This window comes from Polynucleobacter sp. MWH-Adler-W8 (assembly GCF_001889925.1).
Lineage (GTDB): Bacteria > Pseudomonadota > Gammaproteobacteria > Burkholderiales > Burkholderiaceae > Polynucleobacter.
The window spans coordinates 228,277-273,239 of the sequence record NZ_LZFI01000004.1 but is presented as its reverse complement, the minus strand read 5'-3'; the positions used below and the strand labels follow the sequence as shown (position 1 = coordinate 273,239).

General features: G+C 46.7%; 50 protein-coding genes (1 of these 50 running past the window's edge). 33 read left to right on the top strand and 17 right to left on the bottom strand.

The genetic code is table 11. The annotated features are described in order from the left end of the window. Positions 1-37 precede the first annotated feature (37 nt). Positions 38-385 carry an FKBP-type peptidyl-prolyl cis-trans isomerase gene (locus AOC28_RS06675; protein ID WP_072583173.1) on the bottom strand — a complete coding sequence of 116 codons (348 nt, stop codon included), beginning with the start codon at positions 383-385 and terminating at the stop codon, positions 38-40. Positions 386-472: 87 nt separating this feature from the next. Here AOC28_RS06675 and AOC28_RS06670 point away from each other — a divergent pair, with 87 nt between their 5' ends. Continuing rightward, positions 473-1,489 carry a DUF6352 family protein gene (locus AOC28_RS06670; RefSeq protein ID WP_072583172.1) on the top strand — a complete coding sequence of 339 codons (1,017 nt, stop codon included), beginning with the start codon at positions 473-475 and terminating at the stop codon, positions 1,487-1,489. On the opposite strand, the gene AOC28_RS06665 is transcribed toward AOC28_RS06670, so the two are convergent. Beyond that, entirely contained in the window at positions 1,486-2,682 is a 1,197-nt protein-coding gene (locus AOC28_RS06665) for an MFS transporter (RefSeq protein ID WP_072583171.1), read from the bottom strand. The two genes, AOC28_RS06670 and AOC28_RS06665, sit on opposite strands and share 4 nt — an antisense overlap. Positions 2,683-2,918: 236 nt before the next feature. Between AOC28_RS06665 and AOC28_RS06655 the strand changes: the two genes are divergently transcribed. From AOC28_RS06655 to AOC28_RS06635, 5 genes are all read left to right on the top strand, one after another. Then, positions 2,919-5,153, top strand: coding sequence for an NADP-dependent isocitrate dehydrogenase (locus tag AOC28_RS06655; RefSeq protein ID WP_072583169.1), 2,235 nt, complete (start codon positions 2,919-2,921; stop codon positions 5,151-5,153). Positions 5,154-5,253: 100 nt separating this feature from the next. Further along, positions 5,254-5,661 (top strand): BLUF domain-containing protein, encoded by a 408-nt coding sequence (locus AOC28_RS06650; RefSeq protein ID WP_072583168.1) that lies wholly within the window; start codon positions 5,254-5,256, stop codon positions 5,659-5,661. Between the two features lie 55 nt (positions 5,662-5,716). After that, on the top strand, positions 5,717-6,679 hold the full coding sequence (msrP, locus tag AOC28_RS06645) for a protein-methionine-sulfoxide reductase catalytic subunit MsrP (RefSeq protein WP_072583167.1): 963 nt from the start codon (positions 5,717-5,719) through the stop codon (positions 6,677-6,679). Between the two features lie 2 nt (positions 6,680-6,681). Further along, a complete protein-coding gene (locus tag AOC28_RS06640) occupies positions 6,682-7,242 on the top strand; it encodes a lipocalin family protein (protein ID WP_072583166.1) in 561 nt (186 codons plus the stop codon). Positions 7,243-7,260: 18 nt separating this feature from the next. Beyond that, positions 7,261-8,184, top strand: a complete 924-nt coding sequence (locus AOC28_RS06635; RefSeq protein WP_072583165.1) for an MBL fold metallo-hydrolase — start codon at positions 7,261-7,263, stop codon at positions 8,182-8,184. Positions 8,185-8,213: 29 nt separating this feature from the next. Here the strand turns inward: AOC28_RS06635 and AOC28_RS06630 are convergent, their stop codons facing one another. Further along, positions 8,214-9,011 carry a hypothetical protein gene (locus tag AOC28_RS06630; RefSeq protein WP_237767759.1) on the bottom strand — a complete coding sequence of 266 codons (798 nt, stop codon included), beginning with the start codon at positions 9,009-9,011 and terminating at the stop codon, positions 8,214-8,216. Between the two features lie 56 nt (positions 9,012-9,067). Here AOC28_RS06630 and AOC28_RS06625 point away from each other — a divergent pair, with 56 nt between their 5' ends. Further along, positions 9,068-9,838 carry an SDR family oxidoreductase gene (locus AOC28_RS06625; protein WP_072583164.1) on the top strand — a complete coding sequence of 257 codons (771 nt, stop codon included), beginning with the start codon at positions 9,068-9,070 and terminating at the stop codon, positions 9,836-9,838. 3 nt (positions 9,839-9,841) lie between these two features. Here the strand turns inward: AOC28_RS06625 and AOC28_RS06620 are convergent, their stop codons facing one another. Then, positions 9,842-10,375: a DUF2889 domain-containing protein gene (locus AOC28_RS06620; RefSeq protein WP_083564247.1), complete on the bottom strand. Its 534-nt coding sequence runs from the start codon at positions 10,373-10,375 to the stop codon at positions 9,842-9,844. Between the two features lie 100 nt (positions 10,376-10,475). Between AOC28_RS06620 and AOC28_RS06615 the strand changes: the two genes are divergently transcribed. Beyond that, positions 10,476-11,201, top strand: coding sequence for a 16S rRNA pseudouridine(516) synthase (locus AOC28_RS06615; RefSeq protein ID WP_072583162.1), 726 nt, complete (start codon positions 10,476-10,478; stop codon positions 11,199-11,201). Between the two features lie 12 nt (positions 11,202-11,213). After that, complete coding sequence (locus AOC28_RS06610; protein WP_083564246.1) at positions 11,214-11,504, top strand: 4a-hydroxytetrahydrobiopterin dehydratase; 291 nt, start codon at positions 11,214-11,216, stop codon at positions 11,502-11,504. Here the strand turns inward: AOC28_RS06610 and AOC28_RS06605 are convergent, their stop codons facing one another. After that, entirely contained in the window at positions 11,505-11,720 is a 216-nt protein-coding gene (locus AOC28_RS06605; RefSeq protein WP_072583161.1) for a hypothetical protein, read from the bottom strand. A gap of 142 nt (positions 11,721-11,862) precedes the next feature. On the opposite strand from AOC28_RS06605, the gene AOC28_RS06600 reads away from it, so the two are divergent. The 4 genes from AOC28_RS06600 (at position 11,863) to AOC28_RS06585 (ending at position 15,647) form a co-directional block, all read left to right on the top strand. After that, the gene (locus tag AOC28_RS06600) at positions 11,863-12,360 is read left to right on the top strand and encodes a (2Fe-2S)-binding protein (protein ID WP_072583160.1); all 498 of its coding nucleotides are present in this window, start codon (positions 11,863-11,865) and stop codon (positions 12,358-12,360) included. Between the two features lie 10 nt (positions 12,361-12,370). Continuing rightward, a complete protein-coding gene (locus tag AOC28_RS06595; protein ID WP_072583159.1) occupies positions 12,371-14,602 on the top strand; it encodes a molybdopterin cofactor-binding domain-containing protein in 2,232 nt (743 codons plus the stop codon). An 82-nt stretch (positions 14,603-14,684) separates the two neighbouring features. Further along, positions 14,685-15,290 (top strand): protein-methionine-sulfoxide reductase heme-binding subunit MsrQ, encoded by a 606-nt coding sequence (locus AOC28_RS06590; protein WP_072583158.1) that lies wholly within the window; start codon positions 14,685-14,687, stop codon positions 15,288-15,290. 30 nt (positions 15,291-15,320) lie between these two features. After that, a complete protein-coding gene (locus AOC28_RS06585) occupies positions 15,321-15,647 on the top strand; it encodes a hypothetical protein (protein WP_237767758.1) in 327 nt (108 codons plus the stop codon). Here the strand turns inward: AOC28_RS06585 and AOC28_RS06580 are convergent. Continuing rightward, positions 15,644-16,264 carry an SOS response-associated peptidase family protein gene (locus tag AOC28_RS06580; protein ID WP_072583157.1) on the bottom strand — a complete coding sequence of 207 codons (621 nt, stop codon included), beginning with the start codon at positions 16,262-16,264 and terminating at the stop codon, positions 15,644-15,646. The two genes, AOC28_RS06585 and AOC28_RS06580, sit on opposite strands and share 4 nt — an antisense overlap. Positions 16,265-16,348: 84 nt before the next feature. On the opposite strand from AOC28_RS06580, the gene AOC28_RS06575 reads away from it, so the two are divergent. Next, on the top strand, positions 16,349-17,191 hold the full coding sequence (locus AOC28_RS06575) for a peptidylprolyl isomerase (protein WP_237767757.1): 843 nt from the start codon (positions 16,349-16,351) through the stop codon (positions 17,189-17,191). 46 nt (positions 17,192-17,237) lie between these two features. Here the strand turns inward: AOC28_RS06575 and AOC28_RS06570 are convergent, their stop codons facing one another. From AOC28_RS06570 to fdxA, 4 genes are read right to left on the bottom strand one after another with little or no spacing between them, the layout of a single operon-like run. Then, complete coding sequence (locus AOC28_RS06570; RefSeq protein ID WP_072583156.1) at positions 17,238-17,726, bottom strand: dihydrofolate reductase; 489 nt, start codon at positions 17,724-17,726, stop codon at positions 17,238-17,240. Between the two features lie 11 nt (positions 17,727-17,737). Then, the gene (locus AOC28_RS06565) at positions 17,738-18,532 is read right to left on the bottom strand and encodes a thymidylate synthase (protein WP_072583155.1); all 795 of its coding nucleotides are present in this window, start codon (positions 18,530-18,532) and stop codon (positions 17,738-17,740) included. 45 nt (positions 18,533-18,577) lie between these two features. After that, entirely contained in the window at positions 18,578-19,624 is a 1,047-nt protein-coding gene (locus AOC28_RS06560; protein ID WP_072583154.1) for an NAD(P)/FAD-dependent oxidoreductase, read from the bottom strand. A gap of 20 nt (positions 19,625-19,644) precedes the next feature. After that, entirely contained in the window at positions 19,645-19,968 is a 324-nt protein-coding gene (gene fdxA, locus AOC28_RS06555; RefSeq protein WP_072583153.1) for a ferredoxin FdxA, read from the bottom strand. A gap of 119 nt (positions 19,969-20,087) precedes the next feature. On the opposite strand from fdxA, the gene AOC28_RS06550 reads away from it, so the two are divergent. Continuing rightward, positions 20,088-21,101, top strand: coding sequence for a D-glycerate dehydrogenase (locus tag AOC28_RS06550; protein ID WP_072583152.1), 1,014 nt, complete (start codon positions 20,088-20,090; stop codon positions 21,099-21,101). Positions 21,102-21,166: 65 nt separating this feature from the next. Here the strand turns inward: AOC28_RS06550 and AOC28_RS06545 are convergent, their stop codons facing one another. From AOC28_RS06545 to AOC28_RS06525, 5 genes are all read right to left on the bottom strand, one after another. Then, positions 21,167-21,460, bottom strand: coding sequence for a hypothetical protein (locus AOC28_RS06545; RefSeq protein ID WP_072583151.1), 294 nt, complete (start codon positions 21,458-21,460; stop codon positions 21,167-21,169). Between the two features lie 12 nt (positions 21,461-21,472). Next, positions 21,473-22,789, bottom strand: coding sequence for a gephyrin-like molybdotransferase Glp (glp, locus tag AOC28_RS06540; protein ID WP_072583150.1), 1,317 nt, complete (start codon positions 22,787-22,789; stop codon positions 21,473-21,475). Continuing rightward, positions 22,786-23,391: a molybdenum cofactor guanylyltransferase MobA gene (mobA, locus tag AOC28_RS06535; RefSeq protein ID WP_072583149.1), complete on the bottom strand. Its 606-nt coding sequence runs from the start codon at positions 23,389-23,391 to the stop codon at positions 22,786-22,788. Before mobA ends, glp begins: the two co-directional genes overlap by 4 nt. After that, positions 23,391-24,506: a GTP 3',8-cyclase MoaA gene (gene moaA, locus AOC28_RS06530; RefSeq protein WP_072583148.1), complete on the bottom strand. Its 1,116-nt coding sequence runs from the start codon at positions 24,504-24,506 to the stop codon at positions 23,391-23,393. Before moaA ends, mobA begins: the two co-directional genes overlap by 1 nt. 94 nt (positions 24,507-24,600) lie before the next feature. After that, positions 24,601-27,225, bottom strand: a complete 2,625-nt coding sequence (locus tag AOC28_RS06525) for an Rne/Rng family ribonuclease (protein WP_072583147.1) — start codon at positions 27,223-27,225, stop codon at positions 24,601-24,603. A gap of 463 nt (positions 27,226-27,688) precedes the next feature. Here AOC28_RS06525 and AOC28_RS06520 point away from each other — a divergent pair, with 463 nt between their 5' ends. From AOC28_RS06520 to sppA, 3 genes are read left to right on the top strand one after another with little or no spacing between them, the layout of a single operon-like run. Further along, entirely contained in the window at positions 27,689-28,705 is a 1,017-nt protein-coding gene (locus AOC28_RS06520) for an RluA family pseudouridine synthase (protein WP_072583146.1), read from the top strand. Between the two features lie 8 nt (positions 28,706-28,713). After that, the gene (locus tag AOC28_RS06515) at positions 28,714-29,394 is read left to right on the top strand and encodes an HAD-IA family hydrolase (RefSeq protein ID WP_072583145.1); all 681 of its coding nucleotides are present in this window, start codon (positions 28,714-28,716) and stop codon (positions 29,392-29,394) included. A 12-nt stretch (positions 29,395-29,406) separates the two neighbouring features. Then, positions 29,407-30,354 carry a signal peptide peptidase SppA gene (gene sppA / locus AOC28_RS06510; RefSeq protein ID WP_072583144.1) on the top strand — a complete coding sequence of 316 codons (948 nt, stop codon included), beginning with the start codon at positions 29,407-29,409 and terminating at the stop codon, positions 30,352-30,354. 35 nt (positions 30,355-30,389) lie between these two features. Here the strand turns inward: sppA and AOC28_RS06505 are convergent, their stop codons facing one another. Beyond that, positions 30,390-31,160: an SAM-dependent methyltransferase gene (locus AOC28_RS06505; RefSeq protein WP_072583143.1), complete on the bottom strand. Its 771-nt coding sequence runs from the start codon at positions 31,158-31,160 to the stop codon at positions 30,390-30,392. A gap of 41 nt (positions 31,161-31,201) precedes the next feature. Further along, on the bottom strand, positions 31,202-31,810 hold the full coding sequence (locus AOC28_RS06500; protein WP_072583199.1) for a Maf family nucleotide pyrophosphatase: 609 nt from the start codon (positions 31,808-31,810) through the stop codon (positions 31,202-31,204). Positions 31,811-31,852: 42 nt separating this feature from the next. Here AOC28_RS06500 and AOC28_RS06495 point away from each other — a divergent pair, with 42 nt between their 5' ends. The 15 genes from AOC28_RS06495 to pdxJ form a co-directional block, all read left to right on the top strand. Then, positions 31,853-32,428, top strand: coding sequence for a YceD family protein (locus AOC28_RS06495; protein WP_072583142.1), 576 nt, complete (start codon positions 31,853-31,855; stop codon positions 32,426-32,428). Positions 32,429-32,533: 105 nt separating this feature from the next. Next, entirely contained in the window at positions 32,534-32,713 is a 180-nt protein-coding gene (rpmF, locus tag AOC28_RS06490; RefSeq protein ID WP_011902241.1) for a 50S ribosomal protein L32, read from the top strand. Between the two features lie 83 nt (positions 32,714-32,796). Beyond that, positions 32,797-33,810, top strand: a complete 1,014-nt coding sequence (gene plsX / locus AOC28_RS06485; protein ID WP_072583198.1) for a phosphate acyltransferase PlsX — start codon at positions 32,797-32,799, stop codon at positions 33,808-33,810. Next, positions 33,807-34,793 carry a beta-ketoacyl-ACP synthase III gene (locus AOC28_RS06480; RefSeq protein WP_072583141.1) on the top strand — a complete coding sequence of 329 codons (987 nt, stop codon included), beginning with the start codon at positions 33,807-33,809 and terminating at the stop codon, positions 34,791-34,793. Before plsX ends, AOC28_RS06480 begins: the two co-directional genes overlap by 4 nt. A 59-nt stretch (positions 34,794-34,852) precedes the next feature. Beyond that, the gene (gene fabD / locus AOC28_RS06475) at positions 34,853-35,788 is read left to right on the top strand and encodes an ACP S-malonyltransferase (RefSeq protein WP_072583140.1); all 936 of its coding nucleotides are present in this window, start codon (positions 34,853-34,855) and stop codon (positions 35,786-35,788) included. A gap of 26 nt (positions 35,789-35,814) precedes the next feature. Further along, positions 35,815-36,558, top strand: coding sequence for a 3-oxoacyl-ACP reductase FabG (fabG, locus tag AOC28_RS06470; protein ID WP_072583139.1), 744 nt, complete (start codon positions 35,815-35,817; stop codon positions 36,556-36,558). A gap of 101 nt (positions 36,559-36,659) precedes the next feature. After that, positions 36,660-36,899, top strand: coding sequence for an acyl carrier protein (gene acpP, locus AOC28_RS06465; protein ID WP_011902246.1), 240 nt, complete (start codon positions 36,660-36,662; stop codon positions 36,897-36,899). Between the two features lie 21 nt (positions 36,900-36,920). Further along, entirely contained in the window at positions 36,921-38,168 is a 1,248-nt protein-coding gene (gene fabF / locus AOC28_RS06460) for a beta-ketoacyl-ACP synthase II (RefSeq protein ID WP_072583138.1), read from the top strand. A 50-nt stretch (positions 38,169-38,218) separates the two neighbouring features. Then, positions 38,219-39,667 carry a DegQ family serine endoprotease gene (locus AOC28_RS06455; protein ID WP_072583137.1) on the top strand — a complete coding sequence of 483 codons (1,449 nt, stop codon included), beginning with the start codon at positions 38,219-38,221 and terminating at the stop codon, positions 39,665-39,667. A gap of 136 nt (positions 39,668-39,803) precedes the next feature. Further along, a complete protein-coding gene (gene lepA / locus AOC28_RS06450) occupies positions 39,804-41,609 on the top strand; it encodes a translation elongation factor 4 (RefSeq protein ID WP_072583136.1) in 1,806 nt (601 codons plus the stop codon). Further along, a complete protein-coding gene (gene lepB / locus AOC28_RS06445) occupies positions 41,609-42,415 on the top strand; it encodes a signal peptidase I (RefSeq protein WP_072583135.1) in 807 nt (268 codons plus the stop codon). The genes lepA and lepB overlap by 1 nt, the downstream gene beginning before the upstream one ends. 5 nt (positions 42,416-42,420) lie before the next feature. Then, positions 42,421-43,212: a ribonuclease III gene (gene rnc, locus AOC28_RS06440; protein ID WP_072583134.1), complete on the top strand. Its 792-nt coding sequence runs from the start codon at positions 42,421-42,423 to the stop codon at positions 43,210-43,212. Between the two features lie 2 nt (positions 43,213-43,214). Next, a complete protein-coding gene (era, locus tag AOC28_RS06435; RefSeq protein WP_072583133.1) occupies positions 43,215-44,150 on the top strand; it encodes a GTPase Era in 936 nt (311 codons plus the stop codon). Positions 44,151-44,155: 5 nt separating this feature from the next. Then, complete coding sequence (recO, locus tag AOC28_RS06430; protein WP_072583132.1) at positions 44,156-44,890, top strand: DNA repair protein RecO; 735 nt, start codon at positions 44,156-44,158, stop codon at positions 44,888-44,890. Between the two features lie 12 nt (positions 44,891-44,902). Further along, positions 44,903-44,963, top strand: partial view of a pyridoxine 5'-phosphate synthase gene (gene pdxJ, locus AOC28_RS06425; protein WP_072583131.1) — the beginning only. The gene runs 683 nt beyond the window's last position; 61 of the gene's 744 nt are visible here — the first part of the coding sequence; it begins with the start codon at positions 44,903-44,905; its stop codon lies off the right edge, out of view.

Here is a 44,963-nt window from a genome sequence, read left to right as displayed (position 1 = left end):
AAGGGTGGCTTTTGTTTTGCTGCCGAATACGCGCGTCTTAGTTAACGCCGTGGAGCTCCACATCAAATACCAGGGTGGCATTTGGAGGAATAACGCCACCCGCACCGCGAGGACCGTAGCCCATCTCAGAAGGAATGATGAGTGTGCGTTTGCCACCAATTTTCATGCCAGCTACGCCTTCATCCCAGCCTTTGATCACATGACCAGCACCCAAGGGGAAGCTAAAGAGTTGGCCACGATCTAAGGAGCTGTCAAACTTTTGACCTTTATGGTCAGCAGCCTTCTCGTCATAAAGCCAGCCGGTGTAATGCACATCCACATGATTGCCTGCGGCAGCTTCTTTGCCTTCGCCCACAACAGTATCGATTTTTTTGAGTTCACTCATGATGTTTTCCTATTTCACACAAATTGATTGGCTAGTATATTCTGAGCTCTGTAAATCTCTTTGGTAATGATGCTTTAGCTAAAACGTATGACAAATTATTGGCCAAATTCTGCATATAGCACCCTGACCATCAGTTCTGATGATCAGTTGTTGGTGACGGATGACTTTTTGCGTACTTATATGGAGAGGCCGGAGCTCAAGCTGGTTCCCGAATCTTGCGCTATCGAACGTTCACTCCATCAGCGTTTAACTGACAACCCTCGTACAGATGTTGCTGATGATGAAATCTCGGCGATGGCTGATGAGGATATTCAGGAGAACTATCGCGTTTGGCTGCGCTACCGAAAGCGTTTATTAGCGGCAAGCTCCCTAGAGAACTTTTATATGAGTTTATTTAAAGGTGAGGGAGTGGACGTACCGCCTTTATTTATTGCTCAACTCGCCCAAATTTTCATTAGACATATCCTGGGTAACGATGCGCATCCACTAGAAGCCCGTATGGGCGAGCTCTTTTTCAGAACTCAGAAGATTACTGTTATCGAGGATGGCATCGTGATGGGCGCGGACGATGAAGTAGTTGCGCGCAATGCTCAGGCTAGCGATACGGGCAACATTATGGATTTGCTTAAAGGCAAGTCAATGACGATGCGTTCAGCTGATCTAGATGTGCTGCATGAAGACAATGCTGATACCTATTGGACTCGAAACGAAGATTTTGATTTAGCGGTTCAGCTCAATTTTGGGCATGAGCCTATTAATCATTTTTGTCGCGTTTTAGAGAAATGGATCAAACATTTCCTCGGAGTGAGTGTGCGCATTACCCCCATGCAGCAAATTACGGATCCTAAGTGGTCATGGCATGTTGGCTTAGATGCAGCCGCTACTGAAATACTGAATAAGCTTTACAACAAAGAGTTGGTAGAGGCAGATGAGTTGCAAAAGGTGATTTGTTTATTTCGCTTAGACTTTATCGATGAGGCTGCTGTAGCTCAAGCGCAGGCTGGTAAGCCGGTATATATGGCTATTGCCATGAACGACCAGCAGCAGCTGAAGTTAAAGCCACAAAACCTTTTGTTTAACTTGCCGCTAGCTAAAACTTCTTAGGCCGTCACTCGAGATTTTCTCCGTTGCTGAGCAAGCCAGAAAATTGCCAGACCGCTCACTACAACAGGGATGAGTGATCCCCAATTGAGGATGCTCCAACCATGTGAGGTGACTAGGGCACCTGACCCAAAAGAAGTGAAGGCCATAGTTCCGAAGACGAAGAAATTAATGGTAGCCTGTGCTTTGTCTCGCTCATTGGGTTGATAGGCAGTCATCGCTAGAGAGGTGGCGCCAGTAAATAAAAAGTTCCAACCAACACCGAGTAAAAATAAAGCGATAAAGAATTGATGGAGATCGGTTCCGGTAAGCGCGATTGCAATGCAGATGAAGTTCAGAAGCACCCCAGTCCCCATCACTTTTAATACCCCAAATCGTTGGATGAGTGATCCTGTAAAAAATCCGGGAGCAAACATGCCAATCACATGCCACTCTAGAACTAAAGCGGTGTCCGAAAATGGTAGCCCACAGATTTGCATTGCCAAAGGTGTGGCGGCCATGAGTAGATTCATGACCCCATATCCCAATGCTGCACCAATGATGGCAACCATAAAGACTGGCTGCTGGAGAATGATTTTCAGTGGGCGTCCATCAGTAAGGGCATGCTGAGTCTTTAGCTCTTGTGGAAACTGAATGAATTGCATCACGAAGATGCCGATGAATCCGGCAATGGATAGAGTGAGATAGGCCCCTAGAAAGGCGGTATCAAACAGATCTCGAGTCCAGGAGGCTAGATTAGGTCCAATGACTGCACCGAGGATGCCGCCAGCAAGCACCCAAGAGATCGCCTTATCGCGTTGACTCTGTTCTGTCAGTTCTGCTGCGGCAAAGCGATAGAGCTGCCCATTAGCGCTGTAATAGCCTGCAATAAAGGTCCCCAGCACCAACAGCCAAAAGTTTCTCGTGATGGCGGCGTAGGCGCATAGCAGTGCTGAGAGCATTGCTAATAGCAAGCCCAATTGGAATGAAACTCTGCGCCCAAAGTAGTTTTGAGATTTAGCCACAATGGAGGTAGAAAAGGCGCCCCCGACAACATAGCCCATAACGGGTAGGGTGGCCATCCAGCTGGCTGGCGCAAGACTTAACCCCACAAGCCCATTGATAGCTATAAAAGTGACATTATTGGTGAGGAATAGCCCCTGACAAATGATCAGCAGCACCAGATTTTTGTTTAGTAAAGGATGTTTGCTGGTCATGGCATGCAGTGTACGGTGAATTTGAAGCTTCGGTTGTCTTGGTGGATTCCCTTAAAATGCCCTTTATTAGGCGCTTTAGGGTGCAAAACCACCATTTTTGCCAAGTCCGATGATTTAAAATGGAAAACTCGCCTCATTGGCAAAAGATGCGCTAAAAGCGACTTGCAAAATGTGGATTTGAGAGCGACAGGGTAAAAACCTGACTCTGTAATTTTTTCAATATTGAGGAAACATTCATGGCTTCAGAGCAATCAAAGATTATTTATACGCTGACAGATGAGGCGCCACTTTTGGCTACTCGCGCATTTCTGCCAATTATTCGTACTTTTGCAGCTCCTGCTGGCGTGGAGATTGTGACGAGTGATATTTCAGTTGCCGCTCGTATCTTGGCTGAGTTTCCTGAATGCTTGACCCCTGAACAGCAAGTTCCTAATAACTTGGCTGAGCTAGGTAAAATGACTTTATTGCCTGATACCAACATTATTAAGCTCCCAAATATTAGTGCTTCCGTACCTCAGTTACTTGCAGCCATTAAAGAGTTGCAATCTAAAGGCTACAAGATTCCTGATTTCCCTGAAGATCCAAAAACGGATGAAGAAAAATCCATTCGCACTCGCTATTCCAAATGCTTGGGAAGCTCAGTAAATCCTGTATTGCGCGAAGGTAACTCTGACCGCCGTGCTCCCCCTGCTGTGAAACGTTACGCTCGTAAAAATCCACACTCGATGGGGGAGTGGAGTCAGGCGTCACGTACTCACGTTTCTCATATGCATGGCGGCGATTTTTATGCTGGCGAGAAGTCCATGACCTTGACTAAGGCTTGTGATGTGAAGATGGACTTGGTGACAAAGAGCGGCAAGACTATTGTCCTTAAACCAAAGGTCTCTTTATTAGCTGGCGAAATTATCGACAGCATGTACATGAGCAAAAAAGCGTTATGCGAGTTCTATGAGAAAGAAATCGAAGACGCTTATAAGACCGGCATGATGCTGTCCTTGCACGTCAAGGCAACCATGATGAAGGTTTCTCACCCAATCGTGTTTGGTCATGCGGTAAAGATTTTCTATAAAGATGCTTTTGAAAAGCATGCCAAGCTGTTTGAAGAGTTGGGTGTGAATGCTAATAACGGTATGAGCAGTCTCTACGAAAAGATTAAAACTTTGCCAGAATCTAAGCGCGAAGAAATCATTCAAGACTTGCATGCCTGCCACGAGCATCGTCCAGCATTGGCGATGGTGGACTCTGCTAAAGGTATTACCAACCTTCATTCTCCAAGCGATGTGATCGTAGATGCTTCTATGCCTGCAATGATTCGTGCTGGCGGAAAAATGTGGGGTGCTGATGGTCGTTTGCATGACACGAAAGCAGTGATTCCAGAAAGTACCTTTGCCCGCATCTATCAAGAAATGATTAATTTCTGTAAGACACATGGCAACTTTGATCCAACGACGATGGGTACAGTGCCTAACGTCGGCTTGATGGCCCAACAGGCTGAAGAGTACGGTTCACATGACAAGACTTTTGAAATCCCAGAAGCTGGTGTAGCGCGCATCGTTGCCGATGATGGCACTGTATTGCTTGAGCAAAATGTGGAAGAGGGCGATATCTGGCGTATGTGCCAGGTTAAAGATGCGCCAATTCGTGACTGGGTCAAATTGGCTGTAAATCGCGCGCGTCTTTCTAATACTCCAGCAGTATTCTGGCTCGATGAGTACCGTCCACACGAAGCTGAATTAATTAAGAAGGTAAATACCTATCTCAAAGACTACGATCTGAAGGGCGTAGATATTCAGATCATGTCCCAGACACGTGCAATGCGTTACACCTTAGAGCGTGTGATTCGTGGCAAGGACACGATTTCTGTGACGGGCAATATTTTGCGTGACTATCTCACTGACTTATTCCCAATTATGGAATTAGGTACTAGTGCAAAGATGTTGTCCATCGTGCCTTTAATGGCTGGCGGCGGCTTGTTTGAAACTGGTGCTGGCGGATCAGCTCCTAAGCACGTTCAACAATTGGTGGAAGAAAACCACTTGCGTTGGGATTCACTTGGTGAGTTCATGGCTTTAGCTGTATCTCTTGAGGATATCGGCGATAAAACTGGCAACAACAAGGTAAAGATCTTAGCCCGCACTTTGGATGAGGCGACTGGTAAGTTGTTGGATAACAATAAGTCACCTTCGCCACGTACTGGTGAGTTGGATAACCGCGGTAGCCAGTTCTACTTAGCAATGTACTGGGCTGAAGCATTGGCCGCTCAAACAGAAGATAAAGAATTGCAAGCGCACTTTGCCCCTTTGGCAAAATCTTTACTTGAGAATGAGCAAAAAATTGCGGATGAACTCAAGGCGGTTCAAGGTAAACCAGCAGATATTGGTGGTTACTTTATGCCTGATTCTGAGAAGTTTGAAGCAGTAATGCGTCCAAGTGCCACTTTGAATGCAGCTTTGAAGGCAGCAAACGCATAATAGGTATAAGCGATAAGTATTTAAATTTTAAAATAGCTTTAGTATTTAAAGGCAAACCTTCGGGTTTGCCTTTTTTATTTATTAATTCCATTTCTAAGTAATGCCTAAACCAAAAGACCTGGTTGAATTGAGTTATCTGAGTGAAGCTATCTCGGATATGTCTTTTCTTGGCTTAATGCGCTTGCTCGAGTCGGCGCGCGCGTTTAATCAAAAAAATGGAGTTACCGGCATTCTCTTTTACGATAACCAGCAGTTTGCTCAGGTGATTGAAGGTGAGCGTGCCAACATTATGAAGGTATGGAAGAGAATCCAGGATGATAAACGGCATCATCGTATTGAATTATTGGAGATAAAAGAAATTTCCGAAAGAAGCTATCCAGATTGGCTACTCCGCTTTTATGGCGGCGAGTCTTTAGTGAGAGACTACCCCGACTTGGCTGAAATGGTTGGCGGTATGGATAAAAATAGCCTCGCTTTGATGAACCAAATGCGGGCAAGTCAGTTTTAAGCAAGAAATTTCCATCGGTAGCACAATAGGTTTATTACATTCATGGGAGCGCAACATGCGTTTTACTGATAAAACCATTCTTGCAGGCGACATCACTCCAAAAGCCGTATTTGAAAACCGCCGCAATATTATCAAGACTGCTGCTGCAGGGGGCTTTGGAATGGCGCTGGCGCCCTGGTTCTCTAGAGAAGCGCTTGCTGCCAGTCCAGAAAAGTTGACTGCTACGCTTAATCCCGCCTATGCGAATAAGGATGATTTAACTGCCCTGAAGTACGTCACCAGCTACAACAACTTTTATGAGTTTGGTACTGATAAAGCTGATCCGGCAGCGTATGCCGACACCTTGCAGACAAGACCCTGGACCATCTCAATTGAGGGCTTGGTCAAAAAGCCAATGACACTTGATATTGATGCGCTTCTCAAGTTAGCCCCAATGGAAGAGCGAATTTATCGGATGCGCTGTGTTGAGGGTTGGTCTATGGTCATCCCTTGGGATGGTTACTCGCTCTCTAAGCTCATTAATAAAGTAGAGCCGCTGGGGTCTGCAAAGTATGTGGAATTTATTTCCTTAGCTGATCGCAAGCAAATGCCGGGGGTGAAGAGCAATATTATTGATTGGCCCTATCGTGAAGGCTTGCGCATGGACGAGGCCATGAATCCATTGGCGCTGCTGACTTTTGGTTTATATGGTGAAGTCTTACCAAAACAAAATGGTGCGCCAGTTCGCATAGTGGTGCCCTGGAAATACGGCTTTAAGAGCGCCAAGTCGATTGTCAAAATTCGCTTTACAGAAGAGATGCCTAAGACCAGCTGGAATCAGTTCGATGCGCGTGAATATGGCTTCTATTCCAATGTCAATCCTCAGGTAGATCACCCGCGTTGGAGTCAAGCGGTTGAGCGTCGCATTGGTGACCCCAAGGGAATGTTTGCACCAAAGATTAAAACCCAAATGTTTAATGGCTATGGTGAACAAGTAGCTAGTATGTATACGGGCATGGATCTGAAGAAGTACTATTAGTAATGAGCAAAATTTACTCATTACTTTTTAGTGCCTGCATTTTGTTGTTTCACTTTTCTGCTTATGGGCAGGGAAGTGATGCGCCTGTAAAGACGATCCCCTCTCTAGATGTACCGCGTTATTTGGGTACTTGGTATGAGATTGCTAAATATCCTAATTGGTTCCAGAAGAAGTGCGCTAGCAATACTAAGGCAGTCTATTCGGCTAGGGCTGATGGCACGCTAAAAGTGTTGAATAGCTGCAAGACGGCTGAGGGCGATATATCAGAGGCCGAGGGCACTGCAAGGCAGATTGGGGCAAAAGACTCTCCCAAGCTTGAAGTGCGATTCGCACCCGCGTGGTTGGCTTTTATCCCTTTGGTATGGGGCGATTATTGGGTGATTGATCTAGATGCTCAGTATCAAGTGGCTGTCGTGAGTGACCCTCGCCGTGAATATCTTTGGATTCTGTCCAGAACGCCAGAGTTAGACAAAAAAGTCTATGAAGATACCTTGGCGCGCATACAGACGCAGCAGTTTGATGTGCGTAAGTTAGAGCTAACTACTCAAGCAACTTCAAAGTAAGTACAAAGCAACTCAGTTATGACTACGCATTTGCTGCCTCCTGGGATTGAAGTTTTTGAAAGAGGCTGGCTCTCCGCCAATAATATTTTTCACTTTGGTGAAAGTGATGTTTCCTTGGTGGACTCGGGATATTGTGCTCATCAAAATTTGACTATTGGTTTAGTTCAGAATGCTTTGCAAAAGCATCGACTATTGAAATTAAATAAGATGGTCAATACCCACCTGCATTCAGATCACTGTGGCGGCAATGCTGCTTTGATAAAAGCTTTTGATTGCGAGGTATACATCCCGGCTGCTGAAGCAATAGCAGTTAAAAACTGGGATAGCGATCTATTAAGTTATGACAACTTGGGACAGGAATGCCCTCAGTTTCTACATCACGGTGTATTAGTTCCGGGCGAGGAAATATTGCTAGGAAGATATCTTTGGAAGATATTGGCGGCACCAGGGCACGATCCACACTCTGTCATGCTGTATCAGGCGGATCATCGCATCTTGATTTCAGCAGACGCCCTATGGGAAGAGGGTTTTGGGGTGATTTTCCCGGAGCTCTGGGGAGAGGCGGGTTTTGAGGAGGTAGCGCATACCTTGGATCTAATAGAGACCTTGCCAGTCAATCTGGTGATTCCAGGGCACGGCGCACCTTTTGTAGATGTTTCTAAATCTCTTGCCACAGCAAGATCAAGATTGGATTACTTGGCATCTGATCCAGATCGTAATGCTCGCCACGGCGCTAAAGTATTACTGAAATATCGCCTCTTAGAATGGCGTAGTCGTGATATTGCGCAAGTGAATACTTGGATTGCGAATACACCAGCGTTAATGAGCGCAGCAAAAATGCTCAATATGAATATAGATGAATTTACGCAGTGGCTACCTAAGGCCTTGGTCAAATCTGGCGCAGCAAAAATAGAGAATGAGATCTTAATTGACCTTGGCTGATCTTGGCTAATCTTTTTTCATCACCCGCTTCAAAAGCTCAGTGAAATTTTTCCGTACACGGTCCAGTTGTAGACTTGATAAGTCTGCACAACTTGCTTGGCCCCACCAATGGCGACTAGAAGATTTTTGTTAATGCGTTGAGTCACCATAGCGTCGATTGGTACAAACCAGCCGCCACCTGCCGAGTTATAAACGGCACCATTTTCATCCCAGAAGCGCAGCTGAGTGCTTGAGGTCAGATTGAGGCCGACTGTCGGATAAAGCTCGAGGTGATTATCTACTGGAGGTAAACCGGAGGCTGTGGGTGCCTTGCGATTAAAGCCCATCATGTATCTGGCGAGAGGTGAAATATCCGCAAGGATATTTTGGCTGCTACCTGCAGGCCTAAAGGAGGTGCTCACCTGAGGTCCTGCTAGCCACTGGCCTGTGCTACCGAGTGGGGCTAATATTCTGGCCCCAATATTTGCAAACCAATCGGCTTGACCACCCCAAATTGTGAGCATTGCATTGTTGGGTGAGTAGGTGCCGGTGGATTGTGCGGCAAGTGTTGGTCCATAGGCGGCCGTATAAGCAGTGTCCAATCTCATGGTTCCATGCCAGCTACCAAGATTTAAGGGGTTGTAATAGCGTAATTTAAGCGTGTCAGCATAGTTATCGGCACCCTGGGCGGCATGATAGCCCCAAAACTCTAGAATGTGATCTTGAGATCTTTCTTGAGATGCATTAACGAGCCCTAAAATAGGTGTGGGAGAGGGTTGCTCCGTTGCGCACGCTAGAGCGGCAGGAATGCATAGCAATGAAAAAGTGAGCGCACGCAGGAATACCATATAGGCATTAATATTAAATTACAAAACACTATTTACTAAAGATTTAAAGAGGAAGCATGGAACACACTGTATTGGTTACTGGCGCTACCGCAGGATTTGGAGAGGCAACTGCCCGACGCTTTTTAGCTCATGGTCACAAAGTGGTTGCGGTTGGCAGGAGGTTGGATCGTTTAGAGGCTCTAAAGAGCTCCTTACCTGCTGAGCAGCAGAAAAAACTTCACACCTTGGTACTGGATGTTTGTGACAGCACTCATGTAGACACTCTGGCCAGTACTTTGCCGGCAGAGTTTTCTAAGGTGACTGTTTTAGTTAATAACGCCGGTCTTGCTTTGGGGCTTGAGCCAGCCTACCAAGCAAAGATTTCCGATTGGGATCAAATGATTGATACCAATATTAAAGGTTTAGTTCACATGACTAGAGCCTTTTTACCTGGAATGGTTGAGCGTAAATGCGGTCACGTTATCAATATAGGATCGGTAGCAGGCCTGTATCCCTACCCCGGCAGTAATGTGTATGGCTCTACTAAAGCATTTGTTAAACAATTTAGTTTAAATTTGCGCGCTGACCTATTGGGAACACCCTTACGCGTTACCTGTGTTGAACCAGGCTTAAGTTCGGGTACCGAGTATTCGAATGTTCGCTTTAAGGGTGATGATGAAAAAGCAGATAAAGTCTATGAAGGTGTTCACGCCTTAAGTGCAGATGATATTGCGGAAGCAATTTATTGGACTGCTACTTTACCTGCGCATATGAATATCAATGCCCTTGAAGTGATGCCGGTTCAGCAATCATTTGCTGGCACAACTTTGCACCGAGGCGCTTTGTAATATTTAAGGCTTCCAGCGATAAAACTTGGGGTACACACGCATGACTACGGGACCATCAAAGTCCCACGATTTACAGGTGCCCAAGTACAGTGGCGGCTTATCGCCATTCGGATCAAAGAATGCCCCCGGAATGGATTGATAAGCTGCAGTAGCAAGGTTAAAGAGAAGCTCTCGCAAATGCGTGCAGCCTTTGATTCCACCGAGATGGGTATCAATCGTTTTGCGCCAACCCTTACCTAGTCGCTCTCCAATCAGTGAGTCCATCGGTGGAATAGCTGCTGTGCATTCTGCATGGGGCTGTCCATCCATTACCGCTTCAATTGCCTTAATGACAAACTCTTTATCAAGCGTGACTCGAACCCACATGTCATGAAAGGCTTCGCCTGGTTGCCAGGTCTTTGCACTTGTTTGGAATGGGTTTGTTTTGAAATCTTTGAGATGACCCTCGATATCCCATAAACCATCTTCTCGTGTGTAACCCTGAAAAGTAATTTCTCGAGTATGTAATAAGGAGCGTGATTTTGGGGTGGATAGCATGGGGATAGGACTATTAATTAAGGTTATCTAATGATAATGAATTGCAGTACAAACAGGCCCAACTTCATGCGGACCCTCTCTGTAGTATCCTCTGCAGCATATGGCAAAACCTATTTCCCTAGAAAAAATTCTTTTTAGCCAAGGCTTTGGTACTCGTCGCTATTGCAGTGATTTGGTATACGCCGAGCTGGTTAAAGTAAATGGCATGTTAGCTGAAGATCCAGAAGAAAGAATTTCCACAGAAAATCTGATGCTGAACGTAGAGGGTAAAGACTGGGAGTATCACGAGAAAGCTTACCTTGCTTTTAATAAGCCAGCCAATTACGAGTGTTCACATAAAACGACACACCATCCCAGTGTCTATAGCCTACTACCTAGTCCCTTTGTTGAGCGAGGGCTGCAATGCGTAGGGCGCCTAGACTATGACACCACTGGGTTGCTCTTGATCTCAGATGACGGTCAGTTTATTCACAAGATGACAACCCCGAAGAAAAATATTGGTAAGGTCTATGAAATCACCACACCAGAGCCTATTACACAAAAACAAATCGATCATTTAATGAGTGGCGTTGTGCTCGATGATGATCCAAAGCCTTGCTATGCCACAGCATGCAAGCAAATTTCTGATCATGTGTTAGCGATGACAATTGTTGAGGGACGTTACCATCAGGTAAAGCGCATGATGGCGGCAGTTGGAAATCATGTTGCCAAATTACACCGCACTGAAATTGGCGCATACCAAATGCCTACGGACTTGGCCGAGGGAGAATGGCGCTGGCTCTATCCAGAAGATTTCAAGCAACTCTCCCAAAGCGTCTCCACTTAAAGGCAGTCCATCTTGATAGTTAATGGTTTTGATTTAGAAAAAGAAATTCCCTTATGGTCTTTAGAGCTTGAGAGTAAGGCAATAGCACGCAAGTTTGTTTTTGCGGACTTTCAGCAAGCTTTTGAATTTATGACGCTATGCGCACAGTACGCTGAAAAAATAGATCACCATCCTGATTGGTCCAACTCTTGGAATACGGTTTCAGTCAAGCTCACTACCCATTCAGCTGCTACCTTAACTACATTAGATATTCAGTTGGCAAAGGCAATGGATTCCTTTGCTTCCCAAGTGAAGCGCGACTAATTAGTGCTCTTCACCTTCGTGTTCTTCCTCATTCATGCTCATGAGGATGGTGGCTAGCAAGCCATAGACTACTTCGGTGGAGATCATCCCGTCTTCATCTAGATCATCAATTAAGTCATTTAGACGATCCTCGGTTGGCTCGTTAAGCAAGGTCATTGCGCACTCGCACCCATAGTCAAAATCTTCATCATTCTGGGTTTGGTTTTCTTCGGTCATATTTATCCTTAATTGAGCTTTCAGGATAGCAAATTACAGCCCAATTCGATAGGGTTTTGCCCTAGACCGAGACATTTATGTGCGAGCGCAAAAAGTCCAGAATGATTTATAGTCTTTTTAAAAGAAAACCATAGGAGACAACATGCAATTAGACATTAATGGTCAGGTTCAGAATATTGATGTGGAGCCAAATATGCCTTTGTTGTGGGCTATTCGGGAGGTGGTAGGACTCACTGGCACGAAGTATGGCTGCGGTATTGCGCAGTGCGGAGCTTGCACTGTCTACCTTAATGGCGAGCCAGTTCGCTCTTGTTCAATTCCAGTATCTGCGGTTGGTAAAGCCAAAATTACCACTATTGAAGCGCTCTCTAAAAACAATACACATCCAGTACAGCAAGCTTGGGTTGCACTCGATGTTCCTCAGTGCGGTTATTGCCAATCAGGTCAAATCATGGCAGCTGCCGCTCTCTTAAAGAGAAATCCAAAACCCACTGATGCCGATATCGATAATGCCATGGGTAATCTATGCCGTTGTGGAACGTACCAAAAAATTCGGGATGGAATTCATGTTGCTTCTGGACAAAAGAAATTGGCAGATGTCTTGGCGCAGTACAACGCTACTCCTGCGACACGTGGTTAAGGAGAAGAACATGACAACTATAAATTTAACTCCCAATTTAGAAAACACCTCCCGTCGTGATTTCATCATCAAAGGCACTATGCTGGGTGGCGGACTCATGCTGGGCATAGGCGCCTTGCCTGATTTAGCATTTGCTCAAGCAGGCTCTAAATACGATCCAAATACACCGCTGCAAGCAGGTGAAGCTGAAGTCAATGCTTGGGTCAGCATTAAACCGGACGATACCGTCTATATCAGAATTGCTCGCTCGGAGATGGGTCAAGGAACCCGTACGGGCCTTGCTCAACTGGTTACTGAAGAGCTCGAGTGCAATTGGAAAAAGGTAAAAACTCAGTCAGCTACTCCAGGACAAAGTTTGGCGCGTAAACGCGTGTGGGGTGAGCATGGTACTGGCGGTAGCCGCGGTATTCGAATCTCTGAGGACTATGTGCGCCGTGGCGCAGCAGCGGCTCGCATTATGTTGATGCAGGCAGCGGCCAATCAGTGGAATGTTCCTGTTGCAGAGTTGACAGTAGACAAGGGTGTGATCACTCATAAAGCAACGGGTCGCAAAACGACCTACGGCAAAGTAGCTGAGCTAGCATCTGCCTTAACTCCGCCTGATCCAAAGTCGATTACCCTGCGAGATCCTAGAGAATGGAAAGTTGCTGGACAGCCTTATGCGCGTATCGATACTGCCAATAAGGTTAATGGATCAAAAATATATGGCATTGATTTACAGTTTCCAGGAATGCTTTGTGCTTCTGTGAAGGCCTGCCCTGTATTTGGTGGCAAATTGGTTAGTTATGACGAAGCCAAAATTAAAGAGATGCGTGGTGTAAAGGGTGTGGTTAAGATCGATGACAGCACTATAGCGGTAGTCGCTGATACCTGGTGGCATGCAAATACAGCGCTTAATGCGTTGCCTATTGTTTGGGATGAGGGTAAAGCGGCCAGCGTCTCCCAAGATGGCATTAATAAAATGTTGCGTGATGGCTTGGATGAGCAGGGTGACTTTTGGCAGCGTAAGGAGGGCGATGCGCCTGCTGCCATCAATAGTGCTGCCAAGAAAGTAGAAGCCATTTATTACACACCTTATCGTGCTCACGTCACGATGGAGCCTATGAATGCCACCGTCAAAATCACTGGCGATCGTGCAGAGGCTTGGGTGCCAACCCAAAATGGTGAGGGTTCTCACGCAGCTTTATCTGAAGCTACTGGCTTACCACTCGCAAATTGTGAAGTGTATAAATTAGATTCTGGTTGTGGCCTGGGTCGTCGCGGCTCCACGCAAGACTTCACAACCTTTGCTGCTAAAGTAGCGCAAAAGTTTCCAGGGGTCCCGGTCAAAGTCATTTGGAGTCGTGAAGAAGACATGACACATGATTACTACCATCCGATAGCGATGGCAAAGATGACTGCTGGTATTGACGGCTCTGGCAATGTCACTGGTATGCACATCAAGGTTGCAGGTCAGTCGATTAATGCCACATTAGCACCTCAGGCCATTAAAAATAGTAAAGATGAACGTCAGCTCCAAGGCTTCTATGAAAAGGGTCCTGATGCGCAACTTGGCTATACCTTCCCGACGCTCTTAACCGAATATGTGATGAAGAATACCCATGTGCCAGTTGGCCCATGGCGCGGCGTGAACACGAACCAAAATGGCATCTTCATGGAATGCTTTATGGATGAGTGTGCCAAGGTGGCAGGTAAGGATCCTGTGAAATTTAGGCAGGCCCTCATGCAAAGTCATCCAAAGCATTTGGGTGTACTGAATGCTGCTGCCAAAAAAGCGGATTGGGATAAACCATTGCCAGTAGGGACCTACCGAGGCGTTGCTCAGTTCATGGGCTATGCCAGCTACTCTGCTTGCGTTGCCGAAGTGACCGTGCAGAATAATGTGGTGAAGGTTACACGCTTGGTATTTGCCTTAAATTCGGGGCATGTTGTTAATCCCTACTTAACCCGAGAGCAAATTGAAGGTTCTGTAGCGATGGCCTTAGGCGCAATCTTCTTGCCGGAAATCTCTGTAGAAAAAGGTCGCATCAAACAGCAGAATCTGGATGCCTACCCGCTGTTGAAGTTATCAGCTACACCAAGGATCGAAACAGTCTTGGTCCCTAGTTTTGATTTTTGGGGTGGAGTGGGTGAGCCAACAATCTGTGTAGTTGGCCCCGCTGTTGCGAATGCCATTTCTGCTGCGATAGGTAGACCGGTTCGAAATTTCCCGCTGAGCAAGGAGGGGCTGAGTTTGGCTTAGTCTTAGCTTAAGCACGAACCACACGGCAATTGATTAAACGACCCCATTGATTCTGAATCGATGGGGTCGTTTAATATGGCTTATGAATTTGATTAAGACATCGGTCTTCTTGTTTTCTTTACTGCCGCTAGCCCGCTTATTTTGGCTTGGCGACCATGAAGGTCTGGGTGCTAACCCAATTGAATTTATCACCCGATCGACTGGTACTTGGGCATTGGTTTTTCTGTGCATTACTCTGGCGATGACCCCTTTACGCTTGATGACGGGATTGACTGTTTGGATAAAGTTGCGTCGCATGTTAGGACTCTTTTGTTTCTTCTACGCTTGCATCCACTTTTCGATTTGGTTTTGGTTAGATCAGAATTTAAATCTTCAATCGATGTGGAATGATGTTGTAAAGCGCCCCTTCATTACGATGGGCTTTCTGACTTTGGTATTACTTGTCCCATTGGCAGTGACATCAAATCATTGGGCAGTTCGTCAGCTTGGCAGGCGTTGGGCTGTATTACACAAGCTTGTATACGTAATTGCATGCACTGCAATCGTTCATTATTGGTGGCACAAGGCGGGTAAAAATGATTTGGGAACAGTCTCGATTTATGGGGCAGTTATTTTTCTATTGCTGATCTGCCGTATCCCAGTCATCAGAAATATGCTTCAGGGTATTCGAAGTAATTTGCTTGGATGAGGGATAGGCTGCTGCCATACAATGAGTCTCATGAATACATTCTTTTCGAGGCTGAGCCTATTCCTGTTATTGATGGGCCTTGCAGCTTGCTCCCAAACCCCTCCTTTGCCCCCTGGGTCAACGACTTATTCCCCTTATACTCATGGGCAGGTTCAGGAATTCAATAGGCAGTCCCTGTCTCCGGTTGAGGGGCCGTTTGGTCCGGTAGATCCAAGAGCAGAAGATGCTCGTATAGCTAAAGAGCGCGCATCGGATGCAAAATATTACAAGCAACCCCAGGGTGAAGAAGAGGCAGAGGCAATAGAAACGCAATCAGCCGACTCCTATCAAGCCACAAAGCCCGTTATTACTTTTTAGGCTAGCGTTAGTTTGGGAATAGAGTCTATTGTTAATAGCGCTTGCGCTTCCTCTGGTGTGGCGTTGAGCCACGCATCAAAGAGTTCAGGTCGCAACGGCACTACGGTACGTTTCTCATCTTCGGGTTTATGCATGCGCTGCATCACCGGGTGATTGCTGGCATTAATTGTGAGCATGGAAAATGAAACGATGAGCTCACCAGTTTCTGATTCAGTCCAGGTGTCCCAGATAGAGGCAATGGCCATCGGTTCTTGATTGGCTTGCTTGATAGTAGTCCGGACTGCTTTACCAGATTCATAACAAGGCTCATAAAAAGCATCCGCCAAGGCTAATGCGTAATGCCGCTTGGTCCAGGCGAACTTGTAAGAGGGCTTTTCGGCTACCGTTTCAGCTCTTGCGTTATAGGTTTTTCTGCCGAAGGTTTCTTCTTTAGCCCAGGATGGTAAAAGGCCAAAGCGTGCTAAACCGATTGCGGTACGGTCAGTATTATGACTTTTGAGGATGATGGGTCCCGGATAGCTTGGGAATACATCATGAGCCATTGATATGGGTAATTCGAGGTCAAAGTGGGTTTTTACCCAATCAACATTTACGGTAGTGAGATATTGAACACACATAAAGCTATTTTACTGCGCCTTATTGCTGTTGACCCCATGCCTGCTGGTAGTATTGAGGCTAAATTTTAGAAAGATATCTTCCTTATGAAACCTTTTGTCTCTGTTTTGAATCCAATGATCGTTCGTTTAATCGCTGCAGGCTTGTTGACCGGTGCACTTGTTGGCGGTGCTTATGCCCAGCAGAGTGGTTTACCCATTAATGCTGCAGCCTCTGTTAATGGAATCATTATTACTAATGATATGGTAGAGCAGGGAATTAAAGTGGCGCTTTCACAAGGGCAAAAAGATTCTCCAGAGTTACGCAAAGTGGTGATCGAGAAATACATTGAAGTACTACTGCTTTCACAACAAGCAGAAAAAGATGGTTTAGCAAACTCAGAAAAAGCCAATACACAACTGATGATGATTCGTCAAAATTATTTGGCAGATTTAGAGCTGTCAACTTATATGGCTAAAAATCCAATCACCGAAGCAGATGTTCAGGCTGAATACAACAAGGAGATTGCCTCCTTGGGCCCTCAGGGCATGATTGCCGAATATAAAGTGAGTGATCTTGCAGTAGCTAGCGAAGCCGATGCTCAAGCTGCCTTGGCACGTATTAAGAAAGGCGAGCCATTTGATAAGGTTGCCAAGAGTGTTTCATTGGCCCCAAACAAAGTACAGGGCGGTGCAGTGGGCTGGGTTCAGCCTGGTCAAGTGGCTCCACAATTAGCTTCTGTATTGGCAACCCTTTCTAAGGGCCAGGTTTCACCAGCGCCAATTCAGATGCAACAAGGTTGGTATTTAATCAAGCTGGAAGATAAGAAATCAAGCAAGCCACCAACATTCGAGCAAGCTAAGGCGGGTATTCTTGCCGGCATGACACAAAGAAAGCAGTACGAATTCTTGGGCCAGATTGCAAAAGATGCAAAGATTGTGGTTCAGTAAAAGCGGCAATGCTTTAATGTGAAGAAGGACTCCAAGGAGTCCTTTTTTATTTCCGTTCTAGTGTAATGAAGCTAAAGTTAACATCACCTTCGGATCCAGGGGTGCGCTCTACTTCTTTCCAATCCGATTCATTGGGAACTTCAAAAAAGGTATCGCCACCCTCAATATCTATATCGATCTCAGTAATATAGAGTCGATCTGCTTTCGGAAAGGCCTGCGTGAAGAGTTGCTCACCGCCAATGACAAAAACACGTGGGAACTCACTTAAACTCTTTAAAGCTTCATCGAGTGATCCGACTAATTCGCCACCAGTAGCTTGATAACTTGCATTGCGGCTCACTACGATGTTGCGACGTCCAGGAAGTGGGCGTCCAATGGATTCCCAGGTCTTACGACCCATGATCACAGGGTGCCCCATGGTCACGCGCTTAAAGAACTGCAAATCAGCCGAGATCTTCCAAGGCATTTGATTGTCGCGGCCAATGACGTGATTGCGTGAGCGCGCAACAATCATAGAAATAGCAGGTTGAGTCATAAGTAGGATTCTTAAATGGCTACAGGAGCTTTAATGTGAGGATGAGATTCATAGCCGACGATTTCGAAGTCTTCAAACTCATAATCAAAGATTGAATCAGGCTTGCGCAAAATATTAAGCTTAGGTAAGGGGAAGAAGTTCCTCGATAACTGAAGTTCCACTTGTTCTAGATGGTTACTATATAAATGACAGTCACCACCCGTCCAAACAAAGTCACCCACTTCCAGGTTGCATTGTTGCGCCATCATATGCGTTAGCAATGCATAGCTGGCAATATTAAAGGGCACGCCCAAGAAGATATCCGCACTACGTTGGTAGAGCTGGCATGACAACTTGCCATCGGCCACATAAAACTGAAAGAAGGCGTGACAAGGTGCTAAAGCCATGCGAGGAATATCAGCCACGTTCCAAGCAGAAACAATAATGCGACGCGAGTCTGGATTCTTTTTAATGGTCTCTACTACTTCTGAGATTTGATCGATATGCTGACCATTCGGCGCAGGCCATGAGCGCCACTGATAACCATAGATAGGACCCAAATCACCATCGGGTGCTGCCCATTCATTCCAGATGGATACGCCGCGTTCTTTCAGCCAGTTATTGTTCGTGCTACCTTTGAGGAACCAGAGTAATTCATAGATGATGGACTTCAGGTGAAGCTTCTTGGTAGTTACCATGGGAAAACCATCAGCCAAGTTAAAGCGCATCTGGTGTCCAAATACGGAGACCGTGCCAGTTCCAGTTCTGTCAGACTTTTGAACCCCCTTGGCGAGGACTTCTTTCATGAGATCGTGATATTGACGCATATAGATTGGCTAAAAGTGGTTATGTATTAATGAATTAAGGATAGCTTACTCGAATGTGGGCGACTTCACTCCCAAGGCTTTGTGAAGCTTGGGGGAGGTGGTTGTGTACTGGAGTTGAATCTGTTTTTCGGGGTTTAGGTATGCTGCCGCAGCAAAGGCGGCAAGAGCTGCCTCATGAAATCCAGACAGGATCAATTTTTTCTTACCGGGGTAGACATTGATATCGCCAACAGCGTAAATCCCAGGAGTACTGGTTTGAAATTTCTCGGTATCAACGCAGATTTGTTTGCGATCGATATTCAGGCCCCACTCTGCAATCGGACCCAGCTTAGGGGAGAGTCCGTAAAACACCAAAAGATCATCAAGTGGGATCTGTTTTGCTTCGCCATCAATATTGGTGAAAGCAATTTCAGCAAGTCGATCATCTCTAACTTCGTAGCCGGTCACTTGTCCGATGAGCAGATTCATCTGCTTATTGGCGCAAAGTTCACGCATTCTCGCAATCGATTTTGGCGCAGCTTTAAAGTCGTCGCGACGATGTATCAAGGTAACGCTAGAGGCAATCTCAGAAAAATGAATCGCCCAATCTAGTGCTGCATCGCCACCACCACAAATCACAATTCTTTTATCTGTAAATTGCTCAGAATTTTTAGCGTGGTAGAAAACCTGCTTTCCCACAAAGGCATCAAGGCCTTCAAGGTTGATGGTGCGAGGCTGGAAGGCCCCTACGCCACCAGCAATAAAGACGGTTTTACTGAGAAAGTGATTGTCCAGCGAGGTGCAAACAAGAAAGCGCCCATCGGCCTGACGTTCAAGCTTGCTAACTTCTTGACCCAGATGAAATTGAGCTTTGAAGGGTTCAATCTGTTTGAGTAAATTATTGGTGAGTTCGCGTCCAGTGCACACTGGAATCGCGGGAATATCGTAGATGGGTTTATCTGGATAAAGTTCAATGCATTGACCGCCAACCTCCGGGAGTGAATCAATGACATGCGCTTTAATTTCCAGGAGACCTAATTCAAAAACCTGAAAGAGACCCACGGGACCGGCGCCAATGATGACGGCATCAGTTTCTATGGGTGTATTCGACACAAATTTCTTTGGTTAGAAAATTACTTTACTAGCTGATCAAGTTTGTTTTTAACATCTTTCCATTCTTCGGCATCCGGAAGAGCTGCTTTGGACTTGGTAATCGAAGTCCAAGAAGGAGAAAGTTCAGTATTGAGTTTGATGAATGCCTGTTGGTCACCAGGGACATCATCTTCAGCGTAAATAGCGTTAACAGGACACTCTGGAACACAAACTGCGCAATCGATGCATTCATCTGGATCAATCACTAAAAAATTAGGACCTTCGCGAAAGCAGTCAACTGGGCAAACATCAACGCAGTCGGTGTATTTGCAACGGATACAGGCTTCGGTAACAACGTAAGTCATGGTGGTTTTGTTTCAAGAGCCCCAAAAAGCTGGGTGCTAAGTTATAAAAGCTCAATTTTAGCTGAAATAGCCTATTTTTCAGGCGAAAGGGTCTATTTAGTTGAGGTAAAGTTCCCACTATGAATACCCAGTCAAATAAGCACGCTAGCAAGCAAAAACCCAGAATCCTGGTTGCAAGAGCCATTTTCCCAGAGGCTTTGGCTAAATTAGAGGAATCTTATGAGGTTCGGTCCAATCAAGAGGATAGGATTTTTAGTCCCGAAGAGTTGCAAAAAGAACTCTCTGGGGTTGTAGGGGCTTTAGTTGCTGGTAGCGAAAGAATTGATGCAAACGCCCTAATGCATGCCAAAGATCTGAAAATTGTGGCCAATATTTCTGTGGGGTATAACAATTTTGATGTGCCAGCAATGACTGCTGCTGGTGTGATGGCAACGAATACGCCAGATGTTTTAACTGACACAACGGCTGACTTCGGATTTGCTTTATTGATGGCAACCGCAAGGCGCATAACTGAATCTGAGCACTGGGTGCGGGCAGGGCAGTGGGACAAATGGTCGATTGTGAATAACCCCCTTGGCATGGATTTGCATCACAGTACAGTAGGCATTATTGGTATGGGTCGAATTGGTCAAGGCATTGCAAAGCGCGCATTGGGTTTTGGTATGAATGTGATTTATCACAATCGCAGTCATTTATCAGAGGCCGATGAAAAAGCCTGTGGCGCTACATATGTTTCTAAAGAAGAATTGCTTCGTACCGCTGATCACGTAGTTCTAGTGTTGCCTTATAGCGCCGAGAGTCATCATACGATTGGCGCCAAAGAAATTGCTCTCATGAAACCAACGGCAACCCTGATAAACATTGCCCGTGGTGGCATTGTGGATGATGCGGCTCTGGCTCAAGCTCTCAAGGAAAAAAGAATCTTTGCAGCCGGCTTAGACGTATTCGAAGGCGAGCCCAAAGTGCATCCCGAGCTATTGAAATTGAATAACGTAGTACTTGCTCCACACATTGCTAGCGCTACAGAAAAAACACGTAGAGCGATGGTGGATTTAGCGGTAGATAATTTACGTGCAGTGCTTGAAGGAAAAAAACCACCCAGTCTTATTAATGCAGAAGTCTACAAAGCTTAGTAAAAAAAATAAAGCCGAGCATTACTCGGCTTTATTGCTTGGAAATAGCTCCGAATATTGAATTTTTACTCGGCGTCAATTTCTTCTGGCAATTCGCGTAACGCTAATTCAATGCCGCCGAATTTTCCAGCAACCCAGTTATAGACTTTGCAGGCAATCCACAACAATCCAAACCCGAGCAGGGCATTGAGAATAAGTGCGGACAACACAGTAAATCCTGGGATAGCACCGTCACGAATGAAGGCTACAAATAGAGCCAACAATACAATCGGTACAGAGAAGCAGAGGTAAACCAAAACTAAGGTTTTGGCGGTATGCATTGGGTCTAGAAAGACGAGTTCTTTTTTGCTAAGTTTCATGATGACGCAATCTTAAAGCAGTCCATCAAAAAGTGCTATATCTACCCAGTCTCCAGCGGCAACATTTCCCTGTTCGTGAGCTAGGATCACAAAGCAATTAGCTTCACTCATCGAGCGCAAAATCCCAGCGCCCTGGCTGCCAGTCAGAAGTACCGTTGGCTTGCCAGCGGCTCCACGCCCCAGAATAGCGCGCTGAAATTCTGTTCGGCCTGGCTTTTTCCGAATGGGTGCTTCGGCAATAGCCTGGGTAAGAGGTGGTTCAGTTTGATTGGCACCATTGAGCTGTAAAAGTGCTGCTCGAACAAATTGATAGAAGGTCACCATGACAGCCACTGGATTTCCGGGTAAACCAAAGAAGAGTGTTTTGCGAGCAGGGAATTTTCCAGAGACTGGTTTGAGAACTCCAAACGCCATAGGGCGTCCTGGGCGCATAGCGATTTTCCAGAAACCGACATCACCCAACTCTTGCATGATCTGTTTCGTGAAATCTGCTTCACCAACCGAAACGCCCCCAGAAGAAATCAATACATCTGCTTTGCTAGCTGCCTCAATAAAGGCTTGCTTCAAAGAGACGGGATCATCGTGCACAATTCCGCAGTCAATGATCTCTAAATTCAGGCGATTGAGTAAACCAGTAAGACTGTAGCGGTTGCTGTCATATATGCTGCCTGCATCTAATGCTTGGCCTGGCGCACACAATTCATCACCGGAAGACAAAATGGCTACTTTGAGTTTGCGCTTTACTGGTAAGGAGGCAATACCAAGTGATGCAGCTAGACCTAGATCAGAAGGGCGCAGTAAGCGACCCGCAGCAATTGCAGGTTTACCCTTTTTAAGATCCTCGCCACGCAGGCGTCTGTTCTCACCTGGTCTTAATTGATCTTGTTTGAATTCAATTACATTCTCATCTTTGGCGCTTGTGAATTCTTGTGGAATGACGGTATCACAGCCAGCAGGCATCACGGCACCCGTCATGATCTTTAGGCATTCCCCAGGACCAATGCTGCCTTCAAAGGGTTTGCCAGCAAGCGCCGTACCAACTACTCTTAGGGTGATGGCCGTGCTGTTGGTGTCGAGACATTTGCCATCAAATGCAAAACCATCCATAGCTGAATTGTCTGCAGCCGGAACATCAATAGGTGAGAGTAAATCGGCTGCCAATATCCGATTAATCGCTTGATCCAATGCAGCAGTTTCAACATCTGCAGGATCATTAATCGTCTTAGATTCTTCAATGAGATCTTCTACCAACGCAGCAATTGCCTTGCGTGCATCATCAACATGTAGTGACGAGGTCAAGAGAATTGCTTGGTTTGGAGAGTGACTCATGCCGATACTTCTTCTAGTGAGTTTAGCTCTTCAGGAGTATTTACATTGGCAAATAGTTGAGGGTCATCAAAAATGACTGTGCTGCTATGCAACTCTTTAAACCAGCGATCAATTTTGAGATCCCCTTTTTGGAGAAATTGATTCAATGAATCTTGCAAGTTACTGCGCATAAGGCAAAAAACAGGCTGTGCCCATACTTTGCCATCTGCCTCTTTGGTGGAGGCGTACACCAATTGAAAGTCACCTCGCCCCATCTCGGCAATTAATAACTCTGCGAGATTATTGGGTAGCAAGGGGGAGTCGCAAGGTGAGGTAAGGAGATAAGCCGTCTTGCAAGACTTCAGTCCTACAGAGAAGCCCGCTAATGGCCCTGAAAAATCTGGCGTTTCATCCATAATCACTGGATACCCATAGCTCGCATACTTTGTGATGTTGCGGTTGGCATTAATCATAATAGTTTGCACCTGGGGCTTGAGCTTTGTGATGGCTGACTCAATGAGCGGTTTGCCATGGAAAGGAATAAGACCTTTATCAATGCCACCCATGCGTTGCGCACGTCCACCAGCAAGTATGAGTCCAGTAATGTCTTTAGTAGAGATCATTAACCACCAATGTAAGACATTTCAACCTTGCGGTTACCAGATAACAGATTCGCGGTATGCGAACCCCGAATTTCTGAATAGTGATCGTCGCGAGTTGACCAGGTATTCATTACCGCATTAGCGATTTCTAAATCACTCTTGCCAGAGCGCAATAGGGTTTTGAAATCAAAACCTTCATTGGCAAAAAGACAAAGATACATTTGCCCATCTGTCGAGATGCGCGCTCTAGAGCATTCGTGACAGAAAGTTTGAGTAACACTGGAGATCACGCCAATCTCGCCAGAGCCATCGACATAGCGCCAGCGCTGTGCAACTTCGCCGGTATAGTTGGCTTCAACAGGCTCCAGAGGAAAAGCTTCATGAATTCTGGCAATGACTTCTTTGGATGGAAGAACCTGCTCCATATTCCAGCCATTAGAGCTGCCCACATCCATAAATTCAATAAAACGCAGAATGACGCCGCTACCTTTAAAGTGCTTAGCCATTGCAATAATCTCATGATCGTTGGTACCTTTTTTCACCACCATATTTACTTTGATGTTCTGGAAGCCTGCTTCTTGTGCTGCGGCAATTCCGTCAAGTACATCGGCAACTGGGAAATCGACATCATTCATTTTCTTAAAGATCGCGTCATCCAAACCATCAAGACTCACTGTCAATCTTTGCAGGCCGGCTGTTTTTAAAGCAACGGCTTTCTTGCGCAAGATGCTACCGTTAGTAGTCAGAGTAAGGTCCAGCGCTTTATCTTCTGGTGTGCGCACTTTGGCCAACATCTCAATCAGCACTTCTAAGTTCTTGCGCAGCAAAGGCTCGCCACCGGTTAATCTAATTTTTTCAACGCCTAATGTGGCAAAGATAGAAGTGAGGCGAGTGATTTCTTCAAAGCTCAGTAATTCTTTATGAGCTAAGTAAGGATAGTTTTGGTCAAACACTTCCTTGGGCATGCAATAGGTACAGCGGAAGTTACAGCGATCAGTCACTGAGATACGGAGATCTCTTAGGGTACGTCCCCGAGTGTCTTTCGTATGACCGTGAGGAGTGACGAGTTCGACACCAATGGGTGGCGTTAGGCCTTTGCCTTCGTCTATTCGGATGGGGATTACTTTTTCAACCATATACGTAATTATGGCTGTGAAACGGGGTTTCTGCCAAACCGCCAAATATCCTTTTGGGATAAATGGCAGTCTGGAGAAAAAGCTTCAATAAGCGTTAAACCGTTTTTTCTTGGCCGCCGGTTTCTACTAAAACCATTGGACCATCGTGAAGACTAACGGCCGGTTTAGGTGCCCTACCCAAGTTATGAGCAACAGGCTCTGCCTGAATCTGACTTTGAGCATCAGCATGCTTTGAAGAGTCGGTAGCGACCCAAATCATGCCGGCTGATTGCACAACGCTGTGCAATGGAGTTTCTTCAAGCGCCTGGAAGGCAACCTTAGGAAGCTCTGGTGCAGGTTTGGCAATTACTTCTAACGGGGCAGCCGCAACAGCAACTGGTGCTGGAGTAGATGCGGGAGCAGAGTTTTGTGCAGGACGATTTGATTGACGTGGAGCACGTGGTGCGCGCTCTTGTCTTTCTTGTTTCTCTGCTACAGGTTTTGCGTTACCAAAGCTGTTCGCAATGTTCTGAATAGGCATGCTTGCAGATGCACCAGCCATACCTACTGGAGGGCCTGCAAATGGGCTTGCTGCCACAGCTGTTGCTGGTGTATTAGCAACATCATTGCCACCTTCAGTACGCTCGCCACGTTGACCACGACCACGACCACGACGGTTGCGACCACGACCGCGACGCTCTTCACCCTCAGCGCCTGGAGTAGTTTCGCTACCAGGAGCGGCTTCAGTTGCAGGCGTTACTGCTGCTGGATTAGCTTGATTGCGGTTCGCATCTTGACGTTCTGGCTTCGGACCATTTTGATTGCCCTGGTTACGATTGCCGTTACGGTTGTTGCGGTTGCGATTGTTGTTAGCACCTTCTGTTGGAGTACCTTCAGCTGCAGCCGCTGCTGGGCGCTCAGTACGCTCGCCACGACGGTTGCGACCACGATTGCGATCGTTACCATTGCGGCCTTGATTACGGCCACGCGGGTTGCTTGGTGCAGGCTTCTCTTCAACTGCTGGGGATGAGGAGAACAGCTTCTTGATAAATCCAAAGAGACCGCCAGAACTTTCAGTCACCACTTTTTCAGTACGTGCAGGACGTGGCTGACTGACTGGTGCGGGTTGTGTCGGAGTGATGCCTTTAACCGCTGCTTCTGGACGTACTTTTACATCCGCATCTTTTTTGCTAACTGTTGTGTCTGTCTCGAGTTCGCGAGCAGCTTCTTCCGCCATTACATAGCTAGCCTTTTGGTCATCAAGACGTGGGTCGTCATGGCGCAAACGCTCTAGTTTGTAATGTGGAGTTTCTAAATGCTTGTTAGGAACCATCAAGACGTTCACTTTGAAGCGAGTCTCGATCTTGATGACTTCAGCACGTTTTTCATTCAGGAGGAAGGCAGCCACTTCGACTGGTACCTGTGTATGAATCGCTGCTGTGTTTTCCTTCATCGCTTCTTCTTGGATGATGCGCAGAACTTGCAAGGCAGAAGATTCAGTATCGCGAATGTGGCCAGTGCCGTTACAACGTGGGCAGGTGACATGGCTACCTTCAGATAGCGCAGGGCGCAAGCGCTGACGAGACATTTCCATCAAGCCAAACTTGGAGATTTTACCCATCTGAACACGAGCACGGTCATGACGCAGAGCATCGCGTAAGCGATTCTCAACATCTTTCTGGGCCTTGCTCGATTCCATATCAATGAAGTCGATCACGATCAAGCCACCCAAGTCACGTAAACGTGCTTGACGGGCAATTTCATCAGCAGCTTCTAAGTTGGTACGAGTTGCAGTCTCTTCGATATCAGAGCCACGGGTTGCACGTGCTGAGTTGACGTCGACTGAAACCAAGGCTTCGGTATGGTCGATCACGATTGCGCCGCCAGATGGTAATGGCACAGTGCGTGAGTAAGCAGTTTCAATTTGATGCTCAATTTGGAAGCGAGAGAACAAAGGCACATCGTCTTGATAGCGCTTTACTCGTGGCAAATTGTCAGGCATCACTACAGACATAAATGCTGCAGCTTGTTCGTAGATGTCATCGGTATCGATGAGGATCTCACCAATATCAGGCTGGAAGTAATCCCGAATCGCACGAATCACTAAGCTAGATTCGAGGTAGATCAGTAATGGAGCAGAGTTGCCTTTAGCAGCTTCATCAATCGCTTTCCACAATTGCATGAGGTAACTTAAGTCCCACTGCAATTCAGTAGCATCACGACCAATACCAGCGGTACGAGCAATGATGCTCATGCCATCTGCTACTTCTAATTGAGCCATCGCTTCGCGGAGTTCTTGACGGTCTTCACCTTCAATACGGCGGGAAACGCCACCTCCACGTGGGTTATTCGGCATGAGAACCAAATAACGACCTGCCAAGGAGATAAAGGATGTGAGGGCTGCGCCTTTTTGGCCGCGCTCTTCTTTTTCTACTTGAACAATGATTTCTTGACCTTCGCGCAAAGCATCCTTAATGGAAGCATTGCGGACGTCGATACCTTCTTTAAAGTAACTGCGAGCTACTTCCTTAAACGGCAAGAAGCCATGACGCTCTTCGCCGTAATTAACAAAGCAGGCCTCAAGTGAAGGTTCAATACGGGTAATGACACCTTTGTAGATATTGCCTTTGCGTTGTTCACGGCCGGCAGCTTCGATATCGATATCAATGAGTTTTTGACCATCAACGATGGCAACTCGCAACTCTTCTTGTTGAGTTGCATTAAACAACATGCGTTTCATAACACTCTCCTATGGGGGAGGGCGTCGTTGCGCGCTGCGTTAGGGGACAAGTTAGATACCACTTGGGACTAAGCCCAAGGCGGTTTATGAGTGTGGATCATGCAAATCTAGACATTTTTTGCCTAGTTCACCAGCTTAACTGTTGGTTAATTTGGTGCCACACCTGACGATCGCCGCAGAGACCTCCTTTAGGTCATCAATGCAGGCGCGCGCCTGAAAACTGTCTTCTAATCGCGGGTCGCGGCATACGGCACACCAACCCTGCGCCTCATTAAACGGGGGAGGGGCAACCCCGGGAGTCTTTTAAAGGGCGACTCCAAGCTCCACGATTCAAACCTGACTTCAGGCTGGTCTCGGGCCAATAAATTGGCTAGAGCGTTGATTATACGGCACAAGTTGCGTGACAATGGGGTATTGTTGAGTCCCTTGTCATCCCCTGGTGGGGTCACAAGAGAGATAAATCATGAAATCCGAACCCATTTCCAAGCCCTTAAAGGTGAAAACGCCCACTACTTCAGCGCCTGCTGCAGTGCATCTTCAGACCATTGGTCCCGAAGAGGCCGGTCAACGCCTGGACAACTATCTATTGCGTTGGGCTAAAGGGGTTCCCAAAAGCCACGTTTACAGAATTATTCGATCTGGCGAGGTCCGAGTCAATAAAAAGCGAGCTGAGCCAACAGCCCGTCTGATTGAGGGGGATGTGGTCCGCCTCCCCCCAGTTCGAATTGCTGAACCCGCGCAAATGGCTGCGGTCAATAGCGCTCAAACCAAATCTCGGGCACATGGCTACTCAGACAAAATGCCGATTCTTTTTGAGGATGAAGCACTCTTAGTAGTCAATAAGCCAACGGGTTTAGCGGTGCATGGTGGCTCAGGCATCGCACTTGGTGTCATTGAGACCCTGCGTATTACCCGTCCAGAGCTCAAGTTTTTGGAATTAGTTCATCGCTTAGACCGTGACACATCAGGCGTTTTACTCTTGGCTAAAAAGCGGAGCGCTTTGGTGGAGCTGCATCGTCAAATTCGTGAGGGTCAAACGGATAAGCGCTATTACTTGCTTGCACATGGTGAAATTGTCCAGGGCGCTCAAACTATGCAACTCAAATATCCGCTGCATAAATATCTTCTGCCTAATGGCGAGCGTCGCGTTCGCGTTGATCCAGATGGATTACCAAGCCATACTTCTTTAAGAGTGACTAAAGTGCTCAAGCACGAGGGCGCATCAATTACCCTCGCTGAGGCGCAACTCAAGACGGGGCGCACTCATCAGATTCGGGTGCACTTGCAAAAATTGGGTCACGCAATTTTGGGTGATGATAAGTATGGCTTTGAAGATTTGGATAAAGTAGTTAAATCCAAACGCTTATATCTACACGCTCATCTGGCTGGTTTTACTCATCCGCGTACTGGCGAAAAGATGCGGATTGAGTCCCCATTGCCAGCAGAATTTACCGCCATGATGAAAACTTTTGAGCGGTAAATATCAGAATGTCTCAAGCAAATAAATCGAATCGACCCTATGACCTGATTGTGTGGGATTGGGATGGAACCATCATGGATTCCACACCAACCATCGTGCATTGTATTCAGCAAGCCTGTCGCGATTTGGGCTTTAAAGCGCCTGACGACACATTAGCGAGTTCAGTCATTGGTTTGGGAATTCAGGATTCATTGCGAAGAGCTGTGCCTTGGATAGAACCAGCCCATTTCCCAAGGCTGACTGAGCGTTTTCGTTATCACTACTTAGCCAAAGATCATGAGCTCGATTTGTTTGTGGGCATTCGAGAGCTCTTAGAGGAGCTGCATGCTAAACAGTATTTACTAGCTGTTGCCACTGGAAAGTCGCGTGTCGGATTAGATCGCTCGCTTGGCCATCATCAGATCGGCCATCTCTTTCATGAGACTCGTACAGCGGACGAATCTTTTTCTAAGCCTCATCCAGGAATGTTGCTTGAGCTATCTGATGTGACTCAAGTGCCGACTCGTCGCATGCTGATGATTGGCGACACAACCCACGACCTCGATATGGCAGCAAATGCTGGGGTCGATGCGGTAGCTGTGACTTATGGCGCTCACCCACCTGATACTTTAAAAGCTTCACCATCATTAACGCATGTGGATGATGTCGCGCAACTCTCGCAATGGCTTAAAAATAACCTGCAACACTAAGGAAGCAAAAAGATGGAAAACAACCCAAACCCGAATTGGGAACGTCAAGCTCTCGAACATCTCTTGTTGGAGAATTTAAAAGAAACTCGTAAAGCACGTCGTTGGAAAGCGGTACTGCGAGTACTCACCTTGCTAGTCATTGTTGGCGCTCTGCTTTCGATATTTGACTTTCACCTTCCAGGCAAGGGCATGGGGGTAGAAAAGCACACTGCATTGGTAACGCTTGAAGGAGAAATTTCTTCCAGCTCGATGGCTAATGCGATGGATATCAACTCCTCTTTATTGTCTGCATTTGAAAATGAGCACAGCGCTGGTGTTGTGTTGCGCATTAATAGTCCTGGAGGCTCTCCAGTTCAAGCTGGCATGATCAATGATGAGATCCACCGCTTGCGCAAGCTCTATCCCAAAAAACCGTTTTATGTCGTTGTCGAAGACATCTGCGCATCTGGTGGTTACTACGTGGCAGTCGCTGCGGATCAAATCTTGGTTGATAAAGCCAGCTTAGTGGGATCCATTGGCGTGATCATGGAAGGTTTTGGTTTTACAGGCCTCATGGATAAGTTGGGGGTTACTCGTCGCATGATTACCTCGGGCTCCAATAAGGGCATGATGGATCCGTTCAGTAAAGAGAATCCAAAGCAAGTCGAAATGGTTAAGACCATGATTGATGAGATTCACCAGCAATTTATTGCAGTGGTAAAAGAGGGTCGTGGCGATCGCTTAAAAGACGTGCCAGATTTATTTTCTGGCCGCATCTGGAATGGCGAGCAAGCAGTCAAGATTGGTTTGGCTGATGGGTATGGCACGGTAGATACCGTTGCCCGCGACATCTTTAAGGCACCGGATATTCTCGACTACACCATGAAAGAGAATTTCGCTGAGCGTGTTGCTAAACGCTTTGGTGCTGAAGCTGGAACTGCTGCTGGCAAGGCGTTGGTAAAGACATCTGACCTTAAATAGAAATAAGAAAAAAGCAAAACTAAAGCATTGAAGACTTAGGCCAGCAGTAGAAATACCGTTGGCCTATTTTGTAATGATGCACAAGCAGATTCATTCGGATAGCGTTTACGCCAATCTGCAATTGAAAGGGTGGTAATCATTTCTGATGGCAGGCTAAGGTCCACACCGAGGCATAGCAGACTTTGCGGCGCCAACGAATGGATACAGGCCATGAGCATGGCACTATTGCGATAGGGTGTCTCAATCCAAATTTGAGTTTGTTGTAATTTACGAGACTCAACTTCGAGTTGCTTAAGTTTGGCAGTGCGCTCATGGGTTTCATGAGGCAAGTACCCCTGAAAAGCAAAGCGTTGGCCATTGAGTCCGCTTGCCATCAGGCCTAACAAGATAGAGCTCGGTCCAACCAGTGGCTTCACTTGGGCGCCTAGCTTATGTGCCGCTAGCACTAACTCTGCACCGGGGTCTGCAACGCCAGGAACCCCTGCTTCAGACATCAAGCCCATATCGTTTCCGGCAAGCAAAGGCTTGAGTAAATCGGCTGGCTTGACCGCATCGCCATACTTTGCATTACGCGCAGCACCACGCCATTCACTCATTTGCATTTCTTGAATAGTGCATGCCAATGGAGAGACAGAATCGATTGCCTTTAACAACGCCCGCGCCGTCTTGGCATCTTCAACAATCCAGTGCCTTAGCCTGGCTGTTTGTGTAATCGTTTCAGATGGAAGAACCCAAGGCAATTGCTCAACACGACCATCATCACCCAAGGTATTGGGAACTAAATACAAGGTGCCGAGTTTGCTCATGAATTATTTTTTTCTAATGAATCTAGTTATTAATTTTTGCTTTATTTTTTTGATGGAATTGCATAGCCAGCATCGCGTAGCATGCTGGTTAATGCAATCAGCGGCAAGCCAATTAAAGCGGTTGGATCATCGCTCTTGATCGACTCTAGCAGGCTGATGCCTAGGCCTTCTGACTTGGCGCTGCCAGCGCAATCATAAGGCTCTTCAGCCAGTAGGTAAGCCTCTAGGGTGCTGTCTGGAAGTTTGCGAAAAGTCACTTCAGTAGGAACACATAAAGTGGTTTGGGTATCACCCTTCATCAAACATAGCGCCGTTTGAAAGGTCACCACTTGACCACGCATGAGTTGTAGCTGCGCTAAGGCTCTTTCAAAATTACCAGGCTTACCAATCGCTGCACCACAAAGATCGGCGACTTGATCGGAGCCAATGACCCAAGCATCGGGATGCTCTTTAGCAACTGCAGCTGCTTTTGCTTGAGCAAGTCGTAGTGCCAAATCAAGAGTGCTCTCTCCAGTAAGTGGGGTTTCATCTACCTTTGGTGAGATGATTTCAAAGGGGATGCGTAGGCGTTCTAAAAGTTCACGTCGGTACACCGAAGTGGATGCCAAGATGAGTCTTGGATTTTTAGGTGTATTTGTGGATGTACTCATTTTTGCTGTGCTTTCTAAGGCGCCTTCATTTAGACTGATGCCATGAATCGTAATCAAGTTTTACCTCAAGTCGAACTATCTCCCGAGCCTAGCGCCTTAAAGAGGGTAGATTTTTGTGCCCCCCAATCTTATGCAGGCACCGGTTTTTTAAGCTTGTCAGATATGCCAAGGGTGGCCGAGGAGGCGTCAACCGTTAACCCAGCCGATGGCTTTAATTGGTCTGTGAGGACCCATTTTGAGGATTCCCCGGGGAGTGAACCCCATCAAATCCTCGAATTAGGGCTAAAAGGACGTCTGTACCTGGTTTGTCAGCGCTGTTTGCAAGATTGCGCGGTGGATTTGGACGAAAAACGTCGATTTATTCTGGTTTTGACAGATTCTGAAGCAGATGAATACCCTTTGGAGGATGAGGAGCAAGATCCTCTGGTCGTAAATCAGCACTTCAACCTCCTGGAAACGATGGAGGATGAGGTTTTGCTGTCTTTTCCCCTGATTCCAAAGCATCCAGATGGGTTTTGTGAACCTCATGCATCTACCTTTGGGGATGAGGCTGATGAGGAGCCGTCAAATGAGCGGGAAAACCCCTTTAACATATTGAAAAATATGAAGAAAAACTGAAATTAGGGGCCTGATTTCAGTTGTTGTTTTAAGTATCTTTTGTCAATAAATCAAGCATTTAGGCGCATTTCCATGCTAGAATATCGCCTTGCTTAGGAGTTCAATATGGCCGTTCAACAAAACAAAAAATCACCTTCCAAACGTGGCATGCACCGTGCGCACGACTTCTTGACCGCACCTGCTACGGCTGTTGAAGCCACAACTGGTGAGGCTCATTTGCGCCACCACATTTCACCTAACGGCTACTATCGTGGTCGTAAAGTTGTTAAAACTAAAAACGACTAATTTTTTAGTCTAAACAGATAGAAGCGGCTCCAGTAAAAGCCGCTTTTTTCTTGGATAAATCACTTGCAGCAATCAATGAGCTTATGAGCGTTACTCTTGCTATTGATGCCATGGGCGGAGATCATGGAGTCGTCGTGACGGTTCCGGCTGCCTGCGATTTTTTAGAAAAACACGCTGACGTGAAGATTACCCTCGTTGGTGATCCCGATTTAATCAAGCAAGTCTTGAGTAAATCTCCTAAAGCTCCTATGGAGCGAATTCAAATTATTTCCGCTAGCGAAGTTGTCTTAATGGATGATCCCATTGAGATTGCTCTGCGTCGCAAAAAAGATTCGTCTATGCGTGTTGCCATTGAGCAAGTTAAAGAGGGTGCTGCTGATGCTGTAGTTTCATCAGGCAATACTGGCGCACTCATGGCGATCTCTCGCTACATTCTCAAAACGCTTGATGGCGTTGATCGCCCTGCGATTGCTACCGCGATCCCCAATGAATTAGGGCGCGGGACAACTATGCTGGACCTCGGCGCAAATGCCGACTGTGAACCAATGCACTTGGTGCAGTTTGCTCAGATGGCAAACGTGATGGTGCAAGTGGTGGATGGCAAACAAAACCCTTCAATTGGCCTTCTCAATATTGGTGAGGAAGTGATTAAAGGGAATGAAGTTGTTAAGCAAACCAGTGAGTTACTTCGTCAAACCTCTTTAAACTTTTACGGCAACGTAGAAGGCAACGATATTTTCAAGGGTACTACGGATATCGTGGTGTGCGATGGTTTTGTTGGCAACGTCGTTCTGAAAGCCAGTGAAGGCTTGGCAAAAATGATGAGTGGTTTGATTCGCCAAGAATTTAATCGCTCATGGCTTACCAAGTTAATGGCGATCTGTGCAATGGTGCCATTGCTAAGAGTACGTAAGCGTGTTGATCATCGTCGTTATAACGGCGCAGTATTGTTGGGTTTACGTGGTTGTGTAATTAAGAGCCATGGTTCTGCTGATCGGTTTGCTTTTGGCTTTGCCTTGGATCGCGCCTATGAGGCGGCTAAGAACCGCATGGTGGAGCGCATTGCTGCAGCCTTTGTAGTGGAGACAAAAGTATGAGTATTTTTGCAAGAGTAGCGGGTACCGGAAGTTATCTTCCTGAGTTGCGCTTAACTAACCAAGACTTAGTGGAGCGTCTTGCTAAAACTGGCCTAGAGACCAGTGATGAGTGGATTAAAACGCGTAGCGGTATTTCCGCACGTCACTTTGCCGCTGAAAATGAGTTAACTAGTGATCTGGCTGCCAAGGCGGCACAAGCTGCATTAACTAGTGCCGGCATTACCTCTGAAGATTTGGACCTCATCATTTTGGCCACTTCTACTCCAGATCATTTGGGTGGTTTTCCAAGTACTGCTTGCGTTGTACAAGACAAATTGGGCGCACACACTGCTTGTGCTGCTTTTGATGTGCAAGCAGTGTGTGCTGGTTTTACTTATGCGCTTGCCATTGCAGATGCATTTATTCGATGTGGCTCATACAAAAAAGTATTGGTCATTGGCGCAGAAACATTCTCCCGTATTCTAAATTTCCAAGACCGTGGCACTTGCGTCTTGTTTGGCGATGGTGCTGGAGCTGTTGTACTTGAGGCTTCTAAAGAAGCCGGCATTCTCTCTACTGCATTACATGCCGATGGTAGTCAACGCGATATTTTGTGTGTTCCTGGGCGTGCAGGTAATGGCGAAGTGCATGGTTCCCCATTTATGACTATGGATGGTCCAGCGGTCTTTAAGCTTGCTGTGAAGGTCTTAGAGCAGGTAGCTCACGAGGCGCTCGAAAAAGCGAACCTCAAGGCTGAGCAAATCGACTGGCTAGTACCGCATCAAGCCAATATTCGCATCATGGAAGGCACGGCTAAGAAGATGGGTATGTCCATGGATAAAGTCATTGTTACTGTGCATGAGCATGGCAATACTTCGGCTGCATCCATTCCGTTGGCATTAGATGCTGGCGTGCGCTCTGGGCAGATTCAGCGTGGACAACATCTCTTGCTAGAGGGTGTTGGCGGCGGGTTCGCTTGGGGTGCGGTTGCGATTAAATACTAAGAGCGGCACACTATTTTTATTCATTCATCTCTTTAATTTCTTTTCAGCGAATTAATCACATGACATTTGCATTTGTATTTCCTGGTCAAGGCTCTCAATCCGTTGGCATGCTCAATTCCATTTCTGAGCGTCCAGAAGTACGCGCAACATTGCAAGAGGCTTCTGAGGCATTAGGTGAGGACGTTGCAAAGCTGATTTCTGAAGGCCCTGCAGAGGTGCTGTCATTAACCACGAATACTCAGCCTGTGATGTTGACTGCAGGCGTTGCTTTTTATCGAGCCTGGCTGGCAGCAGGTGGATCTGCGCCTAAGGTAATGGCAGGTCATAGTCTTGGTGAGTACACTGCCTTGGTTGCATCTGGCGTTATTTCTTTTAAAGATGCTGTTCCATTGGTGCGCTTTCGTGCTGAAGCAATGCAAACTGCTGTGCCGGTAGGTACAGGCGGCATGGCTGCGATTCTCGGCTTGGATGATGCAATCGTGATTCAGGTGTGTGCTGAAGCAAGTGCTGTTTCTGGTGGTGTTGTTGAAGCCGTCAATTTCAATGCCCCCGGCCAAGTGGTGATTGCTGGTGCAAGTGATGCCGTTACTAAGGCATGTGAATTATTAAAGGCTGCTGGCGCTAAGCGTGCCTTGCCGTTGCCAGTATCTGCACCATTTCATTCTTCTTTGCTGCAGCCAGCCTCTGAAAAATTGAAAGGCTACTTAGCCAGCATTGAATTTAAAGCACCAACCATTGCTGTGATTAATAACGTGGATGTTCAAATCTTGAATGACCCGATTGCAATTAAAGATGCCTTAGTGCGTCAAGCTGCTAAGCCTGTACGTTGGCAAGAAACCGTTCAGGCTATGGCCTCTCAAGGCATTACTCGGGTAGTAGAGTGCGGTCCTGGCAAAGTATTGGCAGGCCTTACCAAGCGCATTAATGATCAGGTCACTGGTGTGCCGGTATTTGATGAAGTCAGCTTGAATGAAGTTCTGGCAAGCTTTCAATAAAACAAACGTTATAGCGGAAGATAAAAATGAATCTCGACTTAAGCGGACAAATTGCTTTAGTAACTGGCGCCTCACGCGGTATTGGTCAGGCAATCGCGGATGAGCTAGTCAAGTGTGGCGCCAAGGTAATTGGAACGGCTACATCCGAGAGTGGAGCTAAAGCGATTGATGAGCGTTTAAAAGCTTCAGGCGGTGCTGGCAAAGTATTGAATGTGACTGCCCCAAATGCTTGTGAAGAAATGATTGATCTGATCGTCAAAGAGTATGGCGGCATCAATATCTTGGTGAATAACGCCGGCATCACTCGTGACAATTTAGCAATGCGCATGAAGTCTGAAGAGTGGACTGATGTGATTGATACCAACCTCAGTTCAGTCTTCCGTCTTTCTCAAGCAGTAATGCGTCCCATGATGAAGGCCCGTGGTGGCCGCATTATTAATATCACTTCAATTGTTGGTCATATGGGTAATCCTGGTCAGGCAAACTACGCAGCTGCAAAAGCAGGCGTTTCTGGAATGACCCGTGCCTTAGCCCGTGAAATTGGTAGCCGCAATATCACTGTGAATTGCGTAGCTCCTGGATTTATCGACACTGATATGACCCGCGCCTTGAGCGAAGAACAGCAAAATGCCCTAAAAGTGAACATTCCTTTGGCGCGTTTGGGTAGTCCTGAGGATGTTGCCCAAGCGGTGGCCTTTTTGGCCTCTCCAGCGGCTGGCTACATTACGGGTAATACCCTGCACGTCAATGGCGGACTCTATTTAGCCTAACGGCAAAGCCAGGATTTGGTCATTTTTAGGCGAATTTGCTAATTCGGTCCGCCAAACTGATAAAATCCTTTCATCGTTTTTTACAACCCCTGGGGAAATTAATGGACAACATCGAACAACGCGTTAAGAAAATCGTCGCTGAGCAATTAGGCGTCGCAGAAGGAGACATCAAGAATGAATCTTCTTTCGTGAACGACTTGGGCGCTGACTCTCTTGACACTGTTGAGCTGGTTATGGCCTTGGAAGATGAATTCGGCATCGAAATTCCTGATGAGGAAGCTGAAAAGATCACCACAGTTCAGCTCGCGATCGACTTCGCTACATCAAAAGCTCAGGGTTAATTCCCTAGCCTAGGTATTACTGTGTCAGCATCAAATGGCCGACGCCGGGTAGTAGTCACCGGCCTTGGCCTTATCTCACCTGTTGGTAATTCAGTTGATGTAGCTTGGTCTAATTTGCTTGCGGGCAAATCAGGTATTGCTACCATCACTAAGTTTGACCACACTCCGCTTAGCGTTCATTTCGCTGGAGAGGTGAAAGATTTCAATGTCGAAGAATATGTTTCTGCCAAAGAAGCGCGCCACATGGATACCTTTATCCATTACGGCATTGCTGCTGGTACACAAGCCATTCGCGACAGTGGTTTAGAGATCACCGAACAAAACGCTGAGCGCATTGGCGTCATGGTTGGTTCCGGCATCGGTGGCTTGCCAATGATTGAAGAAACGGGTGCTGAGTTATTGGCTCGTGGTCCTCGTCGTATCTCCCCTTTCTTTGTTCCAGGCTCCATCATCAATATGATTTCTGGCCACCTCAGCATCTTGTTTGGTCTCAAAGGTCCAAACGTGGCTGCGGTAACAGCTTGTACAACGGGTTTACACAGCATTGGATTGGCTGCACGCTTAATTCAGTACGGTGATGCTGATGTCATGGTTGCTGGCGGTGCTGAATCGACTATCTCCGCATTAGGGGTTGGTGGCTTTGCTTCTGCAAGAGCGCTTTCTACTCGCAATGATGATCCTGCAACTGCATCACGCCCTTGGGATAGAGACCGCGATGGTTTTGTTCTGGGTGAGGGCGCAGGCGTAGTGGTGATTGAAGAGTATGAGCACGCTAAAGCCCGTGGCGCAAAAATCTATTGCGAATTACTGGGCTTCGGCATGAGTGGTGACGCTTATCACATGACTGCCCCAAATATGGATGGCCCCCGTCGTTGCATGCTTAATGCAATCCGCGACGCAGGCCTAAATGCTGATCAGATTCAATATATTAATGCTCACGGCACTTCCACGCCTTTGGGTGATAAGAATGAAACTGGCGCTATTAAGGCTGCTCTTGGCGACCACGCTAAGAAGACTTTAATTAACTCCACCAAGTCTATGACTGGTCACCTCTTGGGCGGTGCAGGTGGCCTGGAGTCTGTTTTCACGATTTTGGCTCTTCATAACCAAAAATCACCACCTACTATCAATATTTTCAATCAAGATCCTGAGTGCGACCTGGACTACTGCGCCAATACCGCTAGGGATGTGAGGATTGACCATGCAGTCAAAAACAATTTTGGCTTTGGGGGTACTAACGGTACCTTGATTTTTGGCAAACTGACCTAATATTCTTAATATCTTCATTGTTGGTTTTCACCAAGTAGGTCTATAGCATCATGAAAAAGTACTTCATTGCACTCTTGGCTATATTTAGTCTGGGACAAGTCGCCTTTATTCCATTTGCTTCTGCGCAAAATCCCCGGGTCACGATTCCTGACTTTGCGGATTTGGTTGAACGCGCAAGTCCTGCAGTTGTCAATATTCGTACCACTGAAAAAGTAGTAGTGCAGCAAGCGCAAGGTGGCATTCCGGGAATCCCAGAAGATCAGGCGGAATTTTTCCGCCGTTTCTTTGGTGTACCAATTCCAGGAATCCCAAATGGACCTAAACCAGCGCAACCTAATTTAGGCAAGCCGCAAGAAGCGGATCGTGGAGTAGGCTCTGGTTTCATTATCGAATCCAATGGTCTGATTTTGACTAACGCTCACGTTGTTGAGGGTGCCACCACTATTTATGTAACCCTGACTGATAAGCGCGAGTTCAAAGCAAAGTTACTTGGCATGGATAAGCGTACCGACGTTGCAGTCGTCAAAATTGAAGCGCGTGATTTGCCAAAGCTACCTTTAGGTGATTCATCGAGGGTGCGAGTAGGTGAATGGGTGCTTGCAATTGGTTCCCCGTTCGGCCTTGAGAACACGGTGACTGCAGGTATTGTGTCGGCGAAGAGTCGCGATACAGGCGACTACTTACCTTTTATTCAGACTGACGTTGCTGTGAATCCAGGAAACTCTGGAGGGCCGCTTTTAAATACGGCTGGTCAAGTAATTGGTATCAACTCACAAATCTTTAGTCGCTCTGGTGGGTATATGGGTATCTCCTTTGCGATCCCGATTGATGAAGCAATGCGTGTTGCAGATCAATTGCGTACATCCGGAAAGATTTCTCGCGGGCGTATTGGTGTTGCTTTGAGTGAGATGACGAAAGAGGTAGCTGAGAGTCTTGGTTTAGGAAAACCTCGTGGCGCTTATGTGCGCAATGTTGAACCAGGTGGCCCTGCAGCCGCCGGTGGAATTGAGGCGGGCGATGTGATTCTGAGCTTCAATGGCAAAGATATTTCTAAGTCCACCGATTTGCCTAGAGTCGTAGGTGAAACCAAGCCAGGTACTTCTGTGCCTGTGCAAGTTTGGCGTAAAGGCGGAACCCGTGATTTAACGGTTACCGTAACTGATACCGAATCCGGTCAGGTGATCAACAAGAAGCCTGATGCACCCGCAACCAGTGGCAATAGCGTCAATACCCTTGGAGTTGTTGTAGGCGAGTTATCGGATGGCAAAAAGAAGGACTTAAATATTAAAGGTGGAGTTGAAGTGACTGGTTTAGGTGATGGCCCCTTGGCAAAAGCGGGGATTCGACCAGGTGACGTCATTATTCGGGTGGCAGATGCCGATATTACGAGCGTTAAGCAGTTTGAGGCTCTAGTTAAGGGTTTGGACGCTAATAAGGCTGTACCGGTCTTTATCCGTCGCGCTGACAGCACTTTAGTCGTTCCTGTAAGGCCTAAATAACCCCATTTTGGGTCTAAAAAAGGGGTTTGGCGCCTTTTAGGCGCCACCCATTACAATCACTTTAAGACGACTTTTTGCAGCGCATCATCGTGGTGCGTTCTGACAAGGCGTTTTTTGAATGACCTATTAAGACGCTATGGATTTAATCCGCAATTTTTCTATCATCGCCCATATCGATCACGGCAAATCGACGCTTGCTGATCGCATTATTCAGCTCTGTGGCGGTCTCTCCGATCGTGAAATGGAAGCCCAAGTTCTAGACTCAATGGATATTGAGCGTGAGCGCGGCATCACTATTAAGGCGCAAACCGCAGCTTTAAATTACAAAGCCAAAGACGGCAAGATTTACCATATCAACCTGATTGACACCCCGGGACACGTCGACTTCTCTTATGAGGTCAGTCGCTCTTTGTCTGCCTGTGAAGGTGCGTTGTTGGTCGTAGATGCGAGTCAAGGTGTTGAGGCGCAAACGGTTGCCAACTGTTACATGGCGCTTGAGTTGGGCGTTGAGGTTGTACCAGTGCTCAATAAGATTGACTTACCTCAAGCCGATCCTGAGCGTGCTAAAAAAGAAATTGAAGACGTCATTGGTATCGATGCTTCTGAGGCCGTCACCTGCTCAGCCAAAACAGGTTTGGGTGTTGCAGATGTCATCGAGGAAATGATCGCCAGAGTGCCGCCGCCAAAGGGTAATGCAGAGGATCCATTGCAAGCCTTGATTATTGACTCCTGGTTTGACAATTATGTAGGCGTTGTCATGTTGGTGCGCGTTGTGAATGGCACTCTAAAACCAAAAGAAAAAATTACCTTGATGGCTAATGGTTCAAGCCATTTAGTCGAGCATGTAGGCGTGTTTAGTCCGAAGTCATTAGATCGTCCAGAGCTATCTGCTGGTCAAGTGGGTTTTGTAATTGCCGGCATTAAAGAATTAAAAGCTGCCAAGGTTGGCGACACCGTGACACATACTCCTGGGCAGCAAGGGCGCGTTCCTGCGGCTGAGCCACTACCTGGTTTTAAAGAAGTGAAGCCCCAAGTTTTTGCTGGCTTATATCCAGTAGAGGCGAGTGAATACGATCAGCTGCGCGAGTCCCTTGAAAAGCTCAAGTTAAATGACGCCTCACTCTTATATGAGCCAGAGGTTTCACAGGCTCTAGGTTTTGGATTCCGCTGCGGCTTCTTGGGTTTGCTCCACATGGAGATTGTGCAAGAGCGTTTAGAGCGTCAGTACGGCATGAATCTCATCACGACCGCTCCAACGGTGGTGTATCAAGTGGAGCAGTCTGATGGCACGCTCATGATGGTGGATAACCCGTCGAAGATGCCCGAGGCTAGCAAGATCAATACCATTCTTGAGCCGATTGTGACGGTCAATTTATACATGCCGCAAGAGTATGTAGGGGCGATGATTACTTTGTGCGTAGGTAAGCGCGGCATTCAGATGGACATGAACTACTTAGGTCGTCAGGTCAAACTCACTTATGAGTTGCCGATGGCCGAGATTGTTTTGGACTTCTTTGACAAAATGAAATCCATCTCACGCGGATATGCCTCAATGGATTACGAGTTCAAAGAATATCGCCCGGCAGACGTAGTTAAGGTCGACATCCTCATTAATAGTGAGCGGGTTGATGCCCTCTCAGTGATTGTTCACCGCAGTAATAGTCAACATCGTGGGCGCGAAGTAGTTGCCAAGATGCGCGGCATTATTCCTCGTCAAATGTTTGATGTAGCGATTCAGGCGGCAATTGGTAGCAATATCGTTGCGCGTGAAAACGTCAAAGCTTTGCGTAAAAACGTTTTGGCTAAGTGCTACGGTGGTGACATTTCCCGTAAGCGTAAGTTATTAGAGAAGCAAAAAGAAGGTAAGAAGCGTATGAAGCAAGTCGGTAACGTAGAAATTCCACAAGAAGCCTTTTTGGCCATTCTGCAGGTGGAGGATTAATGAACTTTGCTTTAGTCCTTTTTATCTTGGTGATTGTTTCTGGAATCGCTTGGGTTGCTGACAAATTACACTTTGCCCCGCAAAGACGTTTGGTTGGTATTGACCGTATGCCTTTGTGGCTTGAATACACAGCAGGTTTCTTCCCAGTAATTTGTGCCGTATTTGTATTACGCTCTTTTATCGCTGAGCCTTTTAAGATTCCTTCTGGCTCAATGATCCCTACATTGCAAATCGGCGACTTCATTTTGGTTAATAAATTTACCTATGGAATTCGTTTACCGGTGCTCAATCAAAAAGTCGTTGACTTGGGCTCACCCAAACGCGGTGATGTTGTTGTGTTTCGCTATCCACGTGATGAATCGGTGGATTACATCAAGCGCATAGTGGCCTTGCCAGGTGACGAAATCACTTATGAAAATAAGCGTCTGACTATTAATGGTCAGCCTCTGCAATATAGCGGTGGCGAGCCGTATCTCGATCCTGAGAATATGCGCTATGCCAAACGTTTCACAGAGACTTTCCCAGCAGACTTGGGCGGTAATCGTCATGACATCTTGAATGACCCTGATCGTCCGGCTACTGTATTTCCGACTGAGCGTTTTCCGGGTTCTGAGTTCTGCCAGTACCAGCAGTCTGGCGTGACTTGCAAAGTACCTCCAGGGCATTACTTCGCGATGGGCGATAACCGTGACAACAGTGCAGACTCACGTTATTGGGGCTTTGTACCGGATAAAAACATTGTCGGTAAGGCCTTCTTTGTGTGGTTGAACCTGGGTAATCTTGGCCGCATTGGCGGATTCGAGTAAATATTATGAATGCGCGCGCCGTTATCGAAACTGGACCGCTGCAAGAGCGCCTCGGCTATACCTTCAAGAAGCCGGAGCTACTAAATCAAGCCTTGACTCATCGCAGTCATAGTAAGAAAAATAACGAGCGCTTGGAATTTTTGGGGGACTCTATTCTGAATTGCGTTGTTGCTGAAATGCTCTATGAGCGTTATTCAGACTTAGATGAGGGCGACCTCTCTCGCGTACGTGCAAACTTAGTAAAGCAACAAGCTTTATACGAAATTGCCCAAACTTTATCCTTGTCGGATTACTTGCGCTTGGGTGAAGGTGAGTTGAAGAGCGGTGGCTTTCGTCGCCCTTCTATTCTTGCTGATACCTTAGAGGCAGTGACTGGCGCAATCTTTATGGATGGTGGTTTTGAAGCGGCTAAGGCCAGTTTACGTAAGCTGTATTCCATTATCTTGGCAAACGTAGATCCTAAAACCTTAGGTAAGGACGACAAAACTTTATTGCAAGAATGCTTGCAAGGCTATCAATTGCCATTGCCGACCTATAACGTTACCGGCACTACTGGTGCTGCACACAACCAGCAGTTTGAGGTGGAGTGCTTGATCCCTAGCCATAAAGTGGCGGTCAAAGGTGAGGGTGCTTCGCGTCGTGCTGCTGAGCAAGCCGCGGCAAAGTTAGCCTTGATTGCTATGCTCAAGGCTTTGCCGCAAGAATCTCGTAAACCCAAGAAGACTCGGTCGGCTAAAAAGAAGGCAGCCAAAAAAGAAGTGACCGAAGAGCAGTTCAATCTTAAGCTGAAGGGCTAATCGTGTTTAGATGCGGCACCATTGCCATTGTTGGGCGTCCTAATATGGGTAAATCAACTCTTCTGAATGCGTTGGTTGGTCAGAAGATCAGCATTACCTCTCGTAAGGCGCAAACTACACGCCATCGTATTTTGGGAATTCAGAATCGCGAAGAAGCGCAGTTTATCTTTATCGATACCCCAGGCTTTCAGACGCGTTTAATGAATACATTAAACAAGGCGTTAAATCGTACTGTCACCACTGCCTTACAGGACGTGAATGTCGCTTGCTTCGTGGTTGAGGCTGGGTACTTTGGTGAAGATGATAAAAAGGTATTAAAGCTACTGCCAGATGACTTGCCGGTTGTACTGGTTTTAAATAAATTAGATTTGTTTAATAGTCGCTTTCAGACTCCATCAGAACGTGACCAAGCACTCCTTAGCTTCATTAAAGAAATGGCTCGCCCTTGGTGCGAACTAGGTGGCCATGAAGATCAGAAGTGTGAGTTTGCTGAGATCGTGCCGATGAGCGCCAAGAGTCCTGGTGATATTGAAAGATTGTTAGATGTTCTTGAGGGCTACCTGCCTGAGGCTGAGGCTGTCTATGATGGCGACACTATTACCGATCGCAGCGAGCGCTTCTTAGCTGCTGAGATTCTGCGTGAAAAAGTATTCCGCTTTACCGGTGAAGAACTGCCTTACACCAGCACGGTAGTAATCGACCAGTTCAAGATGGATGGCAAGATGCGTCGTATTGCGGCAACCATTTTGGTTGATCGCGATAGTCACAAGGCAATGATCATTGGTCAAAAGGGTGAGCGTCTCAAGAAGATTTCGACAGATGCCCGTATTGATATGGAAAAACTCTTTGATGGCAAAGTCTTTTTAGAGACTTGGGTCAAAGTGAAGCGCGGCTGGGCGGATGATCGTGCTGAATTGCGGGCTCAGGGTCTGGAATAAGTTTCATGGCCTCGATTCGTATTGCTGACGAGCCTGCTTTTGTATTGCATAGCATTCCCTATAAAGAGACCAGCTTAATTCTGGATGTCTTTACTCGGCAATATGGCCGCATGGCTTTGATTGCTAAGGGCGCTAAGCGTCCACACTCCACTCTAAGACCGGTATTGCAGCGCTTTCAACCGCTCCTCGTTTCTTGGAGTGGTAAATCAGAGCTCCGCACTTTAACGAAGTCAGAGTGGGTGGGGGGTACACCTTCTTTGGTTGGCGATGCTTTGCTCTGTGGCTTTTATCTCAATGAGTTGCTCGTCAAATTTTTAGCACGTGAAGATGATTACGAAAAACTCTACGATCGCTATTCTGAGACTATTAATGCTTTATCGAATCTGGAGTTTGAGTCTAAGGGCTTAGAAGAGATTTTGCGTCCATTTGAGTTATCACTCTTGCAAGAGACGGGTTATGCGGCTGCCTTGGATCGCTGCGTTGAAACCAATGAGGCGCCCATGGCTCAAGAGCAATACATCTATCAACCAGAGCGGGGTGTTCGCCCAGTTCAAGCGGATGATCCAGGACATTGGCCCGTTCTTACCGGTAAATCCCTTTTAGCGATTGCAGCGGGAGATTTCTCAGACCCTGAGACGCTTTCTGAGAGTAAGCAATTAATGCGTTTTCTTCTTGGCCTACACTTGCAGGATCAGGTATTGACGACTCGCCAAATTTTGATTGATTTAAAGAAAATCTAGTAATCTACAGAGATGAGCAGCCATCCAAGCCTTGAACTGGGTATCAATATCGATCACGTCGCCACTTTGCGTA

Excerpts from the sequence above, each read along its gene's own strand:
- AOC28_RS06495 (WP_072583142.1), top strand. The coding sequence starts at position 31,853 with ATGAATCGTAATCAAGTTTTACCTCAAGTCGAACTATCTCCCGAGCCT.
- lepA (WP_072583136.1), top strand. The coding sequence starts at position 39,804 with ATGGATTTAATCCGCAATTTTTCTATCATCGCCCATATCGATCACGGC.
- AOC28_RS06600 (WP_072583160.1), top strand. The coding sequence starts at position 11,863 with ATGCAATTAGACATTAATGGTCAGGTTCAGAATATTGATGTGGAGCCA.
- AOC28_RS06580 (WP_072583157.1), bottom strand. The coding sequence starts at position 16,264 with ATGTGTGTTCAATATCTCACTACCGTAAATGTTGATTGGGTAAAAACC.
- AOC28_RS06615 (WP_072583162.1), top strand. The coding sequence starts at position 10,476 with ATGGCAAAACCTATTTCCCTAGAAAAAATTCTTTTTAGCCAAGGCTTT.
- sppA (WP_072583144.1), top strand. The coding sequence starts at position 29,407 with ATGGAAAACAACCCAAACCCGAATTGGGAACGTCAAGCTCTCGAACAT.
- AOC28_RS06570 (WP_072583156.1), bottom strand. The coding sequence starts at position 17,726 with ATGACTCAACCTGCTATTTCTATGATTGTTGCGCGCTCACGCAATCAC.
- AOC28_RS06640 (WP_072583166.1), top strand. The coding sequence starts at position 6,682 with ATGAGCAAAATTTACTCATTACTTTTTAGTGCCTGCATTTTGTTGTTT.
- recO (WP_072583132.1), top strand. The coding sequence starts at position 44,156 with ATGGCCTCGATTCGTATTGCTGACGAGCCTGCTTTTGTATTGCATAGC.
- AOC28_RS06635 (WP_072583165.1), top strand. The coding sequence starts at position 7,261 with ATGACTACGCATTTGCTGCCTCCTGGGATTGAAGTTTTTGAAAGAGGC.
- rpmF (WP_011902241.1), top strand. The coding sequence starts at position 32,534 with ATGGCCGTTCAACAAAACAAAAAATCACCTTCCAAACGTGGCATGCAC.
- fabG (WP_072583139.1), top strand. The coding sequence starts at position 35,815 with ATGAATCTCGACTTAAGCGGACAAATTGCTTTAGTAACTGGCGCCTCA.
- moaA (WP_072583148.1), bottom strand. The coding sequence starts at position 24,506 with ATGGTTGAAAAAGTAATCCCCATCCGAATAGACGAAGGCAAAGGCCTA.
- AOC28_RS06500 (WP_072583199.1), bottom strand. The coding sequence starts at position 31,810 with ATGAGTACATCCACAAATACACCTAAAAATCCAAGACTCATCTTGGCA.
- AOC28_RS06620 (WP_083564247.1), bottom strand. The coding sequence starts at position 10,375 with ATGCTATCCACCCCAAAATCACGCTCCTTATTACATACTCGAGAAATT.
- AOC28_RS06605 (WP_072583161.1), bottom strand. The coding sequence starts at position 11,720 with ATGACCGAAGAAAACCAAACCCAGAATGATGAAGATTTTGACTATGGG.
- AOC28_RS06590 (WP_072583158.1), top strand. The coding sequence starts at position 14,685 with ATGAATTTGATTAAGACATCGGTCTTCTTGTTTTCTTTACTGCCGCTA.
- AOC28_RS06595 (WP_072583159.1), top strand. The coding sequence starts at position 12,371 with ATGACAACTATAAATTTAACTCCCAATTTAGAAAACACCTCCCGTCGT.
- AOC28_RS06585 (WP_237767758.1), top strand. The coding sequence starts at position 15,321 with ATGAATACATTCTTTTCGAGGCTGAGCCTATTCCTGTTATTGATGGGC.
- fabD (WP_072583140.1), top strand. The coding sequence starts at position 34,853 with ATGACATTTGCATTTGTATTTCCTGGTCAAGGCTCTCAATCCGTTGGC.
- fdxA (WP_072583153.1), bottom strand. The coding sequence starts at position 19,968 with ATGACTTACGTTGTTACCGAAGCCTGTATCCGTTGCAAATACACCGAC.
- AOC28_RS06625 (WP_072583164.1), top strand. The coding sequence starts at position 9,068 with ATGGAACACACTGTATTGGTTACTGGCGCTACCGCAGGATTTGGAGAG.
- AOC28_RS06520 (WP_072583146.1), top strand. The coding sequence starts at position 27,689 with ATGAAATCCGAACCCATTTCCAAGCCCTTAAAGGTGAAAACGCCCACT.
- AOC28_RS06655 (WP_072583169.1), top strand. The coding sequence starts at position 2,919 with ATGGCTTCAGAGCAATCAAAGATTATTTATACGCTGACAGATGAGGCG.
- AOC28_RS06565 (WP_072583155.1), bottom strand. The coding sequence starts at position 18,532 with ATGCGTCAATATCACGATCTCATGAAAGAAGTCCTCGCCAAGGGGGTT.
- AOC28_RS06670 (WP_072583172.1), top strand. The coding sequence starts at position 473 with ATGACAAATTATTGGCCAAATTCTGCATATAGCACCCTGACCATCAGT.
- AOC28_RS06525 (WP_072583147.1), bottom strand. The coding sequence starts at position 27,225 with ATGAAACGCATGTTGTTTAATGCAACTCAACAAGAAGAGTTGCGAGTT.
- AOC28_RS06545 (WP_072583151.1), bottom strand. The coding sequence starts at position 21,460 with ATGAAACTTAGCAAAAAAGAACTCGTCTTTCTAGACCCAATGCATACC.
- AOC28_RS06575 (WP_237767757.1), top strand. The coding sequence starts at position 16,349 with ATGAAACCTTTTGTCTCTGTTTTGAATCCAATGATCGTTCGTTTAATC.
- AOC28_RS06515 (WP_072583145.1), top strand. The coding sequence starts at position 28,714 with ATGTCTCAAGCAAATAAATCGAATCGACCCTATGACCTGATTGTGTGG.
- AOC28_RS06550 (WP_072583152.1), top strand. The coding sequence starts at position 20,088 with ATGAATACCCAGTCAAATAAGCACGCTAGCAAGCAAAAACCCAGAATC.
- AOC28_RS06665 (WP_072583171.1), bottom strand. The coding sequence starts at position 2,682 with ATGACCAGCAAACATCCTTTACTAAACAAAAATCTGGTGCTGCTGATC.
- rnc (WP_072583134.1), top strand. The coding sequence starts at position 42,421 with ATGAATGCGCGCGCCGTTATCGAAACTGGACCGCTGCAAGAGCGCCTC.
- AOC28_RS06650 (WP_072583168.1), top strand. The coding sequence starts at position 5,254 with ATGCCTAAACCAAAAGACCTGGTTGAATTGAGTTATCTGAGTGAAGCT.
- msrP (WP_072583167.1), top strand. The coding sequence starts at position 5,717 with ATGCGTTTTACTGATAAAACCATTCTTGCAGGCGACATCACTCCAAAA.
- mobA (WP_072583149.1), bottom strand. The coding sequence starts at position 23,391 with ATGATCTCTACTAAAGACATTACTGGACTCATACTTGCTGGTGGACGT.
- glp (WP_072583150.1), bottom strand. The coding sequence starts at position 22,789 with ATGAGTCACTCTCCAAACCAAGCAATTCTCTTGACCTCGTCACTACAT.
- acpP (WP_011902246.1), top strand. The coding sequence starts at position 36,660 with ATGGACAACATCGAACAACGCGTTAAGAAAATCGTCGCTGAGCAATTA.
- AOC28_RS06630 (WP_237767759.1), bottom strand. The coding sequence starts at position 9,011 with ATGGTATTCCTGCGTGCGCTCACTTTTTCATTGCTATGCATTCCTGCC.
- lepB (WP_072583135.1), top strand. The coding sequence starts at position 41,609 with ATGAACTTTGCTTTAGTCCTTTTTATCTTGGTGATTGTTTCTGGAATC.
- AOC28_RS06505 (WP_072583143.1), bottom strand. The coding sequence starts at position 31,160 with ATGAGCAAACTCGGCACCTTGTATTTAGTTCCCAATACCTTGGGTGAT.
- AOC28_RS06480 (WP_072583141.1), top strand. The coding sequence starts at position 33,807 with ATGAGTATTTTTGCAAGAGTAGCGGGTACCGGAAGTTATCTTCCTGAG.
- AOC28_RS06455 (WP_072583137.1), top strand. The coding sequence starts at position 38,219 with ATGAAAAAGTACTTCATTGCACTCTTGGCTATATTTAGTCTGGGACAA.
- AOC28_RS06675 (WP_072583173.1), bottom strand. The coding sequence starts at position 385 with ATGAGTGAACTCAAAAAAATCGATACTGTTGTGGGCGAAGGCAAAGAA.
- plsX (WP_072583198.1), top strand. The coding sequence starts at position 32,797 with ATGAGCGTTACTCTTGCTATTGATGCCATGGGCGGAGATCATGGAGTC.